Raw genomic sequence first — 48,658 nt, 5'->3', positions numbered from 1 at the left:
TTTTTTCTGCTGGAACAGGCTAGAAGCCCATTTTACAATCTTTGAAATTGTCTTTGGGAACGGGCTAGAAGCCCATTCCACAATCTTTGATTTTTTCTGAGGGAACGGGCTAGAAGCCCATTCCACAATCTTTGGAATTTTCTGGTGGAACAGGCTTCTAGCCTGTTCGTAAAACCAGTTTTTGAGAACCGACAAATCAGCCTAGGCTTTAAACGTTAATACTGGCTTCATTTTAGCGACAATCCCCACAATTTGTGCCTCCACCTGAACGTCAATCACTGGTTGAATTGGCTTGTAAGCGGCCGGTGCTTCTTCGATTCTACGTTCTTCGCGTAAGGTAATGCAATCTACGCCAGTTAATCCCAAAGCTGCTTCAGTTTTGTCAGCACCTTCGCGACTGAGATCGAAACGCGATCGCGCCCTGCCCGCACCGTGAGAAGCCGATCGCAAAAATCGATCGTTTCCCAAACCAATTAGCAAATAAGACGGCGCACCCATCGAACCAGGTACAATTACAGGCTGGCCAGAATGTGCGGGACAAGCGCCTTTGCGAGTCACCCAACCGTCACCTTCAGCTAAGGTAATATTGTGAGGCAAATCGTAAACTAAAGGAGCTTCGATATCCCCGAAAACTTGCCGCAAACGCAGTCGCAGAAGTTCTGCTAGCAGCAAACGGTTGATAAAACCGTAATTGGCGGCGGTTGCTTCCGCTTGTAGGTAGCTGCTCACAAGTTCGGGATTGGCTTCGACAGACAGCGGAAACAGCCCGGATTCAGGGTATTTTAGGGTTTTCGGCCAGGCTTCGCAAGCTCGATCGCGCCACATACCGCCGATGTATTTGCCGACATTTCGCGAACCGGAGTGAATCATAAAAGCGATTTGTCCCGATCGAACTCCCCAAGTATAGGCCGTAGCTCGATCGACCACTTCTTCAACCACTTGAATTTCTACAAAATGATTGCCGCCGCCGATGGTACCTAACCCGCCATCCCTGACAGTGCCGTCATTTGGGACTAATTCTTCGGGTGCCCATTTGACATCGCCATTCATCGAACCGCCTCCGAAAGTGCGATCGCACTCTTGCGCCAACTGCTCGAAATCCGAATTTGCTGCGCTACCAATTGCCCGATCCAGCATACCATCCAGCCATCCGGGGATGCCGTGTTGGAACATCGCGCGGGCAGTTTTTGCAGTCATGCTGACATCACGAGTACCGAAGAAATAATCGCCTTTCATCAACTCTACAAATCGATCGCGCTTTCCCAGAAATTGTTCGACAGACAAATCAGCAACGTGCAAGCGCATCCCGCAGTTAATGTCGGAACCGACAGCCGCCGGAATCACCATTTTGTCAGTTTGGACGATCGAACCAATTGCCACTCCCGCATCCCCCGGATGGAAGTCTGGAGTGGCGCAGGCGCGACAAACACAACCACCTTGAGGGTGACGGACATTCGCCAAATTTGCTAACTGTTTCAGCGCCTTTGCTTCCACCGGAAAACCTTCTGGAAGCAAAACTTCTGCTGTTGTGGAACTGGCATCTTGCCAGTTATCTCTTGTAGCAAAAACATTTTCACTGTTTTCTGTTGTGGAACTGGCATCTTGCCAGTTTTCTTTCAGAGAACTATTGAGACAAATCGAGTAGACTTGATTGTCGTAACTCACATCAAGACCTTGCCGAGACAAAGCTCGCAAAAGCCTGTTCAAGTTTTTTGGCTGCTGCATAAATAGTCTGTTGCGGGTTGCAGTGCAACCCCCACAAATTGAAGAGATGTTGTAGTTAGTAAAAGACTTTGGTTCAGCAGCCGCAATCTTTTCAGAGACAAGTTGAAGGCAACTTTTCTAATTATGTCGATCCTGGCACATTATTTTTTATCTGTCAACCGCTTTCTTAGCGATTCTCAATTTTTGTGAGGTACGCGATCGAGTAATTACCAATTACCAATTACCAATTACCAATTACCAATTACCAATTACCAATTACCCAAGCGTACCGCACTGTTATACCAGAAACGCTACAGATAATATCTAACCGTTGTCACAACCCGACTTTTTTTAGCCAGCAAAGCCGCCTTCAAAAAGAAAGCAGTTTGATTGTGTAGCAGTCCCTCCCACCAATTTTTCGTCACAAAAGCCGGAATAATTAGCGTTAAGAAAACTCCCGGGCGTTGCTCTTCAAACAAAGTCAAAAAGTGAGTTAAAGCCTCACCAACAGAACGGTAAGGCGATTCCAGAATTTCTAGGGGAATGTCAGATTGCAAATCTTGCCAAGCCGCTTGCAGTTTTGCTCTATCTGTCAAACCTATATCTACGTGAACCGCCACAACCTCATCAGCAATTAAACGAGCGTAATCCAAGGCATCAAAAGTTCCCCGGTGCAACTGGCCAACTAACACCACCGCCGGATGTGTCACCGTCTTAACTTTAGGTCTGGGAGGATAAGATATGGGTTCTATTCCCTGAATGCTCAAGCGAGCGGCTACATACCGATAGTGCCGGTGAATAGCTAAAAATAGACTAACTACAATCGGAATAGTTACTACCACAACCCAAGCTCCCAAAAGGAATTTGGTAGCGACAATTACAGCTAAAACTCCCGTGGTTGCCACTGCACCAATACCGTTCATCACAGCACTAGATTGCCAGCCTTTGCCTCGCTCCTTAAACCAATGAATCACCATTCCAGATTGGGACAGAGTAAAAGAAGTGAAAACTCCAACCGCATACAGCGGAATTACTGCGGTGGTATCGCCTCGGAAGATGATAATTAACAGAGCCGCGCAGAGGCTGAGCAAATTAATGCCATTAGAATAAACTAGGCGATCGCCCAACAGCGACAACTGCCTCGGCAAAAACCCATCCCGCGCCAAAAAATAACAAAGTCGCGGAAAATCTGCATAACTCGTATTCGCAGCCAACAGCAAAATCAACAGAGTTGCAGCCTGCAAATAGTAATAAAATATGCCGACTCCAAAAATATCTTTTCCTAACACAGAAAGGAGCGTTTCGTTTTCTTTAGGAATCACCTGATAAATATGGGCTAAGTAACTAATGCCCAAAAACATAAATCCCAGAATTACTCCCAAATAAGTTAAAGTTAGGCGTGCATTCTTCCATTCAGGAGGCTTAAAAGCCAACACTCCATCCGATATGGCTTCAACTCCAGTCAGGGCTGTACAGCCCGCCGCAAAGGCGCGCGCGATCAGAAACAATCCCAAAGGTTCCTTAGCTGGAATGTTTTCTAATGCTGGCAAAACATGACCTGTTGCCTGTTGGAATAAACCCGAACCAATCAAGATAAAAATGCCCACGATAAACCCATAGGTGGGAACCATAAATATCTTGCCAGATTCCCGCAGTCCCCTGAGATTGGCAAACATGATCAGGACAATACAAACTAAGCACAGTTCTACTGTATAGGGCAGCAAGGAGGGAACTGCTGAAGTCAAGGCTGCAATACCAGCGGAAATGCTGACTGTTACGGTGAGGATGTAGTCAATCATCAGCGAAGCTGCTGCGATTAAACCGGGATAAATACCCAAGTTTTCTCGCGCCACAATGTAAGCGCCACCGCCGTTGGGATACGCTTTAATTGTCTGTCGGTAAGACAGCGCCACGATCGCCAACAGTAAAACAATAATTCCCGAAATAGGCAGCGATAAACTTAAACTGCTGCTCCCGGCTAGTAACAGCACCAGCAGAGTTTCTTGAGTAGCGTAGGCCACAGACGAAAGTGCATCGGAAGCAAGAACAGCTAGCCCTGTAGCGTTGCTCAGCCGTTCGTGAACAGATGCGCTGGTGGGCAGAGATTCACCCAGTAAAACCCGCTTGAGCCGAGAATAAGTGTACATTGAAACTCAATATAGAGGCGTCCACAAATCATAATCGAGACGGGGACAGTTTTCAGCAATTTTGGGATCACAAGTGGTAATTATCTCTGGCTTGTTGAGTCAGCTTCAGCTTCTGTTCGAGAGCTTGCCAATCTTCGGCTTCGATATCGCCCATCAACTCGTCGAGACTGTCGCGGTAAATAGAGAGCGATCGCAATAATTGCTCTCGATTGTACTTTGCCACCATCACTCCCAGCTCGGGGTTGCCGCCCCCTACGCGGCTGGTGTCCCGAAAACCCGAACTCGCCAAATTTTGCGCTAAATTCACAATATCTCGATCGCCCTCTCGATCGCACGCAGCCACCAGCGTCGCGCTAGCCATTATCGGCAAATGAGAAATCCAAGCCACAGCTCGATCGTGTTCCTCGGGCCCGCACCGATAAACCGACGCACCCAACAACCGCGCAATTTCCTCAACCTTCTCCACTGACTGCGCCGGAGTCTGTGCAGTCGGAGTCACCACATAAGGCCGCCCCACAAACAAATCCCTCACCGCCGCCTCAATCCCACTTTCAGCAGTCCCCGCCATCGGGTGTCCCCCAACAAAATTCGGCCACAGAGCTGACACAGCATCGACTATGGGAGTTTTTACCGAACCGACATCGGTTACAATCGCATCAGGGGAAAGATGGGGAATTAATTTTTGGACGATCGGCTCGATCGCGGATAACGGCGTGCAAATAAAAACCAAATCCGCTGTTGCCATCAAAGACAGGTGTATGCTGGCATCATTGACAACACCTCTTGCGATCGCCCGATCGCAAGTCTGTTGGCGACTCGAAACCCCAACAATATTAAACCCGCGCGATCGTAAATCCAGAGCGATCGAGCCACCAATTAAACCAAGTCCTACGATACCGATATTCATCAGAAAAAATGGGTTTCAAACCCCGTCCTTCGCTTGACGGCTTGACAAGAAAATTTTAGGATTAATAGCAACTTTCGCTTTATAATACAATATGTAGCGAAAGGTCAACTATGTACCTGACTCAAAAGAACCAAATTCGCAATTTAAATAAAGCGGAGTTTTTGGCTCTGTGTGAGTTGTGCCGCCTTAGCAAAAACCTTTACAATGTGGCGTTTTAGGCAGTTGCCAAAATACAGAGGTTTGTCTAGATTTTCTCAGAATTTGACGAAAACCAACAATAATTGTGATAAACTGGGGAAACGCTTGATTAGTGCGGGTTGCTAAAGCTTACTGGGTGTGAAAACCACAAAAAAACACTTGGCTCAAACTGATCCTCAAAAAACCAAATATTTCAAGTCCTCTGCTAATCAAGGCAGTCTCTAACTGGGAAGAGTAAGCCAACCTGAGCAAAAAGGAAAACATATATAGCCTTTTTCAGAAAGATGAGGTATGCCAAGATATGCTGGAACCTTACAGTGTAAAGCTTTTTAGGTCAAGATTTGTCCGCGAATGAATGTGAGAAAGGCTATAGCACTCGCTCTAGGCAAAACATAGACCGCTAAGTTTGATTTACAGATTTCTGTAGGTTTTTAGAAGCGGCTGTTGTCACAAAGTAAACAATTTCCCATAAAGTCCTGGAAAATAGCGTCAAAATCAGGCAGTATATATCAAGAGTAAAAAATATTACCAGCGATGATCAAATATGTCACGCCGCGAAAAGCTTGCGAAATGCTGCAAGTCTCAGAGAAAACTCTTAGAAACTGGGAGCTTGCCGACAAAATATCAGCAATCAGAACCCCCTCCAACCAACGACGCTAGGACATTGACAGCGTTCTCGGAACAGGACACAACCGAGTTATCGCCATCTACGCAAGAGTCAGTAGCTACAAATAACGAGAACACCTCGAACGACAAGTCAGCTACCTCCAAAATATCTACCCGCAAGCCAAAGTCTTTAAAGACATCGGGTGTAGACTCAACTTCAAAAGAAAAGCACTGCTTGCCCTTTTGGGACAAGTCATGTCAGGAAATATCTCAACAATTGTGGTTGGACACCAAGACAGACTCGCAAGGTTTGGTAGCGACCTCATCAAATGGCTCTGCGAGCAAAACAATTGCCAACTCATGGTTCTCAGTAGAAACGAGCTGTCTTGTGAACGAGAAATGGTTGAACATATCCTTGCCATCATCCACGTCTTTAGTTGCCGAATCTACTCCCGGGGTAAATACAAATCTACTATCAAAGAAGATTCGAGTTTACCCAGAAACCAAGCTAGCAGCGAAATGGAGGACTTGGATTGCAGCAAGTAGATGGTGTTACAATCAAGCAATTGCTATCCTGAAAACAGAAAAGATTGGCAAGTACGATCTCAGAAAAAAGATTATGGACTCAGCTCCAATCTGGGTGTCCGAGCAACCTTACAACCCACGACAAATGGCAGTATTCCAAGCTTTTGAGGCACACAAAGCTGCTAAAAAGTCAAAGGGTATCGCCAAATTTAGAAGCCGATTTGACCGTTCCCAGACTATCAGGTTTCAAGTCAGTAACTGGAAGTCTGGGACTTTTTACCCGCAAGCAACCAAAGGATTATCATTTAAAGTATCCGAACCAATTGCAGATGTAATGGAACATGAGCCAACGCTGTCACTAATCAATGGGCAATGGTTTATATGCTATGCAGTTGATACCGCAAAGCCTCTGCAAAACGAAAGCAGTTTAGCTATCGCCTTAGACCCTGGCGTTAGAACGTTTTTGACTGGTTTTGACGGCAGTGATATCTTGGAGGTAGGAAAGAATGATATTGGTCGTATCTACCGACTAGCAAGACATTTAGACAAATTGATGTCAAGAATAGGGCTGCACAAAGGAGGACAATTCAAACGATTGAGGTATTGCTTGAGAAAGTCAGCGACCCAGATTCGGATTCAGATTAAAAACTTAGTCAACGAGTTACACAAGAAGGCTGCTAAATACTTGGTGACCAAGTATAAAATTATTTTCTTGCCGACTTTTGAAACGCAGCAGATGGTAAAAAAGGGGAAACGAAAATTAGCGACAAAAACAGCTAGAGCCCTGGTCACTTTGAGCCATTATAGGTTCAAACAAATGTTGAAGCATCAAGCATCCAAATCTGGTTGTATTGTAGTAGACGTGACCGAAGAATACACATCCAAGACTTGTTCAAAGTGCGGGCATATTCACACTAAATTAGGTGGGTCTAAGAAATTTAAATGTCCAGAATGCGGACACACTCTGGACAGAGATGTAAATGGCGCTTTCAATATTTTATTGAAAGCTTTGAGAGATACCTCCTTGACGGGAGAGCTTGCAGCTTTCACGCGTCTTGCCATACACAGTAAGTTTGGGCTTAGTCCTAGATTTACCGGGTTAAATGTATCTGTAAATATTGGTCGCAAAAGTAAGCAGAATGGTTTTACCGGACTGTCTAGAGGCTGTTTGACACAGCCATTAAGGGTGAAAATCTCTTAAGAATCCCCGTCCGTTTTACGGCGGGGAGTGTCAATAGCAATAAAATGGGGATATTTCGATACGGTGCCGCCCCCATGACAGTCGAGGAACTCCTGAAAAAATATGCCGCCGGAGAAAGAAACTTTGCCGGAATCAACCTGACTGAGGCCAACCTCAGCGGCGTCAACTTGAGCGGAGCCAACCTCACAGGTGCGAATCTGAGTGTAGCAAACCTAAGCGGAGCTAACCTCAGCAAAACCAACCTCACCGGTGCCAAACTCAACATCGCCAGACTCAGCGGCGCCCATCTCGGCGGCGCCAACCTCACCGACGCCGACCTCAACGTCGCCTACCTAGTGCGAGTTGACCTCAAAAAAGCCATACTCACAGGAGCTAAACTGATCAGAGCCGAGCTAATTCGAGCCGAACTCAGCGGAGCCAACCTCAGCGGAGCCAACCTCAGCGGCGCCACACTCACCGAAGCCACGCTCCGAGGAGCCAACCTCACTCAAGCCAACCTTCGAGGCGCTCACCTCAGTGGTGCGTCCTTGACAGAAGCCAACCTCGAACAAGCCAACCTCCAAGGCGCCGATCTCAGCCGAGCCGACCTCAGCGGTGCAGACTTGCGAGGTACCGAACTCCGACAAGCCAACCTCACTCAAGCCATACTCAGCGGAGCCGACCTCAGTGGCGTCAATTTGCGCTGGGCCATCCTCAGCGGCTGCAACCTGCGCTGGGCCGACCTCAGCGAAGCCAAATTGAGCGGCGCCGACCTCAGCCGAGCCGACCTCTGCCACGCCAACTTACTCAATGCCAGTTTAGTTCACGCCGACCTGTCAAACGCCTATCTGATCCGCGCCGACTGGGTGGGAGCCGACTTAACCGGAGCCACCCTAACCGGAGCCAAACTCCACGCAGTTTCGCGGCTCGGCATCAAAACCGAAGGCATGACCTGCAAGTGGGTTGACCTGAGTCCCAACGGCGACCACAGTCAAATTTACTGGTTGAACTCCGGAGGAACCCACGATTTTTTTCACGAAAGCTTGCCCACAGTTAGGATTGTAATTGACTCGCCCTTAGACCAAGGCGCTCATTTTGCCCTAGCTGCAACTTATTACCAAATTGCCCAACAATACCCGAGTTTAAGTCAGCCGCCCACGATCGAAGTCAGTTCCAGGCGCACCGTACTCGCCTTTAAAATGGACAGCGACGATAAATTATTTGCCACCGCTTACGTTGCCATTATTCCTTTTAACGACGGCGCTACAACTCAGAAAAACCTGATAGCTTTGATGAAAATGATTCAATCCCACGATGCAGGCAAACTTAGCGTCAAAGAATCCAAACACGTCCAGTTATGCAGCAAAGCTCTCAACCAAGCTATCAGCAAAGTAGACCAAATCAAAATTTCCAGTTCTTTTCCCAAAATCGGTGAAAGCATCAATTTTTTTCAAATTCCTACACAGATGCTCTTAATCAACTCCCGCGACCAAAGACTCAGCGTATATCACCACCCAGCCTTCGGCAAGCGCCTGATTAAAAAATACGATCCCAGCAACTCCAGCGCAGGCAAGTTAACTGAAAGCACAAAATTGGGTCAAGCTAATATCGCCAGCATTTTGGATTTTATAAAAGGCTTCCACAATATAGATGTCTAGGCATATTGCATGAAGTTACAAAAAATGCTTATTCTATTTTAAAGGTTGGCATAACAAAGCTTTGTTCTACCTAACACATCAGGGAAAGTCAAAAGCATGGACGCGGAAGAACTCATCGCCAAATATGCAGCAGGAGAAAGAGACTTTACTGCCATCCTGCTTTGCGAAGCCAATCTCAGCAGGATCGATCTGAGTGGGGCTAATTTCAGCGAGGCAATCTTGAGCCTCACCAACCTGAGTGGCACCAATCTGTCAAAGGCCAACATGAGAAAAGCTAAACTCAATGTTGCTAGACTCAGCGCTGCCAACCTCAACAAAGCCAACCTCAGTGGCGCTATCCTCAACGTGGCTAACTTGATTCGGGCCGACCTCAGCGAAGCCCAACTCGTCGAAGCTACATTGATCAGAGCCGAGCTGATCCGAGCTGACCTCAGCGGTGCCAACTTGAGCGGTGCCAACTTGAGCGAAGCAGATTTGAGAGAAGCCACCCTGAGAGAAGCCAATCTAGAGCAAGCCGACCTCAGCGGGGCTCACCTGAGAGGCGCTTGTCTGACAGCGGCGAACTTGGAACGGGTTAACTTGCACAGAGCCGACCTCAGCAGGGCAGACTTGCGAGGAGTGAACCTATGCAATGCCGAACTCAGACAAGCTAATCTGTCTCAAGCCAACCTCAGCGGCGCTGACTTGCGAGGCGCTAATCTCCGGTGGGCCGACCTCAGCGGGGCCAACTTGACTGGTGCTGACCTCGATGAAGCGAGATTGAGCGGGGCTAACTTGTACGGGGCAAATTTGAGCAACGTCAACCTGTTGAACGCTACTCTGGTACACGCGGATTTGACTCAAGCGAATTTGACTCACGCAGATTGGGTGGGCGCAGATTTGACGGGGGCGGCCCTGACTGGGGCGAAAATTTACGCGGTGTCGAGGTTTAATCTGAAAGCCGATGATATAACCTGCGATTGGGTGGATCTGAGCCCAAACGGCGATCGCAGTCACATTCAGCGCTTTACCCCAGAAGAATCTCAACGGTTTTTTAATGCTACACCGCCGACAGTGCAAATTATTGTCGATCGACCGCTCGACCCCGACGCTAACTTTGTCCTCGCGGCTACCTACCGCCAAATTGCCAGTCAATACTCGGGTTTGAGCAATCCTCCCAGCATAGAAGTTAATTCGCGGCGCACAATCATATCATTTAGAATAGAGCAGGACGATCAACTATTTCCCACAGCTTTTGTTGCCATTATTCCCTTTAGCGACGCGGCATTTACTCAAAAAAATCTCATTACTCTGATCAAGATGATTCAACCCCAAAACGGCAATAATCTAGGCGTCAGAGTTTCAAATTTGGTAGTGCAATTGAACGTCGCCATGACCAAAACAATTAGAAAAATAGGGGAAATGAAAATGCAGCCGATTCGCCTCGATCGCGAACCGATGTCGAGTTTTTTTCAATCGCCTACCCAAACCATACTGGCAAACTCCAGCGCCGAAACTTTGATGGTTCACTATCACCCAGACTTTGGCAGAAACTTGACCAATTTGCCGGGAGTCAACAAAACCTCGATCGGGCCGGCAATTAAAGCCCAAAGATTTACAACCCCGCCCCTAAATACGGTGATTGAATTTGTCAAAAGCTTTTATCAGCTTGGTGAGTAAATAATATAAATTTATTTATTTTTATATTAATGCCACATAAAAGTTAGTCCATCGCCCTTTCAGCTAGGTAAAAACAATGGAAGCAGAAGAACTTCTCAAGCGATTTGAACTCGTCAAAAGATACACAGAAGGCGACAGAGATTTCACAGGAATCAACCTGAATGAAGCTAATCTCAGTCGCATCAACCTCAGCCAATCAATTTTAAGGCAGGCTAGCTTATTTGTCACCAACATCAGCGGCGCTAACTTGAGCGAAGCTGACTTGAGTGAAGCTAACCTGAATGTGGCTAGACTCAGCAGCACCAATCTCTCGCGGGCAATCTTAAACGGAGCTAGTCTCAACGTAGCAAACTTAGTCAGAGCGGATTTAACGGGAGCTCAATTAATCGGAGCATCTCTGATTAGAGGAGAATTAGTCCGCTGCGAACTTAGCAAGACTAACTTCAGTAACGCTAACATGACTGAAGCAGACTTAAGAGAGGTAAAACTGACACAAGCTAATCTGTCTGGTGCGAATCTTTCCGGTGCAAATCTTAGAGGTTCTTCAGCAAAAGAAGCTAGCTTTAAAGACGCTAATTTGCACGGCGCCGATTTGATGAAGGCAGAACTTAACGGCGTCAATTTGAGCAATGCCGATCTGAGACAAGCTTCTTTGCAGGAGGTGAATCTCAGCGGTGCTGATTTGAGCGGAGCTAATCTCAAATGGGCGGATTTAAGCGGAGCTAACCTCACTGGCGCCGATCTGAGTGATACTAAATTGAGTGGAGCTAACCTCAGCGGAGCAGATTTAAGAAATGCTAATTTAGCCAATGCTAGTTTGGTTCACGCTGATTTGACAGAAACCAATTTGATTAACGCAGATTGGGTGGGCGCAGATTTGACCGGGGCAACTTTAACTGGGGCAAAAATGTATTTGGTACCCAGATTTGGTATCATCGCAGATGATATTAATTGCCAGTGGGTTGACATCAGCCCCGCAGGCGATCGCAGTTTGGTGCAACAATTTAATTCGTCGTCTGAAGCGAGAAAGTTTTTAAATCATACGCCGGGGTTAGTGCGAATTGTGGTTGACGCACTTTTAGACCACTCAGCCAACAGCACTTTAGCAACAGCCTATAGCGAAATAGCTAAGCATTACGGAGCCATGAGCCGTCCTCCCAATATAGAAGTGGGCTATCGCCGGACAACTCTGACTTTTAGATTTGATAGCGACGAGCATTTATTGCCAGCAGCTTTTTTAGCGATTGTTCCTTTTAAGGATGCCTTGGAAACTCAGAAAAATGTGGTGGCGGTTGGCAAAACTATCGCAAATCAAAATTTAGAAAAAAAACGGATAATACAGTTATCTAAAGCATTGAATGCAGCAATGGCTAATTTAACTGATGTGAAAAAAATGCTGGAAACAACAATAAATGTCTCTCAGGAAACAAACTTTTTTCAGTCACCTACCCAAACTATTTTAATTAGTTCGGGGCAGGAGAGTTTTACCGTGCAGTCTCATCAGGATTTTGGTCGGCGAAGTGGAAATAATCAGGAGAGTAAATTTAGTTTGGCTGTGGGTCAAAAAGTAGTTGATTTTCTGGCAAGTTTTGATTATCTTGATTGAGAAATATCAACAGTGAAATCGATTGATTGAGGTAGAAGTCCATAATTCGCTGCTCCGCTTTTTGCGATCGCACTCCGAGCCGCGCTGGCCCCACCATTTAACGATGGCGCGGTTGGTGGCGCGGGCTTTGCGCTTGGGGCGCAGCGCTCTGATCCAAACTGGGCTGCCGGCGTCCGCTTACCGACAGCGGTATCGAGTCAGCTATTTGATGCCGATTTTGATGTGGCCGGATCCGGTGATTTTAGTGGCGCCGACACCGCTGCTGGAACATTTGCAGGAGGTGGAAATTCCGCGATTGCAAGAGTGGCTGCAAACTGATCGGCCGTTAGCGAAGCCCTCGAAGAGGATCGAGATTTATGACCATAATGCCGCGGGACGAGGGTTGATGCTAGCCGATCCGCAGTCTTGGCTGGCGGCGCGCTTGGCAGGAAATTCGCAACTTCACAACAATATTCCGACAATTATCGACGGTGTGGATGATTTGGAAGTTTGGACGCGACAGCAATTGACGGTGGGTTTGGAACCCGCTGACTGGAATGATTTAATGGAATCTGGCCCAATGCTGGCGGATGCAATTCGAGAAGCGCGGGTGTTGCTAACGCGGGCTGTGTTTCAGCATCCAGCTAAGCCTGATGAGTGCTATTTGCTGGAAACGGCAGAGCAAAATATTTTGCAAGGGCTGTTTGAAACGATCGAGCAAAACCCTGGGATTCCGCCTGCTTGGAGCAATTTTTGGCAGCGGTGGAACACAAACGGGAAACTGCGGTGGGCACAAATTCATCGCTCTGCTGGGTCATTTTCGCTGTTCTGTGCGCCGGTGCAGGTGGCCGAGGTTTTGAGCAAAATTTGGTCTGCCGTGCCTGTGGTGTTGATTGGGGGGGCGGTGGATGTGGAACAGAAGGCTCCGATCTTCCGGCAAATGATGGGATTGCCTGAGTTGACGAGTGTGAAGTTTTCGCCCGATCGACAAAATGAGTTAATTCAACTGTACATTCCCAACTGGCTGCCGCTGCCGAATACGCCGGAATTTCAGGGTGTTTTAATGGAAGAAATTCGGACTTTGCTGTTGATGAGTGCGTCGGTGGCGGGTTTAACTGTGCTGATTGTGGGCGATGTACCGCTGAAGGCTCGGATGGCGGCGATTTTGGCTTCTGAGTTCGGTTCTCGGGTGCAGGTGGAAAAAACCGAGGTGGGCGACAATGCGATTTTGGTGACTGGATGGGAGTTTTGGCGGGAACATCAGGGTGAGTTGAGTGCGCCTCACTTGCTGGCGATCGCAACTTTGCCGCTACCTTCTTTGGAGAATCCTTTGGTGACGGCGCGTGTGGCTTTTTATAAGGAGCAGCGGAGGGATTGGTTTCGGTTGTATTTGTTACCGGCGGCGTTGAATGAGTTGCAAAGGGCGATCGCGCCGGTGCGAGAACGTCAGGGGGTTGTGGCGATTTTTGACAGTAGGGTGATTCACCGCAGTTACGGACAGCAAATTTTAGCGGCGCTGAGTCCGTTTGCAAGGATTGATTATTTGGATACGACTTGGTTGACTCAGGCTTGAGATGACCTGTTGGCGTATAATTTGGTTGTTATCGAATTGAAATCTAATTTAGTAGACAAAGATTATGGGCGAATCTAAGCGTCGTAAAGAGTCGATCGGCGATGGATACGGTAAAGAAGAGCGTATCTATCCCTGGCTACCAATTACGAAAACTCAAAGCGAAGATTTTCTGAAGTGGACATCTCGCGGAAGCTGGGCGGGGATTAGTCTGTTGGTGGGTTGGTGGATTGTGGTGCGGTTTGTTGGGCCTGCGGCGGGTTGGTGGGTGGTTGATTGATGGTGAGGTGCGATCGACAATTGGGCGATCGCACATTGTGTCGAGTTTTCACTCCGAAACCAGCGGCTGATTTTTTAGGGAAATTTTAGTTGCCAATGGGGAGTCAGTATGTTATGATACTTATCTGCGGGCAATTAGCACAGTGGTAGCGCACTTCCTTCACACGGAAGGGGTCACAGGTTCAAATCCTGTATTGCCCATTCAAAATTTATGGTGACTCATTAGACATCTCCAAACAATAAAATATTCTGTCGGAGTGCGAGCCAGGTTGGAGGGTGAAGCATTTGGGAATAAAATTACAGGTTTTCAACATAAATTGTCGCCCAAATGCTTCACCCCTACAGGTATCAAACGGCTTGAGATTATTTATAGAGGTAACTTTATGATCCAAATAATTCTGAACTCAGAACAAGAAAAGTTATTGCAACAACTGTTAGAAACAGGGAAATATACAACCCCAGATCGGGTAATTACTGATGCTTTAAAAGCTTTATCAGAAAAGCAATATCTTAATCAACCTCGGCAAGTAGTAAAAATTCTTTCAGGAAAACCTGCACAAGAGTTACTAGCAGAAAAAATTAAAACGAGCTTGGAACTTAAGAATAATTATCAGCCCGATCCGCACCGACAAGCTTTAGCTGAAGATTTTAGCAACTTATGTGAAGAAACTCAGGCTTTACACGCCGATAGTCCTCTAACTGATGAAGAAATTGCCGAAGAAATTGCAGCTTATCGGAGCGGAGAATGAGAGTTGTTATCGATACTAATATTTTAGTGTCTGCTGCGATCGCTGGAAGAAAACCAGCATCTATTATTACCTGGATTATCAATCAACCTGATTATGAGTGGGTAGTTTCAGAAGAAATTTTAGCAGAGTATCAGGAGGTATTAAGTAGACGAAAAATCAAATTAACAGACATTCAGAAAGAAAGATGGTTTGATTTGATTCAGGATTCAACCAAACTGATTGATGTCTCTATTGAAATTGATTTTCCTAGAGATCAAAAAGATGCTAAGTTTATTGCTTGTGCGCTCTCTGCTAATGCTGATTTTTTAATTACAGGCGATCGCGATTTTACAGAAGTTCAGAGTTTAGAGAATACATTAATTATTTCTGTTTCTCTGTTTGCAGAATTGATAATTAATTAGAGAATTTTCAACAAAGCCAAAAATGCCGTAGCACGGGCGAGGGCGTCCTGCGATCGCCCAAACCCCCCTTTTCTTTATACTACACATATGCTACAATAACATTGTAGCTCGTGTCTCCGCAGGAGGTTTCCTCGTGACAAACCCCAATCTTCCTCAAAATTTCAACTTAATCGTGCCCGCAGGAACCCAAATTGTCACCAAGATTGAGGTCAAAAACCCCGGTGGCGACCAATCTTGGAAACAAGGCGCAGTAGGTGTGATTGTCAAATCGCCTACGGACAATTCCCACGCATATTTAGTCAAATTGCCAGACGGAACACAAATTAGTCTGCGGCGACACGAATTCAGCATTCGCAAGCAGTTTCAAAGCGAAGGATTGGAGTCAGGAGGAGATTTTCTCGCCGAATACAACCTCTACGATTCTGTAATTTACCGCTGCATAGTTGGTTCGAGAGCTTACGGTTTGGATAACGAACAATCTGATACAGACAGGCGCGGAATTTACCAGCCGTCGGCAATTCTTCATTGGTCGCTTTATGGCATTCCAGAACAATTGGAAAATAAGGAAGATCAAGAATGCTATTGGGAACTGCAAAAGTTTTTGGTTTTGGCGCTCAAAGCTAATCCCAATGTACTCGAATGTTTGTACACTCCTTTGGTAGAAACTGTTTCTCCTGTAGCAGCCGAATTGCTGGAAATTCGCGAAATCTTTCTGTCGCAACTGGTTTATCAAACTTACAATAGTTACGTTTTGTCGCAATTTAAAAAAATGGAGCAAGACCTCCGCAATACTGGGGAAATTCGCTGGAAGCACGCGATGCACTTGATTCGGTTGCTGCTGTCAGGAATTACGGTACTTAAGGAGGGGTTTGTGCCGGTGCGGGTTCAGGATTTTCGATCGCAATTGCTATCAATCCGCAATCAGGAAATCTCCTGGGATGAGGTGAATCGCTGGCGGTTGAGCTTGCACGTAGAGTTCGATCGCGCTTTTGCAGAAACTAAGTTACCGGAACGTCCTAATTACGAGCAGGCTAATCTGTTTTTGATTAAATCGCGTCAAAGTGCGATCGGGAGTTGATTTATAATTCGGCGATTGAAATCGCTTCTACACAAACAAAGTCCGCCTCCGCGGACTGAAAGAATTGATGATTTTTATGTGTGAATTTTGAAAAATTATGGTAGAATACATCTCCGAATTAGTCAAGATTATCTCCGATCGACCTTACCCGCTGCTGTTTGCGACTGTCAGCGGATCGCACTTATACGGTTTTCCTTCCGCAGATTCCGACTTCGACTTGCGGGGAGTTCATATCTTACCGCTACCAAAAGTAATCGGACTGATTTCTGGAGACGAAACAATCGAAGTTTCGGAAGTTCGGGAGAAGATGGAACTCGATTTAGTCACTCACGATATCAAGAAGTTTCTGGAGTTGCTGTTGAAGCGCAACGGCTATGTGTTGGAGCAACTGTATTCGCCGCTTATAGTTTACAGTAGCGAGGAACATGAGGAGTTAAAGGCTCTCGCCTCGAACTGCATTACCAAGCACCACAGCCACCACTATCTCGGTTTTGCTCAAACTCAATGGCGATTGTTTGAGAAAGAAAGCCCGCGTCGGGTTAAGCCGCTGCTGTACGTTTACCGGGTGTTGCTGGCGGGGATTCATTTGATGCAAACGGGGCAAGTTGAGGCGAATTTGGTTAAACTTAATGAGAAGTTCCAGTTACCGTATATTCCCGATTTGATTGCTCGCAAGCTGGCTGGGGCGGAAAAGTCGGTGCTGGAGGATACAGATATTGCATTTTATCACCAGGAGCGCGATCGGCTAATCAATGTATTAGAAGATGCAAGTTTTAACAGTCATTTACCGTCAAATCCTAATGCAAAGGTTGCTCTCCATGATTTTCTGGTAAAGGTGAGAATGGCATCTTTGAATTAAGCTGTTTCATATCTCATTGTCAGAATTAAGACGGGCGGGACGCGTATCCCACTCATGGTTGGGGAAGGTTTAATTAGTTGGTGGGGGACGGGCGGGACGCCCATTCCACTCATGGTTGGGGAAGGTTTAATGATTCGGTGGCGAGAGACTGTAATTGAGTGCAATCGAATCGGCGCGAAGCATGGCGTCAGCCCGATCGCAAATTCATAAAATGAGATACAGTAAAAGTATTGTCCAACCCTTGCACCATCAGAGGTCACAATGCAAATCACCTTGAGTCCAGATCAAACCCAAGTCCTTGAAGCTTTAGTAAAGCACGGTCAATATTCCTCTCTTGAAGAAGCAATTAACACAGCTTTGCTGTTATTAATTGACGACATTACTTTATCCGATAGCAGCAACAACCCAAACTATTTAGCTTGGGTTGAAGAAACTCGGAAGAAAATCGATATAGCACGAGAACAGGCGCAACGCGGTGAGTTGCTCAATGCAGATGATGTATTAGCTCAACTTAGAGATAAGGTGAAAAAAGCTAGAGAAGTAATAGTATGAATCGCTTGCTAATTACAATAGAGGCGATCGCTTTCAACTGCTCATCTACCTGAGAAAAGCGATATCTAACTGCCTCCGTTGCCGCGACTACGCAACTGATCTAATAGATACTGCCAGATTTGCTCAATTCTTTCTTCAATTTGTTCTATCCGGCGTTCCACAGCCATAAAGTTAGCTTTGAATTCAGCAACGTCGATGGCAAAAATTTCTGATATTTTGGTAACAGCAGAAGTTAGGGCGTCGGTTCTTTCTGTTAACAAGTTAATTTTTCCTGTTAACAGGCTGATTTGCTGCTGGGATTCCTGCTGTTGTACGGCTATCTGATTAATGCGATCGGTTAACTGCTGTTGCGATTCCGCTAACTGCTGTTGCGACTCCGCTAACTGCTGTTGCGATGCGCCAAACTGGTTAATGCGATCGGCAAACTGTTGTTGCGATCGCGCGGTTTGTTCAAGAATAGCCTCAATTCGGTCTAGGCGATCGGTCATTTGCTTATTTCCTCAGTTTTTGCTGCTTTACTCCGCTTGGGCTTTGACTTTGGCGAGGTTTCGTTTTTAGATGGGCTCTTATTGCTGATTTCTGGGGTGTTTTCTGCAAGCCAGTTTTCTACGAGTTCCAATAAAACCTGGTTCATAGAAGCATTTTGGTAAGCACAAACCCATCGAAAGCGCGATCGCAAATCGTCATCGCAGTAAAAGCAGAGCTTGACTGGCTTATCTTTATCGGTATCGTTCATAACCTGTACTGGTGTCACTGTTTCTAGTTAGTGACTTAGTGTCAATAGCGCTATAGCGTCAATATGCCAGATTCTTTAGTCCGCGGAGGCGGACATCGTTTGTATAGCAGCGGTTTCAACCGCCGAGTTTTTTCTTATTTCTCATACCTGCGCGGTGTGTAAACCCAAATATCTCCAAATTTCCGAGGAATAATCCGAGTTTGACTCGAACCGACAATTACTAAAGTTCTCATATCCGCATCTTCCGGCTGGAATTCGCCAAGAGTACAAACGCGCACGGATTGGCCCGATCGCCCGAGGTTTCGCCCCAATACAACTGGGGTTTTAGGATCGCGAGTTTCCAACAAAATCTCGATCGCCCTTTTTAATTGCCAAACCCGCTGTTTCGAGATTGGATTGTAGAATGCCATAACTAAATCCGCAGCAGCAGCCGCCGAAATCCGCTGTTCTATGACCTCCCAAGGCTTGAGAATATCCGAAAGCGAAATCACACAAAAATCGTGCCCGAGAGGTGCTCCGATCGCAGCAGCGGCCGCCTGCATGGCAGAAATCCCCGGTGCTACCCGAATGTCGATGCCTTCCCATTCGGGTTTAGCGTCAAAGTCGATCGCCTCAAACACCGCCGCAGCCATCGCAAAAATCCCCGGATCTCCCGACGAAACCACGGCGACGGATTTACCGGATGCTGCTAAATCTAAAGCAAAACGCGCGCGATCGATCTCTTCCCGGTTGTCGGAATCGTGCCTGTTTTGTCCTTCCCGCAGAGTTCCGGCTAAGTCGAGATAGAACTTGTAACCCACCCAATCCGTGGCTTCCCGCAGAATTTCCTTAACTTCCGGGGACATCCAAGGTGCGCCTCCGGGGCCCGTACCGACGATCGCCAGTTTGCCGCGACTAACGCCGATCGCACTTGGATCGATCGGTTCGGTAGCAAGTGCGATCGCGCAACTAAAGGCGTTTGTGCGATCGTATGCGATTAACTGACTGTTTGCACCCGCTGCTGTCAGGCTAATTTGGGCGGCGGTGACATCAAAACTGGAATTATATTGTATTAATTTAACTGTGTCGAATTCCACAAGTTCGGGAAGATTCAAAAAACGGACTGGCACTTTAAAAAATTGGCTAATTGCTTCTAAAGTCGGATTTCCCATATCATGTTTTAAGGCAAAAAATCCGGCAACCGAGGCTGCTGCTAAATCTGCGTTTTCTAAGATTTGCTGCACGTAGGAAATTGCTATTTCCGGCTCAACATAGGATAGATTTGTAAGTGCAAATGCTGCAATTTGCGGGTGGTAAACTAAACAGTCGGGCGTCGGTACAATGGCTTTTTCGGTGACGCGGATGGTTAATTTGGCTTCGGGGGCGATCCTCTCCGTTGGCGTAGCCCCCGTAGGGGCGGGCTGCGCTAACGGCAAATTGCTCTCGGAAAGCCAGTTAGCAGCCCCTTCTAGCTGTACTTTCGCCCCAGCGAGCAAATTTGAAATAAAAGTCTTCGCGTCCTCTGGATTCGCCAAATAATAGCCTTGGGGAGGACTCAGCAGCGCCGTGCGAAACCGGATATCTCCCGTCGTCGTGATGGCGGGTTGTACGCCGAGGGCTGCGGCAATTTCTCTGGCCAAGTCGTTGACTCCGTGCAAACCTCCTAGCAGCGGTACAACGGCGCTTCCGTCTTCGGCGACGGCTAAGACTGGGGGTTCGGCGCGTTTGTCTGACAGCAGCGGGGCGAGGGTGCGGATGATGATTCCGGCGGCGCAGATGGCGATGATTGGGGTTTCTGTGGCGAATAGTTCTCGCAAGGTTTCGCCGAAGTTGCTAAAGTTGATATCTGTGTCGGATGTGCGATCGACTAAACCGTAAATCTGGGAACCTGGGAAGACTTTGGAGATTGTTTTGGCGATCGCTAGGCTGTTTTGACCTAGGATAATTATTGCGGGCGGAAGTCGATTCACGGTTTTATATATGGCTGTGTTTGGATTGGTTTGATTATTTTAATCTGTTGTTACTGAAATAAAACATATTTGACGAACCGCGAAGGCGCGTTAGGCGAAGCCGCGCGTAAGCGCTAGGGCGCGAAGGATGAGTAAGAAAAGAAGAAAGATATAGAAGAAGTTTATTTTTTTTTCTTCTCTATCAGTGGCACCGAATAGCAAGGGTTTGAAGCCCCAGCATGAAGGCAGATTGTGATAAGAACGGAGTTTAAATCTCCGCTTTTATCACTTCGCTGTCAACTGTCAACTGTCAACTGTCAACTGTTTAAAGGCATCTTGCCTGTGAATTTCTGAGATTAGTTGATTTTACCAACTTTGCCTTTAATATCCAGTTTATTGTTCTGTAAATTATTTAATTTGCGATCGTAAGTTGCGACAGTTATGGGAGTTGTATAGCGGATCTAGCGAAAGATTAGCGAACGTTGTTGGTAAGAGGACTCTATACGTTTAAGCGGTTATATAAGCTGTCAGTCATACCTCATCTTTTTGAGAAAGGCTATAGGAATGAACTGATGAGAAGATTGAAGGGGTGGTTGTGTAGTTTCTTGATTGATGTTTCTCAGGTGCGATCGCCCAATTGGCACTACAAACCTGATAAACTGGGGCCTGTATAGTAAATAGGACTTACACCTAACCCTCATCAACCGGGTTTCTTAGCCGAAGTTCGAGTATAAATAACCAACCGAGTCTCAATTAGTTGCGTTTTAGAATGAGAAAATTTTTAGCATTAGTTGTGTTTGGGATGATACTTGCCCTCTCTTCTGTAGCTGTGGCCGCTCAACCTTTGTCCGTCGCTTATCCTCCCGCCAACCACAAAACGATCGCCGATCGCATTTTTCTGATCGGTACAGCCCCGCCAACCGGACAAGTATCGGTAAATGGCCAGCAAATTGCGCGCACCGCCGCCGGCCATTTCGCCCCGACTTTTCCCCTGCAAATCGGCGAAAATGTCTTTAGCTTGCGTTACCAAAATCAGCAAGTTCTTCTTAAGGTGACGCGCGAGTCTAATCAGCCACAAGTCCCCGCAGGCTTGGCTTTTGCAAAAGATTCCCTGACGCCGAAAGTCGATGTAGCCAGTTTACCGGGGGAATATATCTGCTTCGGCGCGATCGCTCCGGCGAATGCGCGAGTTGCGGTAAAATTGGCTGGCGTTGATATTCCTCTCAAAGCGCGATCGCAAGTCGAACTCCCCGACAACAAATCTGTCTTGTTAGGCGAAAACTCCCCCATCAAAAAAGGCAGTAGCGAACAGTATCAAGGCTGCGCTATTACCCCGGAAAACTCCGGCGAATCTAAGGCAGAAAAAATAGATTTAGGAGTGCCAATATTTTATCTAACAATGAACGAGCAAATTATCACTCAACCAGGTACTGGCAAAATTTCTATCCTCTCTCCAGCCGAGTTAGAAGTAGCAGAAGTCACAGCAGATCCGGGTGTTGCTAGAACCGGGGCGAGTACGGATTTCTCTCGGATGACACCGCTGCCGAAGGGAACTCGCGCCACAGTTATCGGGCGCGAGGGAGAATGGATTCGGCTCGATTACGGCGCTTGGATTAAAGCATCTGAGGTGCGAATTGTCAAGGATGCGGTGCCTGCGCGATCGATTATTCGCAGTGCCAGATCCCGTCAAGTTTCCGGCTGGACAGAAGTTTTATTCCCCTTAGAAATACCAGTCCCAGTCACGGTGCAAGAAGGTGAACGCACTTTTACTTTAACACTGTACAATACCACCGCTCAAACTGACATTATTCGTCTCGACGACGATCCAGTAATTTCGCGTTTGGCATGGCAACAAATCTCGCCACAACAAGTACAATATACTTTTAATCTCAAATCTGCCCAGCAGTGGGGATATAAATTGAGATACGAAGGCACAACTTTAGTGCTGTCTTTAAAACACCCGCCGACAAATACCAGCGCGGTGCCGATTTCATCAGAAAAACCGCTGTCAGGAATTAAGATTCTGATCGATCCGGGACACGGCGGCCCGCAGGATTCCGGGGGGGTTGGCCCCACGGGCTACCGCGAGAAAACAGTAGCTTTAATTGTGTCGAAATTGGTGCGGGAGGAATTGGTAAATCGGGGCGCAAATGTGGTAATGACGCGGGTGGAAGATGTCGATTTGGATTTGCCGCCGAGGGTGGAAATGATTCAAAAAGAAGAACCTGCGATCGCAATTTCGATACACTACAATGCTTTGCCAGATAACGGCGACGCGATAAATACCAAAGGTGTCGGGGCTTTCTGGTTTCACCCGCAAGCGCACAGTTTGGGAATGTTTTTGCACAATTATTTAGTTGCAAAACTGAACCGTCCGAGCTATGGTATATTCTGGAACAATCTAGCGATGACTCGTCCTGCCGTTGCTCCATCTGTTTTAATGGAATTGGGATTTATGATCAATCCCGAAGAGTTTGAATGGATTGTGAATCCGACAGAACAGCAGAAGTTAGCTTCTGCCATTGCCCAAGGCATTACCGAATGGTTTGCTTCGGTAAAATAACATTTCGCAGTAAGGACTTCAGTCCTTCCAACCCAAGGAGATTAAATAAATGTTGAGTTTGAGTCAATCAAAAGCCTTTTTCATTGCAGCCGCCTTTGCAAGTTTTAGTTTTTCACTTTACAGCTTTCCAGTTTTCGGGAAAGAGCAAAGTCTGGCACCGGAAAAAGTAGAAGCTTTAAAAAAGCAAACTCAATGCTCGTTTATTACAGGTGAAGGCGGCCCGGTTAACATTCGCAAAGGCCCCGGCAATAAGTACCCAGTTGTAGCTAAACTCAAAAGAGGAGACGGAGTTCGGGCTGTTAGCAGACAAGGTAGTTGGGTGAAAATTGCGGCCCGAACTTCTGGGAATGCTCCTAATGAAACTTTTACAATCCTTGACGGTTGGGTGAACAATAAATTTATCAATGGTTGTTCCGAAGACCAATTTGATAGATGGCGGAAATTCGATGATTGTTGTGGGATGGGCGTCCCGCCCGTCCTTTCTGCACGGGCGGGACGCCCATCCCACAAATTTGCTTAAGTTATTTAATTTCTATTCCTAAGGTATGTAGTTGCGCTCTTTGCGCTCTAGGTCAAAGAGCGCTGAAGCGCAACTACGTACCCTTATCAATCTGAAGACCAATTTGATACATGGCGGAAATAGATTCAGTCTTCGATAAAAGTTTCACAATACTTCTGAGGTATGTAGTTGCGCTTCAGCGCTCTAGGTCAAAGAGCGCTCAAGCGCAACTACGTACCCTTATTTAATAAGCCTCGTACAAATATTTTTATGATACAATAAAGAGGTTTGCTAAGAGTTGATTGAATCCTAACTCCAACTTATTTTCACTCTTGTCTTTCTATAAAGTGTCATACTCTAAAAACTCAATTGGTAATTAATAATGCACAAGATTCCTGTTACAGTGATCACTGGTTTTCTCGGTAGCGGCAAAACCACCCTAATTCGCCATTTATTGCAAAACAATCAAGGCCGCCGCATTGCTGTTTTAGTTAACGAATTTGGCGAAATCGGAATAGATGGAGAATTGCTGCGCGATTGCCAAGTTTGCGATGAAGAAGAAACTGTCACCAGCAATATTGTCGAATTAACTAATGGTTGTCTTTGCTGTACCGTGCAAGAGGAATTCTTGCCGACTATGCAGGAATTGTTGAAGCGCAAAGACCAAATTGATTGTATCTTAATCGAGACTTCGGGCCTCGCACTTCCTAAGCCTTTGATTCAAGCTTTTCGCTGGCCGGAAATTCGCACGGGCGCTACAGTTGACGGTGTGGTTGCTGTTGTTGATTGCGAGGCTGTTGCTAACGGTACTTTTGTTGGCGATATTGATGCTTTGATGGCGCAGCGAGAGGCTGATTCGAGTTTGGATCACGAAACGCCGATCGAGGAATTGTTTGAAGATCAGTTGGCCTGTGCCGATATGGTACTGTTGACGAAGGTCGATCGCGTAGATGCGGAAACTCACCAGAAAGTTCAAACCTGGTTGCAGCAAGAGTTACGCCCGAGTGTGAAAATTGTGCCTTGCAAGGCTGGCGAAATTAACCCGGATGTGCTGTTGGGATTTAATGCAGCAGTTGAGGATGATTTGGAGTCTCGCCCGAGTCACCACGACACGGAAGAGGAACACGAGCACGATGATGATATTAACTCGACTTTCTTTATTGCCGATCGCGAATTTGAACCAGAAGCTTTGGTGAAAAAGCTGCAAGCCTTGATGCAGCAGGAAGAAATTTATCGGATTAAGGGGTTTGTGGCGGTTCCCAAGAAACCGATGCGGATGGTGTTGCAAGGTGTTGGCGATCGCATAGAATGTTTTTACGATCGCCCTTGGCAACCTTCCGAACTCCGTCAAACCAAGCTGGTGCTGATTGGCAAAGAGTTGGAGCGCGATCGAATTGCAGCTATGATTGGTAATTAATTGTCTGGAGTCATCGGTCATACCTACAAAGGTTCGTAGTGAGGAATGCAAGTCCTTCTTCTATGGATGCGGACTTGCATTCCTCACTACCACCTGCACAATCCGACAGGCTCTGGCGAACAATTTATTAACATTATTTAATATTGTTGCTGATGCCAACAAGTGTAGGCTAAACTAGCGACAATGGTTATCATTCTACAAAACTAGAGGTAAAATATGGTTACTGCTGGAGCGATCGAATCAGTTCCCGTGACCGTTCTCACAGGCTATCTGGGTGCAGGTAAAACTACGCTACTCAACCACATTTTAACACAGGAACACGGCAAAAAAGTTGCAGTCATCGTCAACGAATTCGGCGAAGTAGGCATCGACAACCAACTCATCATTGATGCCGACGAAGAAATTTTTGAGATGAACAACGGCTGCATTTGCTGTACAGTCCGAGGTGATTTAATTCGGATTATCGGCAACTTGATGAAGCGGCGCGACAAATTCGACCACATAGTCATCGAAACCACAGGTTTAGCCGACCCCGCACCCGTAATTCAGACATTCTTTGTAGACGAAGATATGCGGGATCAACTGCTGCTAGATGCAGTAGTCACTGTCGTTGATGCCAAGCACGTATGGCAACATTGGGATGCCGAAGAAGTTCAAGAACAAATTGCCTTTGCTGACGTGGTTTTGCTGAACAAGACCGATTTAGTAAGTGCGGAAGAATTGGCAGAATTAGAAAAAAGAATTCGCGCCATGAATGCAATAGCAAAAATCCACCGCACTCATAACGCAGAACTAGAAATTGATGCGTTGTTGGGCGTCCAAGCATTTGATTTGAACCGGGCATTAGAAATCGAACCCGACTTTTTGGGCGTACACGTTCACGAACATGATGCAACAGTAAAATCAATGGCAATAGTAGAATCTGGTGCTGTTGATGGCGACAAATTTAGTGATTGGATTGGCGAATTATTGCGAACTCAAGGCACAGATATCTTTCGGACAAAAGGCATTTTAAATGTATCTGGACAAGAAAAGCGCTTTGTTTTTCAAGGAGTACATATGCTGTTCGATGGCAGACCGGATCGAGCTTGGAAAGATAGCGAAACTCCGAAAAATGAACTCGTATTCATTGGCAGGAACTTAAATGAAACTCAATTGCGAGAGGATTTCCGTCGGTGTCTAGTGTAAAAGAAACGGGTAAAAAAAAGAGCAGCCACGGTGAGCTAATTCTGCAATTTCACGCTCAAGAAATGCTATCTGATTACGTAACTGCTGTTACTTGGTCGCCGGATGGTAAAACTTTAGCAGTTTGTTCTGCTGCGGGCGAAGTAATGTTGGCGACAGTAGGGGCAGTTAACAAATTGTCCTTACAACCGCTGCAAAGTGCCACAGGAAAATCGGCAGATTGTTTGTCTTTTTCGGCAGACAGTCAATTCCTAGCCGCGGGCGGACAGGATGGACGGGTGCGAATTTGGCGCGTTAATTCTGGGGAATTAATTGCTGATTTGGATAACAAGCGCGTCTGGGTTGATAAGTTAGCTTGGAGTCCCCACTGCAATCATTTAGCTTTTAGTATGGGCCGCTGCGTTCAAATCTGGAATGCTGATGATAATGTTGTGGAAGTAACGCTGAATTTCGACTCGTCATCTATTCTAGATTTAGCATGGCATCCGATTGTTCAATACCTGGCAGTTAGCGGCTATCAAGGTGTTAAAGTTTGGAGTGGCGATGACTGGGACGAAGACCCAGAATTTTTATCAGTACCGTCTGCAACAGGTGCAATTGCTTGGTCGCCGCAAGGGCAATATTTAGCTTGTGGCAATATGGACAATACTCTAATTGTTAGTGAATGGGGTAATTTGGAACCGTGGGTAATGCAGGGTTTTCCGGGGAAAGTTCGCGAGTTGGCTTGGTCGGATCAAACTAATTCTTTGGGTGCACCTTTGTTGGCTGCTTCGAGTTCTCAAGGTGTTTCTGTTTGGGACAGAGATGCTGATGAAAGTGTCGGTTGGGAAGGTTGGGCCCTAGAGGTGCATGAAAATGTCGTAAGTGCGATCGCCTTTCAACCTAACACATTTTTATTAGCTTCTGCATCCGCAGACGGTCAAGTTTGTTTGTGGTATGAAGCAGCACAATTGCTGCAAGTTCTAGAAGGTGCACAGGGCGGTTTTTCGTGTCTCGCATGGCATCCTGACGGTCAATTTCTGGCGGCTGGCGGGAATGGCGGCGAATTGGTGGTTTGGTCAAAGTCTATGCGCGGCCACGGGTTCGGGCGGCGCTAAGTTGGCATAACGGGCGATCGCGCCATTGTTGCAAAAACATAAACAATTGAAAACTTGGTATTGACAAAATCCCAAATTACCATAACATTTTAGTGGCTGCACAATCCTTAAGGGCGATCGACAATTATGACTCAACAGCAATTTCTCGAACAACTCAACAGCATCCTCGACCAAAACCACCTGCTGAAACATCCGTTCTACCAAATGTGGAACGAAGGTAAACTCGACATCGCAATGCTGCAAGAGTACGCACAAGAATACTACCTGCAAGTTCACAACTTCCCCACCTACGTCAGCGCCACCCACGCCGCCTGTGACGACATCAAAATTCGTCAAATGCTCCTCGAAAACCTCATAGAAGAAGAAAGAGGCGCCGCAAATCACCCCGAATTGTGGCTGCGCTTTGCCGAAGGTTTGGGTTTAGATAGAAATGCAGTTCTCGAACGCGAACATTTAGAAAAAACCACCGAATCCGTCCGCATTCTCAAAGACTTAGCGCGCAGCGAATCTCCCGCCAAAGGTTTAGCCGCCCTCTACGCTTACGAAGCACAAATCCCCGAAGTTTCCACAACCAAAATCGCTGGTTTAAAGGAATTTTACGGCATCGATTCACAAGCTGCTTTGTCTTTCTTTAAAGTTCACGAAACAGCCGACGAGTTCCACTCGCAAGCCACCCGCGAAGCGCTGTTACAGCTTTGTGAAACTGAAGAAGCACAACAAGAAGCACTGTTAGCTGCCCAGAAAGCCACTTTTGCTCTTAATTTACTGCTTGATGGTGTTTACGAAACCTATTGTCAAGCTAAGTAAGCTTCAGTTGACAGTTGACAGTTGACAGTTGACAGTTGACAGCTTCTTTCTGGTAAAAAAGGCATATTTGTAGGGCGGGTTTAGCTAGTGATTGTGACACTCGCAAACAATCTCAGAACAAAACCCGCCCGCCCTCGCTCATTTTCCTCTCTTTCTTGTCAAAATTCCTTGACTGGGACTGAACAGCAAAGCCATTAAAAATAATCCAAAAACAACTAAGACAATTGCCGCACCAGATGGCATATTAAAATAATAGCTAAGATACATTCCAGTCACACTAGCTGTAATTCCAATAATTGCGCCCAATCCCATCATTAAATGTAACTCTTTTACCAACAAATACGCCGTAATTCCTGGCCCGATTAATAGCGAAATTACTAATAGTGCGCCTACAGTTTGCAAACTAGCCACAATCGTCAGTGTAATCGCCGAAATCATCCCCAAGTAAATCCAGTTTACAGGCAAACCAGACGCCTGTGCTCCTAGCGGGTCGAAGGTATAGAATAGCAGTTCTTTGTAAAAGATTTTAACCGCGACTAAAATAATTACAGTTATCATAAAAGTCTGCTGTACGTCAGACGGTGCAACTGACAATATATTCCCGAACAAAAACCCGTCTAAGTCTAGTTTTGTTGTTCGCAAGACGCTAATTAAGGTGACGCTAATTGCTAAAAATGTAGATAAAATTAATGCCATAACAGCATCTATTTTAATCCGGGATTGCGATTGAATCCATGCCATAATTACGGCGCTGATGATTCCTGATATAAATGCGCCGATGGAAATATTGAAACCTAAAGAAAATGCCACCGGCAGTCCTGCTAATACTGAATGGGCAATCATGTCTACCATCATTCCCATTTGTTGTACAATTAAGTATGAGCCGACAACGGCGCACACAATTCCTAGCAAAATGCCGACGGCGATCGCATTTCGCATGAACTCGAATTTGAGCGGCTCAATTAGTATGTTTAACATTTAATTACTTACCTCAATAATCTTATTGTTTTAACCGCAGATAGAGGCAGATGAACACAGATAAACGCAGATATAAGATAATCATCTGCGTTTATTTGCGTTCATCTGCGGTTAAAAATATTTTTTTTTCCAGTCACGCTGAAACTAAGCTTAAATCGTATCCATAGGCTTTTTGAATATTGGCGGCGGTGAGGACTTCCCGGCAGGAACCTGTGGCAATTAACTGCTTGTTGAGCAATAATAAATTATCGTATTGTTTTAAAGTTTCGCCTAAATCGTGGCTGATTACTAGCAATGTTTTGTTTTCAGCTTTGAGTTCGGCAAAAATATCGAAGATAATCTCTTCTGTGGCTTTGTCGATCGCACTAAAGGGCTCGTCGAAGAAGAATAAGTCGGCTTGTTGGGCGATCGATCTTGCTAAAAATATGCGCTGCTGCTGTCCCCCGGAGAGTTCGCCAATTTGTCGATCGCGCAAATCCCACATTCCCACCCGCAGCAAAGCAGCTTTGACTAATTCTTGCGACTGCTTCGAGGGAGTGCGAAACCAACCAGTCTGGACAGTCCGCGCCATCATCACCGCATTGTGCACCGTAATTGGATAATCCCAGTCAATTTGCGATCGTTGCGGCACGTAAGCCACCCGCGATAACTGTTCCTTCAACAACCGCCCCTGATATTTTACTATCCCCCGACAAGCCGGAATCAATCCCAGCATCGCCTTCACCATCGTGCTTTTCCCCGCGCCGTTGGGCCCGAAGACACCAGTTAACTGTCCCGGATCTAACTGAAAATTCACGCCGTTGAGGGCCGAAATTCCTTGATAATTCACAGCCAAGTCTTGCACTTCTAACATAATTCCAGATTTTGAGAACGATTCTTATTTCTAGCTACTACAATAGGATAACTCTAAAAGTAATAACGATTATCGTTCCAAAGGTGAAATGTTAAAAAACTTGACGGAAAAAAGCAGCAAATTGTGCGGTGTGGCGGTTTTGGCGATCGCCTGCGGACTGGTTGGGTGTACTTCTAGCCCCCAAGCAAAGAATCCCACACCCCAGAGTCCCGCCACCACTCAAACTCAAGCAACTCCCGCCACCAATTTGCCAAAAGTGGTAGCTACGACTGGTGTCATCTGCGACATTACTAAGGAAATTGCTCAAAGTTCGATCGACACCACCTGTCTAATCGAACCCGGAGAAGACCCCCACGCCTACCAAACCAAGCCAGAAGACCGCAAAGTCATTGAAACAGCAAATCTAATTTTATACGGCGGCTACAACCACGAACCCAGCATCATTAAATTAATTAAATCCAGCAGTAATTCCGCACCCAAAATCGCCGTACACGAACTCGCCGTTCCCAAACCGTTGATGGGCGAACACGAACACGGGAAAGAGAAAGAACAAGAAAAGTCCCACGCCACCGAAGAAAAAGTCCCCGATCCTCACGTTTGGCACAATCCTAAAAATGGTATCCGCATGGTAGAAACAATTCGCGATGAATTGATCAAAGTTTCCCCAAGCAATGCTCAACTATATACCACAAATGCCACAAAATTAACAGATGATTTAGCCAAAATAGATACTTGGATTAAAGCACAAATAGCGACAATTCCTGCCCAAAAACGCAAATTAGTTACAACTCACGATGCCCTGAGTTACTATGCCAATGCTTACGGATTAGAGATTGCGGGAGTTTTGCAGGGAGTGACAACAGAGGAACAGCCCACAGCCGCCAGAATTGCCGAATTATCATCAGAAATTAAGACAGCAGGAGTTCCGACAATTTTTGTAGAAACCACGACTAATCCGAAATTAATGCAGACTGTAGCGAGGGAAGCAAATGTCAAAATTTCCGACAAAGAACTTTATAGCGACGAGTTGGGCGGCCGAGGTACTGGCGCTGATACCTATGAAGGAATGCTAAAAACTAATACTTGTGCAATTACCTCCGGCCTCGGCGGCAATTGTACTCGGTTTGCAGGAGAAGTAGCACCAACTTCTAAACCATAGAAAAGTCGGCGGTTGAAACCGCGTCTAGACAAACAAAAACCGCCTCCGCGGTTTGAAGACAGTTAAAATTATATTATTTTCTTTACACCGCGGAGGCGGTCGCGCTCGCGAACTCGAAGTGCGGACTTGGTTTTTATAGGTGTGGTTTCAACCGCCGTCTTATCTGCGATGAATTTAAGGCAAATTGCCGTCATCGGTACTGGGGGGTTTTTGTCCAATTCCCAATTGCTTCTTAGACGATTTTAAGTCTTTCCAAAGCGCCTTAATATCTTTATAGGCTTTCTCGGCGCTAATTTTACCCCCTGTTTCCAGAGAGCAAATATAAGTTATTTTCTGAGCAAATTCCTGCAAGTTGGCATTAAACGCCAAGTTTTCAGGCGTGAAATCACCGTAGTAGCGACTGCGAGGATGTAAAAAATCTTCCCGCTCTTTCATTGCCCCCTCCTAATTCAACTTTTGGTTCTGTCTCTGCTATTAATAGTAGTCTTTGCACTTAGTATTGCGACGCTAACTTACTTTGATTGCATTCCCCAGGTAACAATTGTGATTTTTCCCTGTGTACTTAGTCGATTAAACTACTTTTAACCTTTGATTACCCGTATTTTAACCTCAATTTAACCTAAAAACACAAAAATTGGGAAATGCGCTGTTCGCATCTCCCCTTAGATATATTTTTACAGAGGTTCCTTAACCTTTTTGGAATCGGAATATTTATTTGCTGCACTCGCAGCCGATGTGGCCGCAGCCGCTACCGTTGGGGTGTCCGTCAGCGCAAGCAGTCGAACAGTAGGATTTGCCGCTTTTTTCGATCGCTTCAGTGAGGCTGACAACGCACAAACAAGAAGGGCACGCGCATTTCATTTGGGTGACAGTGGTCATTTTAAATTCTCCTGGTGTGTTTCGCTCTATTAATATCTGAACATATATTCAGATATATGTCAAGGAGATGTAAAAGTTTTGTAACAAAAGGTGGGTCGATCGCGCTAATATGAAAATGAGAATTAAAATCAGCCGGGAAAAGATGTCACCGAAGTCTGCTGTTAACGGAGCGATAAGTCAGCCTGACCAAGAAAACGATACACCAACCTGCGGGCGATCGCACGTAGTTGAAAGTTCACGGGTTGGAGACATCCAAACACAAGTGCTGAACACAGCAAAAGCCCAGCGGATGGCAGAGTTTTTCAGTCTTTTGGGAGATGCGAATCGGCTGCGATTACTGTCAGTGTTAGCAAAACAAGAATTGTGCGTGTGCGACTTGGCGGCGGTTTTGAGCATGAGCGAATCGGCTGTATCGCACCAGTTGCGGGCGTTGCGGGCGATACGGTTGGTAAGTTATCGCAAAGTTGGCAGACAAGTTTTTTATAGTTTACTCGATCGGCACGTTTTAGAACTTTACCAAGCAGTCGCCGAACATTTGGACGAAGAATCTTAATTAGTCAGTTGTTGGTTGTCAGTTGTCAGTTGTCAGTTGTCAGTTGTCTATGCGCGGATGCTGTAGGGGCGAGTTCACCAACATCTATGATGCACATCCAGAATATGTGTAAACTCGCCCTCCCCAACCAAAGATTCATGCAAGCGATTATCTGTACATCAGCCCTGACTGCCAACCAGGGGTTATCCTACTATTAGGCTTCTAGAACAGTGTGACCGGAAGCAACCACAGCTTGTTTAATAGACTCTTCCGAGGCTTTAGCTTCCACAGTCACAGTCTTGGCCGCTAAATCCACATCAATCTTAGCTTCCGGTTCCACGGTTTTGATGGCTTCGGTAATAGTGTTTCCGCAGCCGGAACAGACGATCGAGGGAACATGAAGTTTGAGTGCCATAATTAAGCGATATCTTGTAGATGACAGGATTGATTCTGCTTTTATTTTAATCAAATTTCGGTTTTTGGGACAGGCTAGAAGCCCATCCCACAAGAAAAAAAATTTGTGGGATGGGCTAGAAGTCTGTTTTTGGGACGGGCTAGAAGCCCATCCCACAAGAAAAAAAAGTTTGTGGGATGGGCTTCTAGCCCGTCCAACTTTTCTTGAAAGAAATATTAAGTCCAATGACTAATGACTAATGACTAATGACCAATAACCAATGACTAATGACTAATAACTAATGACTAATAACTAATGACTTAGCCTCCGGTACGAACCGCCCGACGGCCGCCGCCACAGGCCGCAAACTTGCGACTAAATCAATCATATCCGGCAAAGAAAGAGCTTGCCGCGCGTCAGAAACCGATTTTTCCGGTTGCGGGTGACACTCAACAATTAACCCGTCAGCACCGCAAGCAACCGCTGCTTTTGCTAGAGGTGCGACTAATTCTCGCTTGCCGGCGGCGTGAGAAGGATCTACAATTACTGGCAAATGAGTTAACTGTTTTAGCGCTACGACTGTACCTAAATCTAAGACATTGCGGGTGTAATTGTCGAAGCTGCGGATGCCTCTTTCGCACAGAACTACATCGGGATTTCCGTGGCTGAGAATGTATTCGGCGGCCATCACAAATTCTTCAATCGTGGCTGACAAACCGCGTTTTAGTAAGACTGGTTTTCCGGCTTGACCGATCGCCTTTAGTAACTCAAAATTTTGCATATTGCGACTGCCTACTTGCAGCATATCAGCATAGGCGACAACCGGATCGATTTGGGCGATCGACATTACCTCTGTCACCACGGGTAAACCGTAACGCCGGCTGACATCAGCTAAAATTTCCAGTCCCTCAATTCCCATCCCCTGGAAAGCGTAGGGAGAAGTGCGGGGTTTGTAGACTCCCCCCCGCAAAGCCTGCACCGGTGCGACTGAGAGTTTGCTGGCGACTGTCTCCATTTGTTCTGAACTTTCGACGGTACAGGGGCCGCCTACGATTAACAATTCTGTGCCGCCGACTGAGACTGTTTCTGATAGTTTGACAATAGTTTGGTGTTCGGGATGAGATTTGGTTGCGAGTTTGGCTTCTAACATGATGGAATTCTCCTAAAAAATCGAGTGATTGGTTGACAATAAAAAACCCGGAACCTTTAAGGAGTTCCGGGTTGGCGCGAAAAGACAGCACGACAATTTACCCAGAACTCCTGCGGGGCCAAAAATAAAAGCCGTAATACCAGTTACTGAATAATGTCATTGCTGTTTGCGCTTGTGATGATTGGTGGTTGGGAAAAAAGCTAGAAAAAAACAAAACCGCAGGTGTTAGTCTGCGGTTCGCCCGGATGTTCACAGCAATCTGTAAATTCACTCCGGGCGAACTTGGGTATGCCAAAAATAAAAATAGCTGTTGGTTGCGAACATAGGTGAAGCGATGGGATTACTGATTAAATACAAGACTATTCGTTAACCTAGCATAGAGTGGTAGGAATGTCAAGCATTTTTTGCAACAGGTAGGGACACGGCACTGCCGTGTCCCTAATAAAGGTATGTTGTTGCGCTTGAGCGCTCTTTGAGATATATGAGAAAGAGCGCTTTTCGCGGAACTACGTACCTTACGGCTGTGCAATTTAGTCCCAGCCTCCGTCTCGATCGCACAATTGAGCTAATCTCTGATTGGGCGATCGATCGTATTCCCTCAATTACTCGTATTTTGATACATCTCTCAAAGAGCGACAATTGAGCTAATCTCTGATTGGGCGATCGATCGTATTCCCTCAATTACTCGTATTTTGATACATCTCTCAAAGAGCGCTGAAGCGCAACTACGTACCTTTTAGTCCCAGCCTCCGTCTCGATCGCACAATTGAGTTAATCTCTGATTGGGCGATCGATCGTATTCCCTCAATTACTCGTATTTTGATACATCTCTCAAAGAGCGCTCAAGCGCAACTACGTACCTTTTAGTCCCAACCGAAGTCTCGATCGCACAATTGAGTTAATCTCTGATTGGGCGATCGATAATATGCCCTCAATTGCTCGTATACTGTCTCGCTGACCGGCGGATATTGGTTGGAATTGTACTTTTCGTAGGTTTCTAATTCGTGCGGCGGCGAGCCTATAAATTCTAACACGCTGTTGTATGTGCCGCAAGGATTAACATACAAATCTTCGCTTTTGAGGATTAAAAGTTGTGATTTGGGAAATAGCTGCATCCACGCTGGAAGTTGGTCGGCGTAAATGCCGCGGCCCAGATATGTGTAGTGGCGGTGGTTGTAACTTTCGTAGGTTGGACTCGCTAGGATTTTTTCGATTTCGCCTTTGAGTCTTTCGGGTTCGTGGGCGATCGCACTTTCGAGAGATAGCGATTCGTAGCCAATTTTTATGTAGTAATGATAGTGGGAAATTGCGCGTTCTACTGGGTTTCTCAGCAGGGCGATGATTTTAACTTTCGGACATAAATCGTGAATGCGCTGGGCGACTCGGGGATGAAAAATATAGTAGGGGCTGGCTTCTCCGGTTAGCAGGTGTTCCCCACTTTGTGCTTGGGGAAATTGGGAATAATACCAGTCGGGGCTTTTGTCGAAGTTGAGGTCGAAATAATGGATTTCTTTTTGGGCGGCGGGGGCGATTTGGGGATGTTGGATCAGGTAGTTGTACAGGGATGTTGTGCCGCCTTTTTGGACGCCGATGATGATGAAATCGGGGGGTTTGGAGGGTTGTTTCATGGATTGGTGATGATATATGTGGATCAATATAACGGTTTTTAGTAGGGAAACGGCACTGCCGTGTCCTGTATTTGAATCGTCTAACTCCGCGCGGTTGTGGTTTTTTAGCTGATCGTGCTATTATTGCGTTTAACGAGATTGCGCGCAATACGTAGTAACTCTTTCTCGATCGCCAGATGCGAGAATGCAGATATGCGCGTTTGAGAGATATGGCTAAAAAAATTCCACCTGACATGGCTGAACTGAGCGTTTACGTAGACAAAAAGCTAAAGTTGCAATTCAAACTAGCTTGTACGGCTCAAGAAAAACCGATGAGTGAAGTCGTTGGTTTGCTGATGAAGCAATGGCTAGAGATACAAGCAACCTCGCCAGAGTCTGAACCCTAGCGCATCAAGACGGCCACCAAAACTGAGGAAACAGACTGATGACCGATCGACTATATCGAATAAACGGCATCCTCGAACCAACCGCGAGGGACAAATGTTGAGAGATTCAGACAACCCTGAGAAATCTTGGGAAGATTTAGAAGCCGAACTGCTTCCTCACCGTCCTTTTTATGCCCCGGGCGAGACTGAAATTGAAAAAGACCTTTACGCTAAGCGTCGATGTGCTCAGCAACAAATGAAGGCTGAAAAACGCCCCGATATTGCAGGCCACTCTTATTACTACTGCACGGAGACCAATAATGATGACTAACTCGAATTACCGACTGCTACCTCCGAAAGATGAGTACGTTCAAGTGTCTATCTATCTGAATCGGGTGCACTTGGATGGATGTACGCCCGATCGCGCGATCGCACAATTGATCGAAATGGGTTACGATCCTAGTTTGCAATACCAGTGGAATCCAAAACGCAACGAGTTTGATTTGTTTGCTGTGATTCACGATCGCCCGATCGCAGATTCACTGATGGATAAACAGGCTTGTGATGCTCTCTGGGCTGCATTTAACGAATCTTCGCTTTACGTGATTGGTTGCGAGGCGGCACAAAATCCTAATTGGCTGGCTGCGGGCAGTTTTAATGACGCGCGCCGTTACGCTGCGCCGGAGGAAATTGAGCCTCTGCAAGCAAATGCTACCGCCGCTGGTTGATATTTGTGGGCGGGGATTCCCTATGGGATAGGTTGGAGGAGGACACGGCGCCGTACCGTTTCCCTGCGGATATGGCGTAAAATTTAGTCCCAGTCGAAGTCTCGATCGCACAATTGGGCTAATCTCTGATTGGGCGATCGAAATTATGTTTTCAGTGACAATTTTATGCGATTTTTCACTCCACCAGCTCATAACCAAGCTCTCTAGCTAAAGGATTTACCACACTATTTAATAATCTCAATTCTTCGGGCGCTGCCTGACGCTTTGTACTGTATATGACTTTTTCGATTGTCGTTTTATTGAGCTTGAGTTCTAAATAACTTTCTAACTCAGTAAAATTAAAGTTTTCATTGCATAACTCTTCATATTTTATTAGCATTCCATTTACTTTATGACTGTCTGCAATGTATCCTTGAAGTAAATTAGTCCAGTGCAATCCAAACTGCTCTGGTGTGTATACAGGCTCGTTCGGCCATTTTTTGTACCAGTAAAAACCCTGAAAAGAAGCATAAGCATTATAAGGATTTCTATACAAAAATAAGAATTTTGCCTTGGGAAACAGCCATTTTAAGTAAATAGCGTGATCGATAGTCAACCTCACTTCTTTTAGTCCCCACCGCACAATTCCCCTTGCCTTTGCGGGTTTTTCAAAATGATTTACCAAGAAGGCAATATGAGATTCAAGTAAGTAATTTATGTCTGGATAAAGGTTGGCAATCCATTCACCAGCCAAGTCAGACAGTGGAGCCCGATCGCTTAAAACTTCATCAATGAACCATTCAGCAGCAGGATAGGTATCAGTAATTGATTTGAGCGGGCTAGATAAATGGTCGATTAGTCCTGAGCGACCGTAGGGTTCACCCCATACGATGATAGAACCCGATGACATCACTAACCTTTGCAAAAGAGTTGACCCTGACCTCCAACCAGCAGAAAATATAAATACTGGACTGGAATCGGAATTACTTTTAATGTTCGGCCACCTGACAGAAAATGTTTTAAGGGCTTCTTCGATTGTGGGAACTTTTTTCAAGTCTTCTTCATGTTTGATTTTAAAGTCCATATTTAAAATTAGTGGCTGTTATAATTTATGTGGTTGTTGGTTATTTAATTTTAGTGGCAATCTGCGAAAACTTCAACTCTAGTTTAAGTTTATATGCAAGTGGTATAACTCCAAATACCGAATCTTACCTTCCTTTGATGAGTACGATCGCCCTTCGATCGCTGTTGGCGGGCGATCGCTATTCGGGATAGCCTTGCCGCGCGTACTTTTGGACATCGCGGACATTCGATCGCGCCTTGGGGTTGGAGGAGGCGGGGCGGTGCCTGCGGGCGATCGCACAACTAAAATTCGATCGCACTTTTATAGCCGTTTTTGGGTAGGGAAACGCCATTGCCGTGTCCTGTCTTTGATGCTTTGCCAGCCCCAAACCGCGATCGTCATCACTGATTCCTCAATCTAAAATCTAAAATCGACGAGTGAAGAGGCCGCTGGGCACTGACATCTCGATCGAACTAGACTAGAGTGGAGTTCCCGATCCGAAATCCTTGCGGGGTAAATTTATCGGGAAAAATATATCGGCGGTGAGCTTGCTTGTGGGTTTGGAAATTTTATTTGTTAGCCAGATAACACGTTATGTGAATTTGTACAAGGGGTTGATATGAAAGTTGTCGAAAGTGGGAATGATAAATTTAGGATCGTACTGTCCAGCAGTAACTACCAAATTTTCGGGGTTAAAGCCACGCCCATAAGCGGGCGGCTTTAATTGGTTATAAGGAATTTTTTGACGATTTGTAGAGTTGATCTATATTTAGTCAAGGAGGTGAAGCAAGTGTTTAATTTGACGTTTGAATTTAAGTTAAAGCCCACACCGACACAAGTAGCAGTCTTTGAAGACTGGTTAGAACAGTGTCGCAAAGTGTACAACTATGCGCTGAGAGAGCGCAAAGACTGGTACAACTCACGCAAATGTCAAATAAACTCTTGCTCCCTGCGCTCCGAGTACATAATTCCTGCTGACACGCCTAGACCGACATATTCAAGTCAGTGCAAAGCTTTAACAGTATACAGAAAAACCAGCCTCCCATTGCAGCGAGTTAACGCAGCCGTACTGCAACAAACGCTGCGTAAACTGGAAAAAGCTTTTGTCAGTATGTGGGAGCAAAACCACGGGTTTCCTCGATTTAAAAAAAAGGGAGCTTTGAGGTCTTTTAACTTCCCACAGTTGGGTGTAAATTTTGATCGAGGCAACCGCTTTTTTAAATTGCCTGTAATCGGCTGCATAAAATTTTGGCAGTCGCGCCCTATTCCTGGTGGCGCAATCGTCAAACAAGCTTGCGTAGTTAGGCGGTCTAGCGGCTGGTATATAATGTTGACGTTGCAATGGGATGTCTCGATTCCCGATGTTATTCCTCACGGCAACCCCATAGGAATTGATGTGGGGTTGACTAATTTTATTGCAACTTCTGGAGGGCTTTTGGTCAAGAGAATGAAGTTTTTTAGTGACGCAGAATGCAAGCTTAAATTGCTGCAACAGCGCGTCAGTAGAAAAAAGATCGGCTCAAATAATTGGAAGAAAGCTCAGAAAAAGGTCGCTTTGCTGCATGAATATGTGGCAAACTGCCGAAAAGATTGGCATCGCAAATTGTCACATCAAATCTGCAATGACGCGGGGATGGTGTTTGTCGAAGACCTTAATTTAATCGGACTGTCTAGGGCGATGTTGGGCAAGCACTGTTTAGATGCTGGGTTTGGGCAATTCTTTAATATATTGGAACACACTTGCTTTAAACGTGGTGTGTATTTCCAAAAAGTAGATGCTAAAAAAACTAGCCAAATTTGCCCTAACTGCTTTAGTGAGACAGGAAAAAAAGAGTTGTCGGAACGAGTTCACTCGTGTCAGCATTGCGGCTATACAAATGACAGAGATGTAGCAGCCGCACAAGTAGTTCTAATTAGGGGACTTGCAGCCGTGGGGCACAGGGTTAAGATGCTTGCCGAGGGTAAATTCATTGGAATCCCTGCGAAGCAAGAATCCCCACGCCTTTAGGCCCGGGAGTGTCAACATCTCTGAAATTATTCAGGAAGGCGTCAATGTTTAAGAGCAAATTATCCAAAGTTATCGTATCGCTGCTGCGGCGGATTGCTGGTGTTACCAGATCCGGGGCCAAGCGGCTGATGAGAGCAATGCTGCAAGCCCTCATGGCTATGGGCCGCAGGGCAAAGTTGCCGGTGGCGGGGTTTGTGCTGCCGACGGTGACGATGGTGTTGCTGGTAGTAATCTTGTTGACTGTGGCGATCGTCCTGCGATCGTTCGATCGGGCGAATATGGCTCGCAACGTGCGCGTCAACCAGCAGGTGCTGGCGGCCGCAACCCCCGCGCTCGATCGGGCGAAAGCAAAAATTCAGTATCTGCTGTACGAAGACCCCCAAAAGCCGACATCTACTCCCTCCGATGCAGAAATGTACCGGATCATGTCAGAAAGTGGAACTAGCGACTTATATAAGTTTGGTGACGAGCAACGCTTGATACTTAAGTATCCCGTCATTAACGGCACGAGCCTGACTCCTGGCAGGGACGATTTTACAAAACCACCCCTTGAAAGGCTGGAAGGCGGAGCCCAAGAAAGTGAAGCGATCAATACAGCTTGGAGATATCCCGTCGATACGAATAACGATGGCAAATTTGATACTTTTACCCTGTACGGAATATTTTTTCGCAATCCTCCCCTCAAGGTAGAGGCAAATGGCGATATATCAGTTGCAAGGTCAAGAAAACCACTGGACGCCAGAACGCCACCGATGGCTTTGGGAGCCTTAGACCCTGGTTGCGCGTCGGGGGGCACAGATAGCATCGCTAGCTTAGTGGGAGATTCCGGGTGGTACAAGCTAGACGGTAAGCTGAGAAAAAGTTTTTTTGTTTACACGGTAAACGTACCGATTAAAGATGCAGCAGAAGCTGCCACTGTAGCTGCCTTAGGTCCAGCAGTACCATTCACAGGAACTCCCAGCATATCCGCACTAGAATACCAACAAGACCAAGCTCGCATTCCCCTCAGCAACAATGCGGTAGTTTATGAAGACGACTTAGAGATATCCCCCGGACCTGCCCTGAATTTAAACGGGCGGATTTTGACAAATAGCAATTTATTAGTAGGGGGGACAAACGATCCAAAAAGCGTCACATTATTTGAAGTTAGCAGCAAAGGATCTTGTTTCTACGACCAAGAGAATAGCAAAATTCAAGTTGCAGGTAATGTAGTAAACGGTTGGTCAGGCAACACCACACTTACTGTACAACCCGTAACAGTACATCTTTTCAAGAAAATCAACCCAATTGCCGACCAACCAAACATAGGCGCACCAAAAATAGATCCTGACAATCGGTCTGTTAGCAACACCAGCCTTGACATAATTTACAACAGCAACGCCTACTCCAGGCGGTTAAACGCGCTAGTAGAGGGTCAAAAAGATGCACAGCCAGATATAACAGGCGATCCGGTATCAGTTCAGCTATTAGTGAAACCCCCAGTCGGTAGCACCAAACAGCCCCTGAGCCGCGAGAATGCACTGGAATCTTATTTCAAAGAAAGGCTGCGGAAAGTGCCTTTCAAAGAAGTAGCACTGGGAGCTGAGACTCTAGACGTACCCGAGCGGGCGGTAACACCTTACACTACTTACCTTGAAGGAAGCGGGGACAGCCTCAGACCCAAAAAAGATTGGAGTTTTCCTACAACTACAGATACAACCGTGATTCCGGACAAAGGGAGTACCAATGGGCCGACAAAGCTCGCTCTCTTGCCAACTCAACTGCTGTCGTCAAAAGACCCAGACAAGATAGAATCTACGGAGAGCGAAACAAAGTTGGGCGAGAGGGTATTAGTAGGCAACAACTTACCAGCCCAGCGGTGGAACGATGGCAAATCGAAATTCCTCGGCGCGACAGAGAAACAAGAGATTGAGGGTGCTACGTGGGACGACAAAAGTCCTCGCACCCGTAGATCACAACTGACAAAGCTTGCTGACGTGGGAGCAACAGACCGTGGCAATGGTTTGGGAGAAAAACCCGGTTCTGACACTCCGCCCTTTAGAGATGGTTTCTGGGAAGCAGTAGCAGCTCAAACACCGAAAAATCCCCTGGACGGAACTGGCGGTCTGCGGGTAATTACCAGTGCAGGGGTGTACGATCGCACTTACTCCTTCCTGCCACCACCCAGATGGAACGATGGGGGTAATGATGGGACAACAACCAGCGAAAGAGGGCCAGAAGTATCTGTAAGTATCGATCTCAGCCGTGACAAGACTTACGATGACCCAGCAACTACTGATATTGAAACATACCCCGTAGTCTGGCCCGATACCATGCCGATGTCACCCCTCGGACCCGGTTCTCAGGTACACAACAACGTATCAGGTGCTTGGGAAGCTTGGCCTGCAGGAGTCATAGCCGACGGTACGGGCCTGCAAGATATAACAACCGCCTCTACTACTCTACTTCCGGGAATTAGAGAAAACGCAGCTAAAAAGTATGCCAAAGGCGACTTGCGGATGCGGGCAACGGCTGTTTATCATTACGCAATTAACAGCTACAACCCAGACTCGATTACTGGTACAGCTCAACCAGACCAACTGCCGTATGCCTGTGTTAGCAGTTACTATGACCCAAGTAATGCTTTTACAGCCAGAAATATTACCAGTCTAGGAGGTCCAGAGGCTGATGTCAGCGGACAAGGTGAGAATGCACCATACAAAGACAGACAGAAACCGGCACTGGGCGCTCGGCAGGCGTTCATCGGTTCCAACAACGGTATCACTTACGAACCCCCAAAGAGAGATAGACGACCCGGCCTTTCTACTCCGGGAACTGGCGGCTTGCTGACAGGTGGCGACCCAGTTTTGGCCATGCAAGCCAACTTGGTCTTCCCCGACGGTCGGTTTGCTAATGGACCATTAAGAACAGCCTTACAAGTGGCTCCAGAAGCTCGCACTTTAGCGCAACAAGCCGCGATCGACTCAACAAACTGTGCGATCGACATTCTCAGTAAAGCGATCGCTCCAGATCTCAACCTAATACCCCACGGAGCAATTCAAGAAGTAGCATTTTTGAATGGGAGAGAAGTTAAGGCGATCGAACGTGACGACAGTGATACTCCCACCATTAACGAAGCGTTTACACTCAGCGGGCCGATACCTCTAACCAACGATACAAGATTAAAAGTCAATTACAACCAGCCGCTAGAAGAACGGCAACCGCTAGAAATTCGTGCGACTCAGCTAAATATGAACGCCCTACGCCGCAAAGCAGTCACAGGAACATTTGCTACTGGAGAATGGTTGCTGCCCAACAGCGGGATTATCTATGCCAGTCGCGACGATGCGCTGCCCGATCGCAGCGATCGTACTGCCAATAAAACAGCAACAGGGATTGACGAAGCCACTAGCAAAAAAGTCAGTCCCACAGATGGCGTCCTGGACCCCAGCCGCAAGCCAAACGGCATTCTTTTGATCAACGGCAACTATCTATTTCGGAATGGCGACACACCCACAAATGCAGCGGGAAAGGTAGAAAATGTAGTTAAGGAAAAAGGCCTGACCTTAGTATCGAACTTGCCCGTGTACATTCAAGACCAATTTAACCCTCACGGCCGCATCCCCCCCGCAACTCCCGGCGGTCCACCAGCAACTTTTACCGAAGTTGAAGAGTTTACGAGGACTGTAGCTGCTGATTGGGGAAACTTTTACGATCGCACTAAGGGTGAACTAGATCCCAACTTTGCTTGCCGTGAGGGCGACCCCAGGCTCCCCAAGTGCGGTGGCGACTACTGGAGACCGGCAACAGTGCTGGCAGATTCTGTCACCCTCCTATCGCGAAACTATCGTTTTGGCTTTCGCAACGAAGGAGATTTTGACCTGCGAAACAATGCGGGATCTGAAGCTGTGCTGCGCCGGAGACAAAGAGGCTTTTTCAACAATAACTTTGTCACGAACGGACTTTCGAGCGGAGCGTTTTTAACTGATGGCAATTTAAAGCCCGCAGCAACTTCGACAACAGATCCGACAGTGATCAAAGACGCTAACTATTCCACTGTCATCACCGCCCCTCTCCCTGTTGAACGTACAAGCTCTTACTTCAACAACTTTGTGACTCCCGTTCAGCGTCGCGGGGATTTCCCAGAGTATCTCATGGAAGTTTGCACAAGACTACCAGTTTCTGAGTGTACGGATGACCAGTGGTTCGTCAATCCGGCAGCAAATTTGAGGGCACCGACTTTGACGACGGGTACACCGACTGCTTCGTATATCAGACCCGATCCTAATGACGCTTCTTCTTTTCAAGCTGGATCGACGGTCGATCCCCCAGCGCCGGGATTGCAGAGATTCCCACGCCGCGTGGCTTTCAACAGGGATGCTACATCACATCAGTTGTTGCCAGACGCAGCAACTCCACAGCCTTTGGGAATGACTACGGGCACTACTATTACTGCTGCGTCTACTCCCCCTGCTGTTGACCCTGCCAGAAAGAATTCTCTGTGGTTTGCGACGGGATCTCGCGGTACACCGACTTACGATGTCTCGACTATACCGTATATGCTCAACACCAGCGCTACTATCGCCGGCACCATAGACGGCAGCAATACACCGCTACCAGTCTTAGGAGTAACAACAACAGTAGAATCCCCAGACCCACTATCGTTACAACAGGGAACGCAGCCCCTATTATTGCCGTTCCCACAGATACGAGATGTGACCGCTACGGCAGCAAACCCTGGGGGTGGAGACATTGTGAAAAACACGGGATGGATGGTGCGGGCTGAAAATACAACTTTCAATCTCATTATCGGAGCTGGCGACACCCCCTCTCAAAACCTCAACGGCACTACCGGCGACACGAACGGCGGCTTGCAAAACTTGCCCAGATTCTTGGAAAACTGGAAGAACGATCCTACTAATATCAAGGGTTCTTTTATCCAGCTAAACCGCAGCGCCTATAACACGGCCCCCTTTCTGCCAATCCTAGGAGAACTTCCATCAGCTTCAGTTCCAACCGATAAAATGGTAAGCGTGTTCCATCAGTTAAGTCCGGCCCTAGACCTAGGAATTCCAAACCGATACAACACTGATGGTAACCAACGACGGATGCCCTACTTCACTCCACCCACTCGGAACTGGGGTTATGACGTGGGCTTGTTACCTCAGCCACCGGATTTATTTACTCAAAAGTTCACTACTCCTCCTAGCAGAAGTCAACCGGCCGAGTTTTTCCGAGAAGTGCCTCGAAATGACCCATGGGTAAAAACTTTGATGTGTGGAGTTAAGGCAGATGACAGGAAACCCGCTACTTCTTCCGTTACCTCTGGAGAATGTGAAAAATTCCCCTACTAATCTTCTGCAGCGCAATTACCGGGGTTCTAACTTATGAATAAGCAAAGACAACAGCAAAATTTATCACAGTCGCGAGACGGCGGCTACACGATTATCGAGTCATTGGTAGCGATGATTGTCGTTTCGGTGCTGATGATTGCGATCGCCCCGGTGATGGCTTTCTCAGTAGCGACTCGCGTACAAGCGCGGCGGACGGAATTGGCCACACAGGCGGCGAGAGCTTACATCGACGCTCTCAGGACGGGGGCGATTAAACCGACAGATACAGCATTTCCTGGGACAGCTACTGGTGCTCCTGGGTCGGTTAGCAATTTGTATTGTGTGGAGTTTGACGGGAAGTCCGGTTGCACCGGCAGCACAGATTTTCGCATTCAGGGTGTGCGAGTCTCAAATGATGTTACTACCACTACTCCTGAGCAGGCGCAAACAGCAGGCTACCGTTTAAATGTGCGGGTTTACAGAGGCGATGCTAGCGGTACTTTGACACCAACAGCTCAATCCATAGTGGGAGCGGGACTGGGAGATCCCAAAGCCCCCGTGACGGTAATGCAGACAGAAATCCCTCCTTCTACAGTAACGGGTTCCTATGGATCGCTCTGTTCCCGCATAGGAGCAAATGGCTGTAAGTAATCATGCAAGTTCATCATTCAAACTTAAAAATGTTCCCCGTCACTTGGCAAAGGAAGTAGTCACAATGAAAAATTTACTTAGGTTGCTTCTAAAAACTCAGCACTGGCAAAACCGCTCTTCGCAAGATCCAGCAGAAAAGGGCATGACTCTAATCGAGCTGTTGATCGGAACGGTTATGGCATTTTTAATCATCACGCCGATGCTCGCTTTTGTAGTCGATATGCTGAATACCGACAGGAGGGAACAAGTCAAGGCAAACACCGAGCAAGACATTCAGGCGGCTGTTGATTTCATCGCCCAAGATTTGAGTCAAGCTATTTATACTTACGATAACGCCGGAATTACTGCTATTAATGGCAGCCCAACTCCCCTTCCTAATGTTCCAAATGCAACCCCTATACTGGTATTTTGGAAGCGACAGCTTCGGAAAAACGTTCTTCCCATTAATCCAACAGGAGCAAACACTCCTGCGCCCAGTGCCTGCGAGTCAGGTACACCGTGTAACGATACCTATGTTTTATCATTAGTTGGGTACTACCAAGTTAAAGATACGAACCCTATTTGGTGCCAGTCAGGCTCTCCGTGTCCTACCCGTATAGCTCGATATCAAATTAAAGGCGGACTCAAAGACCCTCTACCAGCAGATCCAGCTAATCCTTATTACACGGGACAAGAACCCAGCCCAGCCTACAATCCATTTTTTAACATTAGTAAGCCATTAGAAAAGGTGATGGTAGCAGGCGGTTCTTGGGAATCTGAGGATGTATTAGTTAATTACATCCACCACAATACTGTTAATCTTCCAACACCTGACGATAAAGAATGCAAGACAGCCCTTGGCAAGCCCACTACCCAAACTGGAGCTACAACCACAGAAATCTCAGAAGAAACGCTAAAGATAGGTTCAATACCTGCAACACCTGCAAACTTCTACGCTTGTGTTGATAGTGCTAGAAATTTAGTGAGAGTTACTATCAGAGGAAACAGCCTCCGCCGCATTCAAAATAATGCTGATTATAACCCTAACAATTCTGCATATTTCCCAACAGCAACAGTTCAAGTACAAGGTTTGGGTTCGCGAGGAAACTAACTTGTGTTTGAGAATAATTTACTAAGTACGCTGGTGTTGGATCAAAAAAGGAAAATACAATGAAAACCACAATATTATTAAGATTTTTGCAAAACTCTGCAACAAAAGTCAGCGGGAATTACAAAAAAACAGCATCCAGAAAGAAGGATGCAGGATACACGCTTTTAGAATTGCTAGTCGTGGTGATTATGTTAGGTATATTGGCTTCGATCGCTGCTCCCGGCTGGTTAGGATTCATCAACAGACAAAGAGTTCGCACTGTGAACGATCGCGTTTTCCAATCATTACGACTTGCACAAAGCGAAGCAAAGCGAACTAAGCGCGATGTGACTATTATATTTGATACATCTTTTGATCCGCCAAAAGTTAAGTTTGAACCGCCACTAGCTACAGGTGGTAGTGAGCAGAAGTTAGATGCTGGAGGTGAAGTTAAATCAGGTACTATTAAACTTGAGTTTATTGGTCAAGATCAACAAAATCCTCCTCCTTCTATTGTTCCTCCTCTTACTTCTACTGAAAAATCCCTCACTTTTAAGTTTAATGGTGCTTTCGATCCAAACAATAGACCAACGCTGCCTTTCAAAGTTACTGTTTTTCCCGCTAACGGCGGTGGTAAGCAATGTGCGATCGTGGAAACTATCATAGGAGGAATGAGAACTGGCGAAGGACCTGAGTGCACGACGCCGACGCCCTAGTTTTTAATAAATTTCATCGTTAATCAAGATATGTCTAATACATGAGAATTGCGAATTATATTATCGATCTTCCTTTAGCGGCATTTATAATCTTTTTATTGGTAATTATTGTTGTCACAAAGAAACGTCTTAAAAATGACGAGTTCTATACGTTAGTGATTAGCATACTACTATCTTTTCTATTAGCAGAAGGAGTTTGTAGATTCTTAAATATAGGGGATTCTAGGGTAGTTATCTGGCAGGAGGAACGCACCCCAGGAGAAATATATGCTTATCAACCCAATGGCAAGCTATTATATACTTACCCTGACAACCCGCGAGGATATTTTAACGAAAAGAATGAAGTGTCAGGAACCATAAATGCCAAAGGATTTCGGGGGGCAGATCTACCGTTTGAGAAAGCTAATGGTATAACCAGGATAGCATTCCTCGGTGATTCCTTTACCCTTGGGATGGGTGTAAAAGACAACGATACCTTACCAATAAGTTTTGAACGCGCAATACAATCCAAATATCCCAAAACCCAGGTTCTAAATTTTGGTATTTCAGCAACATCCACGAAAGAACAAATCAAGTTGGTTGAGGAATATGTAATAAAATTCAAACCAGACGTAGTAGTAATCGTAGTATTTTTGAACGATGCAGACAGAACAGGAACAATTAACTTTATCTCTAGACCAAAGGTGCTGGCTGAAGTTAGAAAAAACTCATTTTTTATCAACGCTTTGATCGGCAGCATTGAAAAACCGATGCTCTACAAGGAAATGATTCGTCATTACCAAGATGGTTATTTAGAAGGTAGCGCCGGTTGGGAATCTGTCAAAACTGCGCTCAGGACAGGAAAAACGCTATCTGAAAAACAGAACTTCCAGCTTGTAGTTGCAGTATACCCTGTACTCTTTAAACTAGATGATAGCTATCCATTCAGACATATTCACAAAACAATAGAAGACTATTGTGCGTCTTTGAAAATTCCGTTTGTCGATTTATTGAATGGATTCATTGGGCAACAGGATTCCAAGCTTTGGGTACACAAAACTGACCAACATCCCAATGAAGTAGCGCAGAGAATTGCTGCCGGAGAATTATCAAAATTCTTTGAGAGTAACGACTTGATAAAAAAGTAGCCAACCAAGTGCACCCGAACACAAAGTTGGCAAAGTATAGAAATATGTAAAGGGCGATCGCAGTTTCCAATTTCCCAGCTTCCCTGACGGTGTTACGCTGCACAACCCTGGACAAACAGGGCATACGCGATAGCAATACTCTCACTATTGATAGAGAGAGCAAAGGAGCCGTCCCTCA

At 46.3% G+C, this 48,658-nt stretch carries 46 protein-coding genes and 1 tRNA gene; 32 read left to right on the top strand and 15 right to left on the bottom strand.

Annotation, left to right across the window (positions count from 1 at the left end; all coding sequences use genetic code 11):
- Positions 1–201: 201 nt before the first annotated feature.
- The 3 genes from JGK07_RS27510 to JGK07_RS27500 form a co-directional block, all read right to left on the bottom strand.
- Positions 202–1,725: an RtcB family protein gene (locus tag JGK07_RS27510; RefSeq protein ID WP_293207775.1), complete on the bottom strand. Its 1,524-nt coding sequence runs from the start codon at positions 1,723–1,725 to the stop codon at positions 202–204.
- 290 nt (positions 1,726–2,015) lie between these two features.
- The gene (locus JGK07_RS27505) at positions 2,016–3,851 is read right to left on the bottom strand and encodes an APC family permease (RefSeq protein WP_293225812.1); all 1,836 of its coding nucleotides are present in this window, start codon (positions 3,849–3,851) and stop codon (positions 2,016–2,018) included.
- A 67-nt stretch (positions 3,852–3,918) separates the two neighbouring features.
- Positions 3,919–4,758: a prephenate/arogenate dehydrogenase gene (locus JGK07_RS27500; RefSeq protein ID WP_293225810.1), complete on the bottom strand. Its 840-nt coding sequence runs from the start codon at positions 4,756–4,758 to the stop codon at positions 3,919–3,921.
- A 732-nt stretch (positions 4,759–5,490) separates the two neighbouring features.
- Here JGK07_RS27500 and JGK07_RS27495 point away from each other — a divergent pair.
- The 14 genes from JGK07_RS27495 (at position 5,491) to JGK07_RS27430 (ending at position 17,657) form a co-directional block, all read left to right on the top strand.
- Positions 5,491–5,616 carry a MerR family DNA-binding transcriptional regulator gene (locus tag JGK07_RS27495; protein ID WP_325315668.1) on the top strand — a complete coding sequence of 42 codons (126 nt, stop codon included), beginning with the start codon at positions 5,491–5,493 and terminating at the stop codon, positions 5,614–5,616.
- A gap of 114 nt (positions 5,617–5,730) precedes the next feature.
- A complete protein-coding gene (locus tag JGK07_RS27490) occupies positions 5,731–6,108 on the top strand; it encodes a recombinase family protein (protein ID WP_293185124.1) in 378 nt (125 codons plus the stop codon).
- Positions 6,047–7,288 (top strand): transposase, encoded by a 1,242-nt coding sequence (locus JGK07_RS27485; protein WP_293185122.1) that lies wholly within the window; start codon positions 6,047–6,049, stop codon positions 7,286–7,288. Before JGK07_RS27490 ends, JGK07_RS27485 begins: the two co-directional genes overlap by 62 nt.
- 74 nt (positions 7,289–7,362) lie before the next feature.
- Positions 7,363–8,925: a pentapeptide repeat-containing protein gene (locus JGK07_RS27480; protein WP_293185121.1), complete on the top strand. Its 1,563-nt coding sequence runs from the start codon at positions 7,363–7,365 to the stop codon at positions 8,923–8,925.
- Between the two features lie 96 nt (positions 8,926–9,021).
- Complete coding sequence (locus JGK07_RS27475; protein WP_293185102.1) at positions 9,022–10,584, top strand: pentapeptide repeat-containing protein; 1,563 nt, start codon at positions 9,022–9,024, stop codon at positions 10,582–10,584.
- A gap of 76 nt (positions 10,585–10,660) precedes the next feature.
- Positions 10,661–12,190 carry a pentapeptide repeat-containing protein gene (locus JGK07_RS27470; protein ID WP_293185101.1) on the top strand — a complete coding sequence of 510 codons (1,530 nt, stop codon included), beginning with the start codon at positions 10,661–10,663 and terminating at the stop codon, positions 12,188–12,190.
- A gap of 22 nt (positions 12,191–12,212) precedes the next feature.
- Positions 12,213–13,742: a helicase C-terminal domain-containing protein gene (locus JGK07_RS27465; protein WP_293185100.1), complete on the top strand. Its 1,530-nt coding sequence runs from the start codon at positions 12,213–12,215 to the stop codon at positions 13,740–13,742.
- Positions 13,743–13,806: 64 nt separating this feature from the next.
- Positions 13,807–14,019, top strand: a complete 213-nt coding sequence (locus JGK07_RS27460; RefSeq protein ID WP_293185099.1) for a DUF2839 domain-containing protein — start codon at positions 13,807–13,809, stop codon at positions 14,017–14,019.
- Between the two features lie 128 nt (positions 14,020–14,147).
- A tRNA-Val gene (locus JGK07_RS27455) sits at positions 14,148–14,219 on the top strand.
- A 182-nt stretch (positions 14,220–14,401) separates the two neighbouring features.
- Complete coding sequence (locus JGK07_RS27450; RefSeq protein ID WP_293207769.1) at positions 14,402–14,767, top strand: hypothetical protein; 366 nt, start codon at positions 14,402–14,404, stop codon at positions 14,765–14,767.
- A complete protein-coding gene (locus JGK07_RS27445) occupies positions 14,764–15,168 on the top strand; it encodes a putative toxin-antitoxin system toxin component, PIN family (protein ID WP_293193097.1) in 405 nt (134 codons plus the stop codon). Before JGK07_RS27450 ends, JGK07_RS27445 begins: the two co-directional genes overlap by 4 nt.
- Before the next feature lie 133 nt (positions 15,169–15,301).
- Positions 15,302–16,246, top strand: a complete 945-nt coding sequence (locus JGK07_RS27440; RefSeq protein ID WP_293193095.1) for a nucleotidyltransferase domain-containing protein — start codon at positions 15,302–15,304, stop codon at positions 16,244–16,246.
- A gap of 97 nt (positions 16,247–16,343) precedes the next feature.
- Complete coding sequence (locus JGK07_RS27435) at positions 16,344–17,105, top strand: nucleotidyltransferase domain-containing protein (RefSeq protein WP_293225808.1); 762 nt, start codon at positions 16,344–16,346, stop codon at positions 17,103–17,105.
- A gap of 261 nt (positions 17,106–17,366) precedes the next feature.
- Positions 17,367–17,657, top strand: a complete 291-nt coding sequence (locus JGK07_RS27430) for a hypothetical protein (protein WP_293185090.1) — start codon at positions 17,367–17,369, stop codon at positions 17,655–17,657.
- A 65-nt stretch (positions 17,658–17,722) separates the two neighbouring features.
- On the opposite strand, the gene JGK07_RS27425 is transcribed toward JGK07_RS27430, so the two are convergent.
- The 3 genes from JGK07_RS27425 to cobJ all read right to left on the bottom strand — a co-directional run bounded on the left by JGK07_RS27425 (position 17,723) and on the right by cobJ (position 20,342).
- Positions 17,723–18,145 carry a hypothetical protein gene (locus tag JGK07_RS27425; RefSeq protein ID WP_293185088.1) on the bottom strand — a complete coding sequence of 141 codons (423 nt, stop codon included), beginning with the start codon at positions 18,143–18,145 and terminating at the stop codon, positions 17,723–17,725.
- On the bottom strand, positions 18,142–18,393 hold the full coding sequence (locus JGK07_RS27420; RefSeq protein WP_293185086.1) for a plasmid partition protein ParG: 252 nt from the start codon (positions 18,391–18,393) through the stop codon (positions 18,142–18,144). Before JGK07_RS27420 ends, JGK07_RS27425 begins: the two co-directional genes overlap by 4 nt.
- Before the next feature lie 134 nt (positions 18,394–18,527).
- Entirely contained in the window at positions 18,528–20,342 is a 1,815-nt protein-coding gene (gene cobJ, locus JGK07_RS27415) for a precorrin-3B C(17)-methyltransferase (RefSeq protein ID WP_293212989.1), read from the bottom strand.
- Positions 20,343–21,090: 748 nt separating this feature from the next.
- Between cobJ and JGK07_RS27410 the strand changes: the two genes are divergently transcribed.
- The 6 genes from JGK07_RS27410 (at position 21,091) to JGK07_RS27385 (ending at position 27,889) form a co-directional block, all read left to right on the top strand.
- On the top strand, positions 21,091–22,884 hold the full coding sequence (locus tag JGK07_RS27410; RefSeq protein WP_293185082.1) for an N-acetylmuramoyl-L-alanine amidase: 1,794 nt from the start codon (positions 21,091–21,093) through the stop codon (positions 22,882–22,884).
- Positions 22,885–22,933: 49 nt separating this feature from the next.
- Positions 22,934–23,404 carry an SH3 domain-containing protein gene (locus tag JGK07_RS27405; RefSeq protein ID WP_293291136.1) on the top strand — a complete coding sequence of 157 codons (471 nt, stop codon included), beginning with the start codon at positions 22,934–22,936 and terminating at the stop codon, positions 23,402–23,404.
- Between the two features lie 361 nt (positions 23,405–23,765).
- Positions 23,766–24,800 carry a cobalamin biosynthesis protein CobW gene (cobW, locus tag JGK07_RS27400; protein ID WP_293185079.1) on the top strand — a complete coding sequence of 345 codons (1,035 nt, stop codon included), beginning with the start codon at positions 23,766–23,768 and terminating at the stop codon, positions 24,798–24,800.
- 216 nt (positions 24,801–25,016) lie between these two features.
- The gene (locus JGK07_RS27395) at positions 25,017–25,988 is read left to right on the top strand and encodes a GTP-binding protein (protein WP_293185077.1); all 972 of its coding nucleotides are present in this window, start codon (positions 25,017–25,019) and stop codon (positions 25,986–25,988) included.
- Entirely contained in the window at positions 25,976–27,082 is a 1,107-nt protein-coding gene (locus JGK07_RS27390; protein WP_293185075.1) for a WD40 repeat domain-containing protein, read from the top strand. Before JGK07_RS27395 ends, JGK07_RS27390 begins: the two co-directional genes overlap by 13 nt.
- A 126-nt stretch (positions 27,083–27,208) precedes the next feature.
- Positions 27,209–27,889 (top strand): CADD family putative folate metabolism protein, encoded by a 681-nt coding sequence (locus JGK07_RS27385; RefSeq protein ID WP_293193089.1) that lies wholly within the window; start codon positions 27,209–27,211, stop codon positions 27,887–27,889.
- A gap of 138 nt (positions 27,890–28,027) precedes the next feature.
- Here JGK07_RS27385 and JGK07_RS27380 read toward each other — a convergent pair whose 3' ends face one another.
- Both JGK07_RS27380 and JGK07_RS27375 read right to left on the bottom strand, forming a co-directional pair.
- Entirely contained in the window at positions 28,028–28,867 is an 840-nt protein-coding gene (locus JGK07_RS27380) for a metal ABC transporter permease (RefSeq protein WP_293193087.1), read from the bottom strand.
- Between the two features lie 133 nt (positions 28,868–29,000).
- On the bottom strand, positions 29,001–29,720 hold the full coding sequence (locus JGK07_RS27375; RefSeq protein WP_293185072.1) for a metal ABC transporter ATP-binding protein: 720 nt from the start codon (positions 29,718–29,720) through the stop codon (positions 29,001–29,003).
- An 88-nt stretch (positions 29,721–29,808) separates the two neighbouring features.
- On the opposite strand from JGK07_RS27375, the gene JGK07_RS27370 reads away from it, so the two are divergent.
- On the top strand, positions 29,809–30,879 hold the full coding sequence (locus JGK07_RS27370; RefSeq protein WP_293185070.1) for a zinc ABC transporter substrate-binding protein: 1,071 nt from the start codon (positions 29,809–29,811) through the stop codon (positions 30,877–30,879).
- Positions 30,880–31,053: 174 nt separating this feature from the next.
- On the opposite strand, the gene JGK07_RS27365 is transcribed toward JGK07_RS27370, so the two are convergent.
- Together JGK07_RS27365 and JGK07_RS27360 are read right to left on the bottom strand one after the other, a co-directional pair.
- Complete coding sequence (locus tag JGK07_RS27365) at positions 31,054–31,314, bottom strand: hypothetical protein (RefSeq protein ID WP_293185068.1); 261 nt, start codon at positions 31,312–31,314, stop codon at positions 31,054–31,056.
- 276 nt (positions 31,315–31,590) lie between these two features.
- Positions 31,591–31,758: a metallothionein gene (locus JGK07_RS27360; RefSeq protein WP_293185067.1), complete on the bottom strand. Its 168-nt coding sequence runs from the start codon at positions 31,756–31,758 to the stop codon at positions 31,591–31,593.
- Between the two features lie 142 nt (positions 31,759–31,900).
- Between JGK07_RS27360 and JGK07_RS27355 the strand changes: the two genes are divergently transcribed.
- Complete coding sequence (locus JGK07_RS27355; RefSeq protein WP_293185119.1) at positions 31,901–32,311, top strand: metalloregulator ArsR/SmtB family transcription factor; 411 nt, start codon at positions 31,901–31,903, stop codon at positions 32,309–32,311.
- Between the two features lie 193 nt (positions 32,312–32,504).
- Here the strand turns inward: JGK07_RS27355 and JGK07_RS27350 are convergent, their stop codons facing one another.
- The 3 genes from JGK07_RS27350 to JGK07_RS27340 all read right to left on the bottom strand — a co-directional run bounded on the left by JGK07_RS27350 (position 32,505) and on the right by JGK07_RS27340 (position 35,462).
- Positions 32,505–32,705 carry a heavy-metal-associated domain-containing protein gene (locus tag JGK07_RS27350; RefSeq protein ID WP_293146624.1) on the bottom strand — a complete coding sequence of 67 codons (201 nt, stop codon included), beginning with the start codon at positions 32,703–32,705 and terminating at the stop codon, positions 32,505–32,507.
- A gap of 277 nt (positions 32,706–32,982) precedes the next feature.
- On the bottom strand, positions 32,983–33,834 hold the full coding sequence (gene aroF / locus JGK07_RS27345) for a 3-deoxy-7-phosphoheptulonate synthase (protein WP_293212997.1): 852 nt from the start codon (positions 33,832–33,834) through the stop codon (positions 32,983–32,985).
- A gap of 863 nt (positions 33,835–34,697) precedes the next feature.
- Positions 34,698–35,462, bottom strand: coding sequence for a sulfotransferase domain-containing protein (locus JGK07_RS27340; protein WP_293226414.1), 765 nt, complete (start codon positions 35,460–35,462; stop codon positions 34,698–34,700).
- 209 nt (positions 35,463–35,671) lie between these two features.
- Between JGK07_RS27340 and JGK07_RS27335 the strand changes: the two genes are divergently transcribed.
- The 3 genes from JGK07_RS27335 (at position 35,672) to JGK07_RS27325 (ending at position 36,555) form a co-directional block, all read left to right on the top strand.
- Complete coding sequence (locus tag JGK07_RS27335; protein WP_293193558.1) at positions 35,672–35,848, top strand: hypothetical protein; 177 nt, start codon at positions 35,672–35,674, stop codon at positions 35,846–35,848.
- 94 nt (positions 35,849–35,942) lie between these two features.
- Positions 35,943–36,158 (top strand): hypothetical protein, encoded by a 216-nt coding sequence (locus JGK07_RS27330; RefSeq protein ID WP_106147397.1) that lies wholly within the window; start codon positions 35,943–35,945, stop codon positions 36,156–36,158.
- Positions 36,148–36,555, top strand: coding sequence for a hypothetical protein (locus JGK07_RS27325; RefSeq protein ID WP_293226410.1), 408 nt, complete (start codon positions 36,148–36,150; stop codon positions 36,553–36,555). Before JGK07_RS27330 ends, JGK07_RS27325 begins: the two co-directional genes overlap by 11 nt.
- Before the next feature lie 175 nt (positions 36,556–36,730).
- Here JGK07_RS27325 and JGK07_RS27320 read toward each other — a convergent pair whose 3' ends face one another.
- Positions 36,731–37,618 (bottom strand): sulfotransferase, encoded by an 888-nt coding sequence (locus JGK07_RS27320; protein WP_293181435.1) that lies wholly within the window; start codon positions 37,616–37,618, stop codon positions 36,731–36,733.
- Between the two features lie 11 nt (positions 37,619–37,629).
- On the opposite strand from JGK07_RS27320, the gene JGK07_RS27315 reads away from it, so the two are divergent.
- The gene (locus tag JGK07_RS27315; RefSeq protein ID WP_293181432.1) at positions 37,630–37,809 is read left to right on the top strand and encodes a hypothetical protein; all 180 of its coding nucleotides are present in this window, start codon (positions 37,630–37,632) and stop codon (positions 37,807–37,809) included.
- Here the strand turns inward: JGK07_RS27315 and JGK07_RS27310 are convergent.
- Positions 37,797–37,949 (bottom strand): hypothetical protein, encoded by a 153-nt coding sequence (locus JGK07_RS27310; protein WP_293208634.1) that lies wholly within the window; start codon positions 37,947–37,949, stop codon positions 37,797–37,799. The genes JGK07_RS27315 and JGK07_RS27310 overlap by 13 nt on opposite strands.
- A gap of 438 nt (positions 37,950–38,387) precedes the next feature.
- Here JGK07_RS27310 and JGK07_RS27305 point away from each other — a divergent pair, with 438 nt between their 5' ends.
- The 6 genes from JGK07_RS27305 to JGK07_RS27280 all read left to right on the top strand — a co-directional run bounded on the left by JGK07_RS27305 (position 38,388) and on the right by JGK07_RS27280 (position 48,480).
- Entirely contained in the window at positions 38,388–39,605 is a 1,218-nt protein-coding gene (locus tag JGK07_RS27305; RefSeq protein WP_293181426.1) for a transposase, read from the top strand.
- A gap of 44 nt (positions 39,606–39,649) precedes the next feature.
- Positions 39,650–44,938 carry a hormogonium polysaccharide biosynthesis protein HpsA gene (gene hpsA, locus JGK07_RS27300; RefSeq protein ID WP_293226407.1) on the top strand — a complete coding sequence of 1,763 codons (5,289 nt, stop codon included), beginning with the start codon at positions 39,650–39,652 and terminating at the stop codon, positions 44,936–44,938.
- 33 nt (positions 44,939–44,971) lie between these two features.
- Positions 44,972–45,568, top strand: a complete 597-nt coding sequence (locus JGK07_RS27295) for a prepilin-type N-terminal cleavage/methylation domain-containing protein (RefSeq protein ID WP_293226404.1) — start codon at positions 44,972–44,974, stop codon at positions 45,566–45,568.
- Positions 45,569–45,632: 64 nt separating this feature from the next.
- A complete protein-coding gene (hpsC, locus tag JGK07_RS27290; RefSeq protein WP_293226401.1) occupies positions 45,633–46,658 on the top strand; it encodes a hormogonium polysaccharide secretion pseudopilin HpsC in 1,026 nt (341 codons plus the stop codon).
- 59 nt (positions 46,659–46,717) lie between these two features.
- Complete coding sequence (locus tag JGK07_RS27285) at positions 46,718–47,353, top strand: prepilin-type N-terminal cleavage/methylation domain-containing protein (protein ID WP_293226398.1); 636 nt, start codon at positions 46,718–46,720, stop codon at positions 47,351–47,353.
- A gap of 41 nt (positions 47,354–47,394) precedes the next feature.
- Positions 47,395–48,480: an SGNH/GDSL hydrolase family protein gene (locus tag JGK07_RS27280; protein WP_293226395.1), complete on the top strand. Its 1,086-nt coding sequence runs from the start codon at positions 47,395–47,397 to the stop codon at positions 48,478–48,480.
- Positions 48,481–48,658 lie beyond the last annotated feature (178 nt).

Source organism: Microcoleus sp. PH2017_24_DOB_U_A, assembly GCF_020738205.1.
Lineage (GTDB): Bacteria > Cyanobacteriota > Cyanobacteriia > Cyanobacteriales > Microcoleaceae > Microcoleus.
The sequence above is the reverse complement of the archived record's forward strand: the minus strand, read 5'-3'. Positions and strand labels throughout refer to the sequence as shown.

Bases quoted from the DNA above. Each gene is read 5' to 3' on its own strand.
- JGK07_RS27510 (WP_293207775.1), bottom strand. From the start codon at position 1,725: ATGCAGCAGCCAAAAAACTTGAACAGGCTTTTGCGAGCTTTGTCTCGG.
- JGK07_RS27505 (WP_293225812.1), bottom strand. From the start codon at position 3,851: ATGTACACTTATTCTCGGCTCAAGCGGGTTTTACTGGGTGAATCTCTG.
- JGK07_RS27500 (WP_293225810.1), bottom strand. From the start codon at position 4,758: ATGAATATCGGTATCGTAGGACTTGGTTTAATTGGTGGCTCGATCGCT.
- JGK07_RS27495 (WP_325315668.1), top strand. From the start codon at position 5,491: ATGATCAAATATGTCACGCCGCGAAAAGCTTGCGAAATGCTGCAAGTC.
- JGK07_RS27480 (WP_293185121.1), top strand. From the start codon at position 7,363: ATGACAGTCGAGGAACTCCTGAAAAAATATGCCGCCGGAGAAAGAAAC.
- JGK07_RS27475 (WP_293185102.1), top strand. From the start codon at position 9,022: ATGGACGCGGAAGAACTCATCGCCAAATATGCAGCAGGAGAAAGAGAC.
- JGK07_RS27470 (WP_293185101.1), top strand. From the start codon at position 10,661: ATGGAAGCAGAAGAACTTCTCAAGCGATTTGAACTCGTCAAAAGATAC.
- JGK07_RS27460 (WP_293185099.1), top strand. From the start codon at position 13,807: ATGGGCGAATCTAAGCGTCGTAAAGAGTCGATCGGCGATGGATACGGT.
- JGK07_RS27450 (WP_293207769.1), top strand. From the start codon at position 14,402: ATGATCCAAATAATTCTGAACTCAGAACAAGAAAAGTTATTGCAACAA.
- JGK07_RS27445 (WP_293193097.1), top strand. From the start codon at position 14,764: ATGAGAGTTGTTATCGATACTAATATTTTAGTGTCTGCTGCGATCGCT.
- JGK07_RS27435 (WP_293225808.1), top strand. From the start codon at position 16,344: ATGGTAGAATACATCTCCGAATTAGTCAAGATTATCTCCGATCGACCT.
- JGK07_RS27430 (WP_293185090.1), top strand. From the start codon at position 17,367: ATGCAAATCACCTTGAGTCCAGATCAAACCCAAGTCCTTGAAGCTTTA.
- JGK07_RS27425 (WP_293185088.1), bottom strand. From the start codon at position 18,145: ATGACCGATCGCCTAGACCGAATTGAGGCTATTCTTGAACAAACCGCG.
- JGK07_RS27420 (WP_293185086.1), bottom strand. From the start codon at position 18,393: ATGAACGATACCGATAAAGATAAGCCAGTCAAGCTCTGCTTTTACTGC.
- JGK07_RS27410 (WP_293185082.1), top strand. From the start codon at position 21,091: ATGAGAAAATTTTTAGCATTAGTTGTGTTTGGGATGATACTTGCCCTC.
- JGK07_RS27405 (WP_293291136.1), top strand. From the start codon at position 22,934: ATGTTGAGTTTGAGTCAATCAAAAGCCTTTTTCATTGCAGCCGCCTTT.
- cobW (WP_293185079.1), top strand. From the start codon at position 23,766: ATGCACAAGATTCCTGTTACAGTGATCACTGGTTTTCTCGGTAGCGGC.
- JGK07_RS27395 (WP_293185077.1), top strand. From the start codon at position 25,017: ATGGTTACTGCTGGAGCGATCGAATCAGTTCCCGTGACCGTTCTCACA.
- JGK07_RS27385 (WP_293193089.1), top strand. From the start codon at position 27,209: ATGACTCAACAGCAATTTCTCGAACAACTCAACAGCATCCTCGACCAA.
- JGK07_RS27380 (WP_293193087.1), bottom strand. From the start codon at position 28,867: ATGTTAAACATACTAATTGAGCCGCTCAAATTCGAGTTCATGCGAAAT.
- JGK07_RS27375 (WP_293185072.1), bottom strand. From the start codon at position 29,720: ATGTTAGAAGTGCAAGACTTGGCTGTGAATTATCAAGGAATTTCGGCC.
- JGK07_RS27370 (WP_293185070.1), top strand. From the start codon at position 29,809: ATGTTAAAAAACTTGACGGAAAAAAGCAGCAAATTGTGCGGTGTGGCG.
- JGK07_RS27365 (WP_293185068.1), bottom strand. From the start codon at position 31,314: ATGAAAGAGCGGGAAGATTTTTTACATCCTCGCAGTCGCTACTACGGT.
- JGK07_RS27360 (WP_293185067.1), bottom strand. From the start codon at position 31,758: ATGACCACTGTCACCCAAATGAAATGCGCGTGCCCTTCTTGTTTGTGC.
- JGK07_RS27355 (WP_293185119.1), top strand. From the start codon at position 31,901: ATGTCACCGAAGTCTGCTGTTAACGGAGCGATAAGTCAGCCTGACCAA.
- JGK07_RS27350 (WP_293146624.1), bottom strand. From the start codon at position 32,705: ATGGCACTCAAACTTCATGTTCCCTCGATCGTCTGTTCCGGCTGCGGA.
- aroF (WP_293212997.1), bottom strand. From the start codon at position 33,834: ATGTTAGAAGCCAAACTCGCAACCAAATCTCATCCCGAACACCAAACT.
- JGK07_RS27340 (WP_293226414.1), bottom strand. From the start codon at position 35,462: ATGAAACAACCCTCCAAACCCCCCGATTTCATCATCATCGGCGTCCAA.
- JGK07_RS27335 (WP_293193558.1), top strand. From the start codon at position 35,672: ATGGCTAAAAAAATTCCACCTGACATGGCTGAACTGAGCGTTTACGTA.
- JGK07_RS27330 (WP_106147397.1), top strand. From the start codon at position 35,943: ATGTTGAGAGATTCAGACAACCCTGAGAAATCTTGGGAAGATTTAGAA.
- JGK07_RS27325 (WP_293226410.1), top strand. From the start codon at position 36,148: ATGATGACTAACTCGAATTACCGACTGCTACCTCCGAAAGATGAGTAC.
- JGK07_RS27320 (WP_293181435.1), bottom strand. From the start codon at position 37,618: ATGGACTTTAAAATCAAACATGAAGAAGACTTGAAAAAAGTTCCCACA.
- JGK07_RS27310 (WP_293208634.1), bottom strand. From the start codon at position 37,949: ATGGCGTTTCCCTACCCAAAAACGGCTATAAAAGTGCGATCGAATTTT.
- hpsA (WP_293226407.1), top strand. From the start codon at position 39,650: ATGTTTAAGAGCAAATTATCCAAAGTTATCGTATCGCTGCTGCGGCGG.
- JGK07_RS27295 (WP_293226404.1), top strand. From the start codon at position 44,972: ATGAATAAGCAAAGACAACAGCAAAATTTATCACAGTCGCGAGACGGC.
- hpsC (WP_293226401.1), top strand. From the start codon at position 45,633: ATGAAAAATTTACTTAGGTTGCTTCTAAAAACTCAGCACTGGCAAAAC.
- JGK07_RS27285 (WP_293226398.1), top strand. From the start codon at position 46,718: ATGAAAACCACAATATTATTAAGATTTTTGCAAAACTCTGCAACAAAA.
- JGK07_RS27280 (WP_293226395.1), top strand. From the start codon at position 47,395: ATGAGAATTGCGAATTATATTATCGATCTTCCTTTAGCGGCATTTATA.